The 55,099-nt window shown below is 60.7% G+C and carries 64 protein-coding genes (1 of these 64 cut by a window edge); 33 read left to right on the plus strand and 31 right to left on the minus strand.

Annotated elements, in window-relative coordinates; all coding sequences use genetic code 11:
• Window positions 1-476 (minus strand): transposase (locus EGH25_RS05740; RefSeq protein WP_476729812.1); only part of this gene is annotated, 476 nt, incomplete at its 3' end.
• 62 nt (window positions 477-538) lie between these two features.
• Between EGH25_RS05740 and EGH25_RS05745 the strand changes: the two genes are divergently transcribed.
• From EGH25_RS05745 to EGH25_RS05755, 3 genes are all read left to right on the plus strand, one after another.
• Window positions 539-661, plus strand: coding sequence for a hypothetical protein (locus EGH25_RS05745; protein ID WP_266086691.1), 123 nt, complete (start codon window positions 539-541; stop codon window positions 659-661).
• 143 nt (window positions 662-804) lie between these two features.
• Window positions 805-1,713 carry an LEA/WHy family protein gene (locus EGH25_RS12120; protein WP_266086692.1) on the plus strand — a complete coding sequence of 303 codons (909 nt, stop codon included), beginning with the start codon at window positions 805-807 and terminating at the stop codon, window positions 1,711-1,713.
• A gap of 163 nt (window positions 1,714-1,876) precedes the next feature.
• On the plus strand, window positions 1,877-2,158 hold the full coding sequence (locus EGH25_RS05755) for a DUF5789 family protein (RefSeq protein WP_266086693.1): 282 nt from the start codon (window positions 1,877-1,879) through the stop codon (window positions 2,156-2,158).
• Between the two features lie 51 nt (window positions 2,159-2,209).
• Here the strand turns inward: EGH25_RS05755 and EGH25_RS05760 are convergent, their stop codons facing one another.
• The gene (locus EGH25_RS05760) at window positions 2,210-2,410 is read right to left on the minus strand and encodes a cold-shock protein (RefSeq protein ID WP_266086694.1); all 201 of its coding nucleotides are present in this window, start codon (window positions 2,408-2,410) and stop codon (window positions 2,210-2,212) included.
• Between the two features lie 110 nt (window positions 2,411-2,520).
• Between EGH25_RS05760 and EGH25_RS05765 the strand changes: the two genes are divergently transcribed.
• The 4 genes from EGH25_RS05765 (at window position 2,521) to EGH25_RS05780 (ending at window position 4,926) form a co-directional block, all read left to right on the plus strand.
• On the plus strand, window positions 2,521-2,706 hold the full coding sequence (locus EGH25_RS05765) for a hypothetical protein (RefSeq protein WP_266086695.1): 186 nt from the start codon (window positions 2,521-2,523) through the stop codon (window positions 2,704-2,706).
• A 60-nt stretch (window positions 2,707-2,766) separates the two neighbouring features.
• Window positions 2,767-3,000, plus strand: coding sequence for a type II toxin-antitoxin system HicB family antitoxin (locus EGH25_RS05770; protein ID WP_266086696.1), 234 nt, complete (start codon window positions 2,767-2,769; stop codon window positions 2,998-3,000).
• Window positions 2,957-3,385: a hypothetical protein gene (locus EGH25_RS05775; protein WP_266086697.1), complete on the plus strand. Its 429-nt coding sequence runs from the start codon at window positions 2,957-2,959 to the stop codon at window positions 3,383-3,385. The genes EGH25_RS05770 and EGH25_RS05775 overlap by 44 nt, the downstream gene beginning before the upstream one ends.
• Before the next feature lie 272 nt (window positions 3,386-3,657).
• A complete protein-coding gene (locus EGH25_RS05780) occupies window positions 3,658-4,926 on the plus strand; it encodes an RNA-guided endonuclease InsQ/TnpB family protein (RefSeq protein WP_266086977.1) in 1,269 nt (422 codons plus the stop codon).
• A 78-nt stretch (window positions 4,927-5,004) separates the two neighbouring features.
• Here the strand turns inward: EGH25_RS05780 and EGH25_RS05785 are convergent, their stop codons facing one another.
• The 3 genes from EGH25_RS05785 to EGH25_RS05795 form a co-directional block, all read right to left on the minus strand.
• Complete coding sequence (locus EGH25_RS05785) at window positions 5,005-5,388, minus strand: hypothetical protein (RefSeq protein WP_266086698.1); 384 nt, start codon at window positions 5,386-5,388, stop codon at window positions 5,005-5,007.
• A gap of 138 nt (window positions 5,389-5,526) precedes the next feature.
• Window positions 5,527-6,735 carry an acyl-CoA dehydrogenase family protein gene (locus EGH25_RS05790; protein ID WP_266086699.1) on the minus strand — a complete coding sequence of 403 codons (1,209 nt, stop codon included), beginning with the start codon at window positions 6,733-6,735 and terminating at the stop codon, window positions 5,527-5,529.
• Between the two features lie 110 nt (window positions 6,736-6,845).
• On the minus strand, window positions 6,846-7,511 hold the full coding sequence (locus EGH25_RS05795; RefSeq protein ID WP_266086700.1) for a helix-turn-helix domain-containing protein: 666 nt from the start codon (window positions 7,509-7,511) through the stop codon (window positions 6,846-6,848).
• 81 nt (window positions 7,512-7,592) lie between these two features.
• Between EGH25_RS05795 and EGH25_RS05800 the strand changes: the two genes are divergently transcribed.
• A complete protein-coding gene (locus EGH25_RS05800) occupies window positions 7,593-9,245 on the plus strand; it encodes an AMP-binding protein (protein WP_266086701.1) in 1,653 nt (550 codons plus the stop codon).
• Here the strand turns inward: EGH25_RS05800 and EGH25_RS05805 are convergent.
• Genes EGH25_RS05805 through EGH25_RS05825 form a run of 5 tightly spaced genes read right to left on the minus strand, consistent with a single transcriptional unit; the run spans window position 9,231 to window position 12,178 of the window.
• Window positions 9,231-9,791: a class I SAM-dependent methyltransferase gene (locus tag EGH25_RS05805; protein ID WP_266086702.1), complete on the minus strand. Its 561-nt coding sequence runs from the start codon at window positions 9,789-9,791 to the stop codon at window positions 9,231-9,233. The genes EGH25_RS05800 and EGH25_RS05805 overlap by 15 nt on opposite strands.
• Window positions 9,792-9,823: 32 nt before the next feature.
• Window positions 9,824-10,141, minus strand: coding sequence for a DUF7471 family protein (locus EGH25_RS05810; protein ID WP_266086703.1), 318 nt, complete (start codon window positions 10,139-10,141; stop codon window positions 9,824-9,826).
• Window positions 10,141-10,665, minus strand: coding sequence for a winged helix-turn-helix transcriptional regulator (locus EGH25_RS05815; RefSeq protein ID WP_266086704.1), 525 nt, complete (start codon window positions 10,663-10,665; stop codon window positions 10,141-10,143). The genes EGH25_RS05810 and EGH25_RS05815 overlap by 1 nt, the downstream gene beginning before the upstream one ends.
• A 53-nt stretch (window positions 10,666-10,718) precedes the next feature.
• Window positions 10,719-11,516 carry a sulfite exporter TauE/SafE family protein gene (locus tag EGH25_RS05820; RefSeq protein ID WP_266086705.1) on the minus strand — a complete coding sequence of 266 codons (798 nt, stop codon included), beginning with the start codon at window positions 11,514-11,516 and terminating at the stop codon, window positions 10,719-10,721.
• Complete coding sequence (locus EGH25_RS05825; RefSeq protein WP_266086706.1) at window positions 11,516-12,178, minus strand: SCO family protein; 663 nt, start codon at window positions 12,176-12,178, stop codon at window positions 11,516-11,518. The genes EGH25_RS05820 and EGH25_RS05825 overlap by 1 nt, the downstream gene beginning before the upstream one ends.
• 106 nt (window positions 12,179-12,284) lie before the next feature.
• Here EGH25_RS05825 and EGH25_RS05830 point away from each other — a divergent pair, with 106 nt between their 5' ends.
• Window positions 12,285-12,935, plus strand: a complete 651-nt coding sequence (locus EGH25_RS05830) for a nitrous oxide reductase accessory protein NosL (protein WP_266086707.1) — start codon at window positions 12,285-12,287, stop codon at window positions 12,933-12,935.
• Window positions 12,916-13,470 carry a nitrous oxide reductase accessory protein NosL gene (locus tag EGH25_RS05835; protein ID WP_266086708.1) on the plus strand — a complete coding sequence of 185 codons (555 nt, stop codon included), beginning with the start codon at window positions 12,916-12,918 and terminating at the stop codon, window positions 13,468-13,470. The genes EGH25_RS05830 and EGH25_RS05835 overlap by 20 nt, the downstream gene beginning before the upstream one ends.
• Here the strand turns inward: EGH25_RS05835 and EGH25_RS05840 are convergent, their stop codons facing one another.
• Genes EGH25_RS05840 through EGH25_RS05850 form a run of 3 tightly spaced genes read right to left on the minus strand, consistent with a single transcriptional unit; the run spans window position 13,471 to window position 16,873 of the window.
• Window positions 13,471-14,280 (minus strand): ABC transporter permease, encoded by an 810-nt coding sequence (locus tag EGH25_RS05840; protein ID WP_266086709.1) that lies wholly within the window; start codon window positions 14,278-14,280, stop codon window positions 13,471-13,473.
• Complete coding sequence (locus tag EGH25_RS05845) at window positions 14,277-15,002, minus strand: ABC transporter ATP-binding protein (protein WP_266086710.1); 726 nt, start codon at window positions 15,000-15,002, stop codon at window positions 14,277-14,279. Before EGH25_RS05845 ends, EGH25_RS05840 begins: the two co-directional genes overlap by 4 nt.
• On the minus strand, window positions 14,999-16,873 hold the full coding sequence (locus EGH25_RS05850) for a NosD domain-containing protein (RefSeq protein ID WP_266086711.1): 1,875 nt from the start codon (window positions 16,871-16,873) through the stop codon (window positions 14,999-15,001). Before EGH25_RS05850 ends, EGH25_RS05845 begins: the two co-directional genes overlap by 4 nt.
• A gap of 56 nt (window positions 16,874-16,929) precedes the next feature.
• Between EGH25_RS05850 and EGH25_RS05855 the strand changes: the two genes are divergently transcribed.
• The 7 genes from EGH25_RS05855 (at window position 16,930) to EGH25_RS05885 (ending at window position 22,877) form a co-directional block, all read left to right on the plus strand.
• Window positions 16,930-17,793, plus strand: coding sequence for a hypothetical protein (locus EGH25_RS05855; RefSeq protein ID WP_266086712.1), 864 nt, complete (start codon window positions 16,930-16,932; stop codon window positions 17,791-17,793).
• Window positions 17,787-18,629, plus strand: a complete 843-nt coding sequence (locus tag EGH25_RS05860; RefSeq protein ID WP_266086713.1) for a mechanosensitive ion channel family protein — start codon at window positions 17,787-17,789, stop codon at window positions 18,627-18,629. The genes EGH25_RS05855 and EGH25_RS05860 overlap by 7 nt, the downstream gene beginning before the upstream one ends.
• Window positions 18,630-18,650: 21 nt before the next feature.
• The gene (locus EGH25_RS05865) at window positions 18,651-19,097 is read left to right on the plus strand and encodes a universal stress protein (protein WP_266086714.1); all 447 of its coding nucleotides are present in this window, start codon (window positions 18,651-18,653) and stop codon (window positions 19,095-19,097) included.
• Window positions 19,098-19,230: 133 nt separating this feature from the next.
• Window positions 19,231-20,598: a heme o synthase gene (locus EGH25_RS05870; RefSeq protein ID WP_266086715.1), complete on the plus strand. Its 1,368-nt coding sequence runs from the start codon at window positions 19,231-19,233 to the stop codon at window positions 20,596-20,598.
• Window positions 20,595-21,212, plus strand: coding sequence for a DUF7546 family protein (locus tag EGH25_RS05875; RefSeq protein ID WP_266086716.1), 618 nt, complete (start codon window positions 20,595-20,597; stop codon window positions 21,210-21,212). The genes EGH25_RS05870 and EGH25_RS05875 overlap by 4 nt, the downstream gene beginning before the upstream one ends.
• A 31-nt stretch (window positions 21,213-21,243) precedes the next feature.
• A complete protein-coding gene (locus EGH25_RS05880) occupies window positions 21,244-22,128 on the plus strand; it encodes an ABC transporter ATP-binding protein (protein WP_266086717.1) in 885 nt (294 codons plus the stop codon).
• Window positions 22,125-22,877: an ABC transporter permease gene (locus tag EGH25_RS05885; protein WP_266086718.1), complete on the plus strand. Its 753-nt coding sequence runs from the start codon at window positions 22,125-22,127 to the stop codon at window positions 22,875-22,877. Before EGH25_RS05880 ends, EGH25_RS05885 begins: the two co-directional genes overlap by 4 nt.
• Here the strand turns inward: EGH25_RS05885 and EGH25_RS05890 are convergent.
• Window positions 22,860-23,468 carry a DUF420 domain-containing protein gene (locus EGH25_RS05890; RefSeq protein WP_266086719.1) on the minus strand — a complete coding sequence of 203 codons (609 nt, stop codon included), beginning with the start codon at window positions 23,466-23,468 and terminating at the stop codon, window positions 22,860-22,862. The two genes, EGH25_RS05885 and EGH25_RS05890, sit on opposite strands and share 18 nt — an antisense overlap.
• Window positions 23,465-23,848, minus strand: a complete 384-nt coding sequence (locus tag EGH25_RS05895; protein WP_266086720.1) for a hypothetical protein — start codon at window positions 23,846-23,848, stop codon at window positions 23,465-23,467. The genes EGH25_RS05890 and EGH25_RS05895 overlap by 4 nt, the downstream gene beginning before the upstream one ends.
• Window positions 23,849-23,968: 120 nt before the next feature.
• Between EGH25_RS05895 and coxB the strand changes: the two genes are divergently transcribed.
• From coxB to EGH25_RS05915, 4 genes are all read left to right on the plus strand, one after another.
• The gene (coxB, locus tag EGH25_RS05900; protein WP_266086721.1) at window positions 23,969-24,682 is read left to right on the plus strand and encodes a cytochrome c oxidase subunit II; all 714 of its coding nucleotides are present in this window, start codon (window positions 23,969-23,971) and stop codon (window positions 24,680-24,682) included.
• A 28-nt stretch (window positions 24,683-24,710) separates the two neighbouring features.
• On the plus strand, window positions 24,711-27,206 hold the full coding sequence (locus EGH25_RS05905; protein ID WP_266086722.1) for a cbb3-type cytochrome c oxidase subunit I: 2,496 nt from the start codon (window positions 24,711-24,713) through the stop codon (window positions 27,204-27,206).
• Window positions 27,207-27,217: 11 nt separating this feature from the next.
• A complete protein-coding gene (locus EGH25_RS05910) occupies window positions 27,218-27,493 on the plus strand; it encodes a cytochrome C oxidase subunit IV family protein (protein ID WP_266086723.1) in 276 nt (91 codons plus the stop codon).
• Window positions 27,494-27,589: 96 nt separating this feature from the next.
• A complete protein-coding gene (locus tag EGH25_RS05915; RefSeq protein WP_266086724.1) occupies window positions 27,590-28,369 on the plus strand; it encodes a sulfite exporter TauE/SafE family protein in 780 nt (259 codons plus the stop codon).
• On the opposite strand, the gene EGH25_RS05920 is transcribed toward EGH25_RS05915, so the two are convergent.
• Genes EGH25_RS05920 through EGH25_RS05930 form a run of 3 tightly spaced genes read right to left on the minus strand, consistent with a single transcriptional unit; the run spans window position 28,366 to window position 32,063 of the window.
• Window positions 28,366-30,723: a heavy metal translocating P-type ATPase gene (locus tag EGH25_RS05920; RefSeq protein ID WP_266086725.1), complete on the minus strand. Its 2,358-nt coding sequence runs from the start codon at window positions 30,721-30,723 to the stop codon at window positions 28,366-28,368. The genes EGH25_RS05915 and EGH25_RS05920 overlap by 4 nt on opposite strands.
• 47 nt (window positions 30,724-30,770) lie before the next feature.
• Window positions 30,771-31,520, minus strand: a complete 750-nt coding sequence (locus tag EGH25_RS05925) for a plastocyanin/azurin family copper-binding protein (protein WP_266086726.1) — start codon at window positions 31,518-31,520, stop codon at window positions 30,771-30,773.
• A gap of 57 nt (window positions 31,521-31,577) precedes the next feature.
• On the minus strand, window positions 31,578-32,063 hold the full coding sequence (locus tag EGH25_RS05930) for a hypothetical protein (RefSeq protein WP_266086727.1): 486 nt from the start codon (window positions 32,061-32,063) through the stop codon (window positions 31,578-31,580).
• A 108-nt stretch (window positions 32,064-32,171) separates the two neighbouring features.
• Here EGH25_RS05930 and EGH25_RS05935 point away from each other — a divergent pair, with 108 nt between their 5' ends.
• Entirely contained in the window at window positions 32,172-32,582 is a 411-nt protein-coding gene (locus EGH25_RS05935) for a DUF3054 domain-containing protein (RefSeq protein WP_266086728.1), read from the plus strand.
• On the opposite strand, the gene EGH25_RS05940 is transcribed toward EGH25_RS05935, so the two are convergent.
• Window positions 32,566-33,480, minus strand: coding sequence for a hypothetical protein (locus EGH25_RS05940; RefSeq protein ID WP_266086729.1), 915 nt, complete (start codon window positions 33,478-33,480; stop codon window positions 32,566-32,568). The genes EGH25_RS05935 and EGH25_RS05940 overlap by 17 nt on opposite strands.
• Before the next feature lie 108 nt (window positions 33,481-33,588).
• Here EGH25_RS05940 and EGH25_RS05945 point away from each other — a divergent pair, with 108 nt between their 5' ends.
• Genes EGH25_RS05945 through EGH25_RS05955 form a run of 3 tightly spaced genes read left to right on the plus strand, consistent with a single transcriptional unit; the run spans window position 33,589 to window position 34,209 of the window.
• Window positions 33,589-33,867, plus strand: a complete 279-nt coding sequence (locus tag EGH25_RS05945) for a 50S ribosomal protein L37ae (protein WP_266086730.1) — start codon at window positions 33,589-33,591, stop codon at window positions 33,865-33,867.
• A complete protein-coding gene (locus EGH25_RS05950) occupies window positions 33,867-34,001 on the plus strand; it encodes a DNA-directed RNA polymerase subunit P (protein ID WP_266086731.1) in 135 nt (44 codons plus the stop codon). Before EGH25_RS05945 ends, EGH25_RS05950 begins: the two co-directional genes overlap by 1 nt.
• Window positions 33,991-34,209: a KEOPS complex subunit Pcc1 gene (locus EGH25_RS05955; protein ID WP_266086732.1), complete on the plus strand. Its 219-nt coding sequence runs from the start codon at window positions 33,991-33,993 to the stop codon at window positions 34,207-34,209. The genes EGH25_RS05950 and EGH25_RS05955 overlap by 11 nt, the downstream gene beginning before the upstream one ends.
• Here EGH25_RS05955 and EGH25_RS05960 read toward each other — a convergent pair.
• A complete protein-coding gene (locus tag EGH25_RS05960) occupies window positions 34,206-34,514 on the minus strand; it encodes a hypothetical protein (RefSeq protein WP_266086733.1) in 309 nt (102 codons plus the stop codon). The genes EGH25_RS05955 and EGH25_RS05960 overlap by 4 nt on opposite strands.
• Before the next feature lie 90 nt (window positions 34,515-34,604).
• Here EGH25_RS05960 and EGH25_RS05965 point away from each other — a divergent pair, with 90 nt between their 5' ends.
• Window positions 34,605-34,991: a prefoldin subunit beta gene (locus EGH25_RS05965; protein WP_266086734.1), complete on the plus strand. Its 387-nt coding sequence runs from the start codon at window positions 34,605-34,607 to the stop codon at window positions 34,989-34,991.
• The gene (locus EGH25_RS05970) at window positions 34,992-35,603 is read left to right on the plus strand and encodes a YkgJ family cysteine cluster protein (RefSeq protein WP_266086735.1); all 612 of its coding nucleotides are present in this window, start codon (window positions 34,992-34,994) and stop codon (window positions 35,601-35,603) included.
• On the opposite strand, the gene EGH25_RS05975 is transcribed toward EGH25_RS05970, so the two are convergent.
• From EGH25_RS05975 to EGH25_RS06000, 6 genes are read right to left on the minus strand one after another with little or no spacing between them, the layout of a single operon-like run.
• Complete coding sequence (locus tag EGH25_RS05975; RefSeq protein ID WP_266086736.1) at window positions 35,600-36,460, minus strand: DUF58 domain-containing protein; 861 nt, start codon at window positions 36,458-36,460, stop codon at window positions 35,600-35,602. The genes EGH25_RS05970 and EGH25_RS05975 overlap by 4 nt on opposite strands.
• Window positions 36,457-37,398: an AAA family ATPase gene (locus EGH25_RS05980; RefSeq protein ID WP_266086737.1), complete on the minus strand. Its 942-nt coding sequence runs from the start codon at window positions 37,396-37,398 to the stop codon at window positions 36,457-36,459. The genes EGH25_RS05975 and EGH25_RS05980 overlap by 4 nt, the downstream gene beginning before the upstream one ends.
• Window positions 37,395-38,252 (minus strand): DUF7502 family protein, encoded by an 858-nt coding sequence (locus EGH25_RS05985; protein ID WP_266086738.1) that lies wholly within the window; start codon window positions 38,250-38,252, stop codon window positions 37,395-37,397. The genes EGH25_RS05980 and EGH25_RS05985 overlap by 4 nt, the downstream gene beginning before the upstream one ends.
• A complete protein-coding gene (locus tag EGH25_RS05990) occupies window positions 38,249-38,905 on the minus strand; it encodes a hypothetical protein (protein ID WP_266086739.1) in 657 nt (218 codons plus the stop codon). Before EGH25_RS05990 ends, EGH25_RS05985 begins: the two co-directional genes overlap by 4 nt.
• Window positions 38,892-41,246, minus strand: a complete 2,355-nt coding sequence (locus EGH25_RS05995) for a VWA domain-containing protein (protein WP_266086740.1) — start codon at window positions 41,244-41,246, stop codon at window positions 38,892-38,894. Before EGH25_RS05995 ends, EGH25_RS05990 begins: the two co-directional genes overlap by 14 nt.
• Window positions 41,246-43,042, minus strand: a complete 1,797-nt coding sequence (locus EGH25_RS06000) for a BatA domain-containing protein (protein WP_266086741.1) — start codon at window positions 43,040-43,042, stop codon at window positions 41,246-41,248. The genes EGH25_RS05995 and EGH25_RS06000 overlap by 1 nt, the downstream gene beginning before the upstream one ends.
• A gap of 100 nt (window positions 43,043-43,142) precedes the next feature.
• On the opposite strand from EGH25_RS06000, the gene EGH25_RS06005 reads away from it, so the two are divergent.
• Window positions 43,143-43,400 carry a PRC-barrel domain-containing protein gene (locus tag EGH25_RS06005; protein WP_266086742.1) on the plus strand — a complete coding sequence of 86 codons (258 nt, stop codon included), beginning with the start codon at window positions 43,143-43,145 and terminating at the stop codon, window positions 43,398-43,400.
• A gap of 11 nt (window positions 43,401-43,411) precedes the next feature.
• On the opposite strand, the gene EGH25_RS06010 is transcribed toward EGH25_RS06005, so the two are convergent.
• The 5 genes from EGH25_RS06010 to EGH25_RS06030 all read right to left on the minus strand — a co-directional run bounded on the left by EGH25_RS06010 (window position 43,412) and on the right by EGH25_RS06030 (window position 51,648).
• Window positions 43,412-44,839: a DHH family phosphoesterase gene (locus EGH25_RS06010; protein WP_266086743.1), complete on the minus strand. Its 1,428-nt coding sequence runs from the start codon at window positions 44,837-44,839 to the stop codon at window positions 43,412-43,414.
• 27 nt (window positions 44,840-44,866) lie between these two features.
• Window positions 44,867-45,469 (minus strand): CDP-alcohol phosphatidyltransferase family protein, encoded by a 603-nt coding sequence (locus tag EGH25_RS06015; RefSeq protein WP_266086744.1) that lies wholly within the window; start codon window positions 45,467-45,469, stop codon window positions 44,867-44,869.
• A gap of 3 nt (window positions 45,470-45,472) precedes the next feature.
• Window positions 45,473-47,698 carry a CDC48 family AAA ATPase gene (locus tag EGH25_RS06020; RefSeq protein WP_266086745.1) on the minus strand — a complete coding sequence of 742 codons (2,226 nt, stop codon included), beginning with the start codon at window positions 47,696-47,698 and terminating at the stop codon, window positions 45,473-45,475.
• Between the two features lie 67 nt (window positions 47,699-47,765).
• Entirely contained in the window at window positions 47,766-50,015 is a 2,250-nt protein-coding gene (locus EGH25_RS06025) for an efflux RND transporter permease subunit (protein ID WP_266086746.1), read from the minus strand.
• Window position 50,016: 1 nt separating this feature from the next.
• A complete protein-coding gene (locus EGH25_RS06030) occupies window positions 50,017-51,648 on the minus strand; it encodes a COG1361 S-layer family protein (RefSeq protein ID WP_266086747.1) in 1,632 nt (543 codons plus the stop codon).
• A 171-nt stretch (window positions 51,649-51,819) separates the two neighbouring features.
• Here EGH25_RS06030 and EGH25_RS06035 point away from each other — a divergent pair, with 171 nt between their 5' ends.
• The 5 genes in view from EGH25_RS06035 to EGH25_RS06050 are tightly spaced (at most 57 nt apart) and all read left to right on the plus strand, a layout consistent with a single transcriptional unit that may run on beyond the window.
• Window positions 51,820-53,430, plus strand: coding sequence for a potassium channel family protein (locus tag EGH25_RS06035; protein WP_266086748.1), 1,611 nt, complete (start codon window positions 51,820-51,822; stop codon window positions 53,428-53,430).
• 57 nt (window positions 53,431-53,487) lie between these two features.
• Window positions 53,488-54,033 carry an AAA family ATPase gene (locus tag EGH25_RS06040; RefSeq protein ID WP_266086749.1) on the plus strand — a complete coding sequence of 182 codons (546 nt, stop codon included), beginning with the start codon at window positions 53,488-53,490 and terminating at the stop codon, window positions 54,031-54,033.
• Window positions 54,034-54,084: 51 nt separating this feature from the next.
• Window positions 54,085-54,225, plus strand: a complete 141-nt coding sequence (locus EGH25_RS12300) for a DUF7563 family protein (protein WP_420841092.1) — start codon at window positions 54,085-54,087, stop codon at window positions 54,223-54,225.
• Between the two features lie 50 nt (window positions 54,226-54,275).
• Window positions 54,276-55,046, plus strand: coding sequence for an inositol monophosphatase family protein (locus EGH25_RS06045; protein WP_266086750.1), 771 nt, complete (start codon window positions 54,276-54,278; stop codon window positions 55,044-55,046).
• On the plus strand, window positions 55,043-55,099 hold the start of the coding sequence (locus tag EGH25_RS06050; protein ID WP_266086751.1) for an NAD(+)/NADH kinase. The gene runs 804 nt beyond the window's last position; 57 of the gene's 861 nt are visible here — the first part of the coding sequence; the start codon lies at window positions 55,043-55,045; the stop codon falls past the right edge of the window. The genes EGH25_RS06045 and EGH25_RS06050 overlap by 4 nt, the downstream gene beginning before the upstream one ends.

Here is a 55,099-nt window from a genome sequence, read left to right on the forward strand (position 1 = left end):
GTCGTGCAGTGTACGTCGAGTACGGCTTGTGTGTCTGTGTCAACAAGTGCGGTTGTTTTGAGCGTCTGGACGTGGTAGTTCGTGCGGCGGCAGTAGTGTTTGCTAGCGTTCTCGCGGTCGAAATACGTCGAGTCGATGGCGGCGTGTCCGGAGGTTTCGTGCTCCTGCGTGGAGAGGCGCAGGAGCACTCTCCAGACTTCCATCGTCAATCTGTCAAACGCCTTTACTAACGTCGAGTGATCAGGTAATTCGTCGGGTTCAAGCCCTATCTCAGCCAGAATGTGTGGCATTTCACTCAGCCAATCCAAAGCAGTGCGGTAGGATTCACCGAGATAAACTCGGAGGCAGTGCAGTGAAACGACAGCGTAATCGGCGAATCCGCCACCCCCTGTCGGGGCGGCGGATTCGCCTCGTCCACCGACAGCATTTTTTGCTAACGTCACTACTCTTTGAGTGAAGCGGGAGATTTTCGACATGTCCAACTCGATGTTTCCCGCTTCATTCTCCTTGCTCTAACGATACAATCCATCGCTACCTAGTGATTCACCAGAGCCTAGTTGACGTAGCCATCGACAGCAACCGGCGCGTCACACAGGTCGAAGACGGCAGGTACGTCGTCATGGTCGACGGCGTCCGTTACGTCTACGAATCCGAGAATTAGGGCGTCGTACCATCTCCTGTTCGTTCACGGACGACGAATCCGCGTCCAACCCATACCGTTCCTCAACCGTGTCGCGTGTGAGGTACGAGTCACAGCGCCGGCGGAACACGAATATTGATGTGGGCGCGTCTATAATCCGTGGCGTGGAACTCCCGTTGGACGCGCCCCTCGTCCGTCGTATCACCAACGACTGGGGCGAGATAACCGACGACTACTCCGAGATACGGACACGTGTCGTTCTCGACGGCGCGAGCCTCGTCGACGTGCACGTCAAGGGCGTGGGTCTGAGGTACGACGCGACGATGAACGGTATCGAGGTCGCACGCTCACAAAAGAAGGGCGTCTCACTCAACCGTCGGAACACGACCATACATCTGAACGCGCGTATACACCGCGACAGGCTACTCGAATGGTGGCGCACCCACGTCAACAACGGCGAACGTACCGACCTCGTCATACGTCCCCATCTCACCGTCGATCTTCCGTCCGTCGACCTCTCGGCTATCGACTTCGCGGGCGTCCTCCCGACGCGTACGGGCGTCGACTCCTTCTCCGTCGAGACACCCAACTACACGAGCGGGTTCACGACGAGTATCGCCGACTCCGTACGGACACGTGAGGCGATGCGCGTCAAGGTTCTCGGAAAGACCGTCTTCGCGGTACAGAACGTCGACGCTTGGTGGGGAACCGCCGACGACGACGAGACGCCCCTTGACGTACGTGTCTCGCTCCGAAACCCCAACCCGTTCGCGGTCGGCTTCGAGGATCTCGGTTACACAGTCAACATGAACGGTATCGATCTCAGCGACGGAACCGTCGACGACTTCACGCTCCCCGCACGCGGTTCGAAAACGGTCGGGTCGCGCGCCGTCCTCGACAACCAACGTATCGCCGACTGGTGGGCGAGCCATCTCCGCAGGGACGAGCGCACCAGCACGGAGATAACCTTCGACGGTACCGTGACAGCCCTCGGACTCAGCCGCGATGTCGGCGGACGTAGCTACACCGACAGCTTCGAAACCGACCTTTTCGCGGGCGGTCTGCCGTCGTAGACCCACCGTCCCTCTGAGACGCGTTTAGCCGTCCGTCGTACTTCTCCGAACAGCTGTCCTATCTATCTGTCTGTTTGTTGTTTAATTCTGCCCGGTTAAGTTATAGACCACACCAAGGTTTATTAACCACCGTTAGTTATGACCGACCGGACGAGGTAGAAAGATGAGGCTAAGAGAGATGAGGAACGAGATAGAGGACTCCGTCGACCCCCCCGTGGAGGAAAGCATGGTACTCGACAGTATGGGTGACACGGAACTCGAAGCGCCGGGCGGCGAGTCCGAGACGGTCGCACAGGTGCTCGAACGCGGCGGGACGGAGACGTACGGGACGACCGTCGAACTTTACGAGTCGATACTCGGTAACCTGAGCGAGGCGTACGTCGGCAGGAAGGGCTACGACGACCGTGGACCCAACCTCGAACCTAAAGAACACGTTTCGTTTTAGCTCGCGCTACGTGGTTAGTACATAGAAACCCGCGTCAGCCGCGGGTGTAGTCTATACGCGCTCCAGGTTGGTGGCGCGCGGACCCTTGTCTGCTTCCTCGACCTCGAAACGGACGTCCTGACCCTCTTCTAGGTCAGGACCCTCTATGTCTTCCATGTGGAAGAAAACGTCCTCGGAGTCGTCGTCGTCGTTACGTTCTATGAAACCGTAGCCCTTCCTATCATGGAAGAAGCCGATCGTGCCTTCTGTCATGCGGCAGTCTATCTTCCGCGGGGATCTATAAAGCCCTTGTGTTAAACAGCCGGTTTGGGAAGCCGTCTCACGACCCGTACAGTCTTACCGTGGAGTGACGTACGACGCCCATGACCGAATGCGACTACTGCGGAAACGACGTGTACGGAGACGAACCCGTCTTCGTCATGGAGGAGCGTGAGTTCAGACGCGTCGAAACCGGTGCATTCTGCAACTACGCGTGTCTGTCGGCGTACATAGACGACGAAGGACTCGCCGACGGTGCTGTGTGCGAGGTGGATGTCGGAGAAGAATAACCGTTGTCGTGCGGGGCGGGGTAACGACGCGAATTTAACCCACGAGTCTCTAAGAGGTCTATGCGCGAACAGGAGATACGTCTCGTCCACGAGGCGGGCGTCTGGGTAGCGATCGATGTCGGAACGGGCGTAACGGCGCACGGCGGTACGCGTGACGAGGCGTTGACGAGCCTTGACGCCGAACTCGCAGGGCGCGACGACCGGAACGAGGGCGGTATCGAGGACGCCGAAGACCTACGCCGTGAGGTGGGTGTCGAAGACGGTGCTCTCACCGACGCCGACGAAGGAACCTGAGATGGGGGGTATAGACACCGACGAACTCCCGACGACGGTAGACGTTCTCCGTTACGGCGAACCCGGTGCCGATCCTACGTACATGATGGTTCCGGGCGACGACGGAACCAAGGTCGTGGGCGCGCACTCACGTGAGGCTATGCGCCACAGGAGACGCAGACTCGGCGTCGGTATCGTCGTCGCGGGCGTCGTCGCCGGCGTGGGCTACTACCTCGGCGAGCTTCTCGTCTCCGCCTTGGGCTTTCTCGTGGTCGTCGCCGTCGCCGGCTACGAACGTCTCAGACCCGACGGCGTTCCTGAGGTCGTCGGAAGAAACGTCCACGCAGAGGAGGCGCTCGAAACGTACGAGATCGAGGGCTACGTCGACGAGGTCTTCGTTATGTAGACAGCCTTCCGAGCGATCGCGCATTCGACGGGTTCGGTGACGGTGACGTGTCGACGAGGTCTTCGTCAGGTAGGTATTCTTCCGAGGGGTTACGCGGTTTCACCTAATTCGAGGCGGAGGCCCCACCCTCAAGGAGCGCCGGGCTTCCGGCTCCGGCGGAAGCACAAGCGAGTAGGGTGGGGAGGAAGCCGACCCGGCATTGACCAACCGCCAGACTGGTGCCTTCGAACTCCCAATTATTAAGTAACTACAACGTCATATATGAAAATATCGTGGAATACCGTCGAACCGCCGTTATCAAGCTCGATACACCCGAAGGAGCGGATACACACCTGCGGGAGACTATCGAGCAATTCAAATACTGTTCCAACACCGCGAGCGAGTGGTGCTGGCACGGGCGTCACCAGATTCCGGAGGAATCTGGTTGCCAACCAGAAACGCCGCGCGTTTCTGGTGACGACAACGGCTACCACGTCACCTCGAAAGCAAAGGCGGAAGATGCGCTGTACGACCAGCTACGCGAGGATACAGAGTTGACTGCAAACCTCGTCCAGAAAGGGATTCATCAGGCCGTCGAAGCCATCAAGAGTGGTGTCGAACGGCTCAAAAACGACCACGATACGTCACGTCCGGCGTTCACAGCGGATACCGCCGTCTACGATAAGCGAAGCGCCACGTTCCACCGCGACCACGTTTCGCTATCGACACCGGACGGGCGTATCGAGTGCGACTATATTCTCCCCGACGACGCTGACACACCGCCAACGAAGTACGTGACCAACGAGGACTACGAGTTTCGGCGGGCAACTCTCCATCGGCGTGACGGTGACTGGTATCTCCATGCGTCGATGCTCAAAGAGGACGACGACACCGACACCACTACCGGGCACAGAACAGTCCTCGGTGTGGACCTCGGTGTAAACCAACTCGCGGTCGCTTCGACCGGACGGTTCTGGTCGGCAGATGAGTTCAACCACTGGAAGCGAGAGTACGAGAAACGGCGTGGCGACCTCCAACAGTGCGGAACACGAGCGGCACACGACGCGATAGCAGGCGTCGAGCGCAAAGAGGACGGTCGCTTCGAGATATTCCTGCACCGTGTCGCCAACGAACTCGTATCTGAAGCCGCCGAACACGACTGTTCGCATATCGTGTTTGAGGACCTGACCGACATTCGTGAGAACGTGCCAGAAGCATCGTGGCACCATCTGTGGGCGTTCCGTCGCCTCTTCGAGTACGTCGAATACAAAGCCAGAGAGCAGAGCATTGAAGCCGTCCAAGTGGACCCACGGAACACGTCGAAGCGGTGTTCGACCTGTGGGTTTACCCACGATGATAACCGCCACGGCGAGGACTTCGAGTGTCAGAAGTGCGGCTACCAGAACCACGCTGACTACAACGCTTCCAAAAACATCGGCTTGCAGTATCTCCGGCGTCGGCAAAACGCAGACGACGGAGGCGCACGCGTAGACGTGCGCTTGAATCGCGGGACGCTGAACGTGAGTGGGGAGTACAACCCTCCTGCCTCGGCTGAGGCATAGAACGGGAGTCCACGCGAAAGCCCTACCCTCAACGAGCGAGCGGGTCCTTAGACCCCGAGCGAAGTAGGGTAGGGTAGTTTACTCGCGGCGTATCTTAACCGCCGTCGTACGTACCACGTCCTCGACTATCTCGTCCGAATGCGACTCGGAGAGACGTTCAACCACGACATCGCCCGCGTCCTCTATCATCTCCTCCGTGTGGTCGTCGAAGACGGCGCGCACGCCGCGGCGTATACAGTCCTGCACCGTTTCGGACATACCTACGACGGGGAGGTTGGTTATAACGGCGTCTTCAAGATCGCGTAGAAAGCTCTCCTGGTTCTCCTCCTTGAGGCTCTGAACCACGCGCTCGCCCACCTCGTCGACTATCTCCTGCTTCTGTTCCTCCGAAAGACCTTCGAGCATACCCCCAACCGGGTCGTATGCCGTGTCTAACTCGCGTTCGAGTTCTTCGTCTGTCATTTACATCCCTCCTGAACGGTCGGTAGCCTCTCCTTCACCGGTACGGATCAGTCGGTGTTTGTCTCTTCGGTTTCTCTGCGCGACGGTCTCACGGCTTAGCACACCGAAGCCTCGGCGCAAGCCATGTCGTCGGACGGATCAGGAGTACGCCGAGAGACCGAGCATCTCGTTACCGACGATGAGCTTCTGCACCTCCGTCGTGCCGTCCGGGATCGTCATAACGCGCGCGTCGCGGTGGTACCTTTCGAGCGGGTACTCCTCCGAAAGCCCCATCGCACCGTGAACCTGTATACCCTCGTACGTCACCTCGTTGCATTTCTCGCACGCGTACCCCTTTGCGAGCGACGACATGAGACGCGCGTCCTCGTCAGCCTCGCTCAGGAGGTCGATGGCGTGGTACGCCAGACGCCGCGAAGCCTCCGTCTTCGCCTTCATACCGTACAGCTTCTCCTGTATAAGCTGGTGCTCGCCTATCTTCTTCCCGAACGACTCGCGGTCCTTTGCGTACTCCACCGAGTCGTCGAGCGCCGCCTGCGATATACCCGTCGCCATCAGCGCCATCCCTGTACGCATGAACGCGAAGATAGCGTTGAGGGGCTTGAGTTCGAAGAACAGGTCGACGACGCTTTGGGGATACGGAAGCATCTCGTTGAGGCTCTTCCCCTCGACAACGGCGTTGGATATCATCTTCGACAGGTTGTTGTCCTCCGGCACGCGGACATCGTCGAGGTAGACCTCACCCGTCGGCGAAGCCTTCCAACCCATCTTGTGAAGCTCGCTCGTCTCGAACGGTGAGTTCTCCTTGTCGACGAGGAACATCTCGCGCGCGTCGGTCTCCTCGTTGTGCGCCGCGACGAGCAGAACGTCCGCAACAGGCGCGTTCGAGACCCACGTCTTCTGTCCGTTGAGCACATACTCGTCGCCGTCGGGACGCGCCGTCGTACCGAGATGAACGGTATCCGTTCCGCTCTTAGGCTCGCTTACGCCCAGACCCCCGATGATCTCGCCCGTTTCGAGCTTACCCATCATGGCGTCCTTCGTCTCATCGGAGGCGAACTCGACGAACATCGCAGGGAACGACATGTTGAGAGTGACGTTTAGTGAGGGCCAGACGCGTGAGATCTCCTCGGAGCCGATTCCGTAGAAGGCGAGGTCTCCGAAGTAGTCGTCGGCAACGTCGGGCGAGAAGCCGATCCCCAACTCCTCCTTCATCTTCGTCTGGTAGCCTATGATCTCGTCCTTCGAAAGCGCCTCGTCGTCCTTCTCGTCCACATCGGGCGCGACCTCTTCTTCGAGAAAGTCTCGGAGGCTGTCGCGGAAGAAACGTCGCTCCTCGTCTATCCTCATGCCTCAGCTCCTCCCTCGTCGGCAGGTACCGAGGCGTCTGTCTACATCACCGTGACACATACTTTCCATAGCGGTGTAGACCGGAAGTCGGTTGTCCCCTGAATAAGAGGCTACTTATTCGTAACCGTCCGGGGCATTATCTTCGCCTCCGCCTTACGCAGATGCTCCCCCGCCGTACTCGCTGTGCAGTCGAGAAGTTCGGCGACATCTTCGTGTGTCGCGCGCCGTGGGTTGTCGTAGTAGCCCACCTCGACAGCCGCACGGATAACCTCGCGCTGTCTGTCGGTTAGGGTGCGCTCGAACTCGCTCTCCTCAGGAACGTACCTACCCACCTGACTCAGAACCGTCTCGGCGTTCTCCGTCAGACGCATGAACTCGGGGAGTGACTCCTGTACGCGTTCGTTCTTTCCTACGACGGTCATCTCTATACCGTTGTCCGTAAAGTCGAAAGGCGTGTCGACGATCAGACCGTTCTCGTCGGCTATTTCGAGAAGGTCGGTAGCCGGACTCCCCGGCTTGAAACGGACGTACAGGTTGAAGCCGTCACCGTCGACGCTGAAGATCTCGCTTTCGACTATCTCCGTGTTCTCGTCGAGCCTCTCGGCGAGTTCGTCTGTCTCCCCCTCGCATCCGTAGACAACGACGCCGTCGCGGTTTGATAGAAGCGATACGTGCAACACCGTCTCGCGCTCCACGTCGAGTCCTTTGAGTATCTCCTCCTCCAACGGATGGAAGTAGCCGCCGGGCGGTTTGAGTACGTACCGGTAGTACCGCATATACCCGATACGGGTTCCTGAAATAAAAGCCTTCCATACACGGCAGAAGACACTATCGAAGCAGACACGTCTTTCGTCTAAGTGAACGTACCTTGGTCATCCGTCTACCAAAAGTACGGGGTTGAGAAGAGCCTCGACCACCGTGACGAAGCCGTTCACGCGCTCCTGCGCGACGCTGTGGAGGGGTACGGCGACATGGCTCTCGTTCAGAACGGCGAGGAGACGACGTACCCCGAAGCGTGGGACGATGCGCGCCGTCTCGCCGGCGCTCTGCGTGGACGCGGCGTCGGAAGGGGCGACGCCGTCGTATCGCTCCTACCTACGGGCGTCGAGTTTCTCGTTACGAGCTACGCCGTCTCCGTGGCGGGCGGTGTGCATGCACCCGTCTCCCCTCTCGAAAACGAGGAAACACTCGTCGAGAACCTGAGCAAGCTATCGCCCGAAGCGGTGATCGCCGACGGAAGATACGTCGGACTCGCCGAGACGGTCGAAGAAGATCTGGGTACGGACGCCTTGGTCACCGTCGGCGACAGTGCGGGCGAGGGGTTTGAAGCCGTCGTCCGTGGAGCCGATCCGCTCGAACCCGTCGACGTTGAACCTTCCGAGGATGTTCACACCGTACTGTTCACCGGAGGGACGACGGGCACGCCCAAGGGATGCATGTTGACCCACAGAAACGTAACCGCGAACGCGGGGCAGATCGAGGCTTCGATGTCGCGCGCCGCGTCCGTCATGAGTGGGAACGCCGAGGTACTCAACGCACTACCGCTGTACCACGCTTACGGGCATTCGATGGCGCACGCCTTCGTACGTATGGGCGTGACACAGATACTCGTCGCCGACCCGCGCGACACTGACTCCGTCGTAGGGTACGTCTCCGAACGCGACCCGACCGCAGTCGTCGGCGTCCCCACGCAGTTCATGGAGATGGAGACGGACGGTGAGATGGACGTTGTCGGTATATCGGGTTCCGCGCCGCTCGCGTCGGAGACACGCGACGGCTTCGAGGACGACGCACGCGGTATGACGCAGGGGTACGGTCTGTCTGAGATGTCACCTGTCACGCATTTCGACATAGAGGGGCTCGTCGAGTCTATCGCGGGCGTCTCCAGGCGTGAACCCGGCTACGACCATCCGACGGTCGGCGTTCCCGTACCCGGAACATGTGTCCGTCTACGCGACACGGAGACGGGTGAAGACATACCTCTCGAAGAGGCGGCTGAGGAAGACATCGTCGCCGAGATGCTCCTCGACGGACCCCAGCGTATGAAGGGCTACGTCGATGGCGACGAAGGGTTCGATAAACTCCGTGACTCGAATGGTTCAGTTGCCCACGAGGATCGTTCCGGCTCCCGTGAGGGCTACGTCCGCACCGGCGATCTCGTCCGTCTCGATACCGACGGGCGTTTCTACGTCGTCGACCGCGTCAAGAACATGATAAACGTATCGGGTCTGAAGGTCTACACGGAGGAGGTTGACGAGGAGCTTCACGCCCACCCCGATGTCGAACGCGGCGGTACGGTCGGTGTACCCGACCCCGAACGTCCGTGTAGCGAACGCGTCAAGGTCTTCGTCCGGACGGAGGAAGAAGCAGATCTCACGCCGGAGGATATAACGTCCTTCCTCGCCGACCGCGTCGCCAAACACGCCGTTCCCGACGAGGTCGAGTTCGTCGACGAGATACCGTTAACCGACATCGGAAAGATCGACAAGGCGGCGCTACGCGACGGCTGAGACGGTAAAGAACGTCTCCGTACGTTCGTCGGCGCGTTCGACCTCGAACCCCGCGTCCTCGACGGCACCGACCGCCTCCTCGGCGTCGTAACGTTCGTCCGTCGGTGGTCCCCGGTCGCCGTCACCGTTCGCAGACCAGTCGGCGACGACGAGACGACCGTCCGGGGACAGAACACGTCTTATCTCCGCGAGCGCCTCAGGCGACGCGAACTCGTGGTACGTCATCGTCGAGTACGCGGCGTCGACGGAACCGTCACCGAACGGCATCCCGCTGACACCCGCTGTCACGGGTTCGACGTTTCCGGGCAAGCCTTTCTGACGGTACCGGTCGTGCATCTCCTCCTGAACGTCGACCGCGTATACAGTACCTGCGAAGCCCGCAACGTCGTCGGTATAGAAGCCCGTTCCGCTCCCGAGATCGACGACTACGTCCTCCGGCGAGGGGTCGAGAGCGCCGACGAGTTCCTCCATCGAGACGTATCTGTAACGCCTCTCGGCGTCGTCAAGGCGATCCGCCTTCTCCGGGTCGAACGTATGGTGTCCCATGGCGGACGTTCGTCATGTTAACATAAAAGTTCCTACGTCTCCGCGTCCGCGCCACCGACGTACGCCGCTGTGAGAACGAGCGCGGCTATAAGGAAGTCGAGCGTATGCTCGACGAGATGGTGGTACAGCATCGGTATAACACCCTGAACCGTACCGAAGCCTACGAGCGTGCGCACCACGAGGAGACCGATAGCCACGGATATCAGAAGGTAGCTTTTCCCGCGTCTTCTCCGGTACGCAACGAGGCTAAGCGCGAAGACAGCCGTCGTACCTATACCTGCGAGTACCAGCACTGCAAGAAGGAACGGGGAGCCTTCAACACCGAGCCGGTTCGCCGCGGGGGTCGTCATTACGTCTCTTCGAGCATCCTGTCGACCATCGTCACGAACCTGTCGACGACCGTGTCGGCGAGCGACGGAGATATGTCGGAAAGCATCTCAACCGTCCTATCTTCGTCGACCGCCGAGACGGTTACCCTTCCCCCGTCACCCCGGCTCTTACTCACGAGGCTCTGCTCCTCAAGACGCCCAAGATGCCACTCAACGGTGCTCCGGGCAACGTCGAGCGCCTCGGCTAACTCGTCGGGTCTGGTCTCGCCGTTTTCGACGATATATACGACGACTTCGCGCGCCGTCTCTCGTCTCAGGAGCGCGACCGCTCCTCTTCTGTCTTCGGGATACTCAGCGGGGTAGTAATGCGTCCTACCGTACAGGCTGTCCCCGTCTATATCGCCCCTCTTCGTCAGACGGTACATATGGTACTGTACCTGACCCGTCGCCATCTCGACCGACCTTACGAGTTCGTTGAAATGTACACCGGGGTTCTCGGAGACGTAGTCGAGTATCGTCTTCCGCGGGTCGGCTGTCTCTGACATGGTATTACTTACGTAGTAGGCTGTCCGGACGTATATCACCGGCGATACGAACGTCACCACGGCTGGTAGTAAGGTATAGGGACGTGCGGCAGGGGAACCCCGAGTGACGCAAGACCGTGCTGTAGGGGTATGTACCCGAGGAGGACGAAGACGACGCCGAGGACGCGGTGTAGGTTCCTCCTGTGTCTCACGTCCGCCGAGCTCATGATAGCCCCGACCAGAAACACCGCCGGAAACGTTCCCGCGGCGAGTGCGGCGAGCGAGACCGCGCCCCCTATAGCCGACCCCTGTACGAAGGCATAGAGGAAGGCTGGATACAGAAGGGGGCACGGAAGGAGCCCGTGGACGGCACCAAGGCCGGCTATCCGTCTGTCACCTACCCATTCGTCAACATAGGGCGTGACGTGGCTATGGAGATACCTCGTGCCCCGTGAGACCCATGAGGCGGGAACGAGACTCCTTGATGTCCCTGATGAGACGTAGCCGATACCGACCCCTATAACCGCGACACCGACGGCTAGACCTACGACCGCACGGATCTCGGTCACGAACGCCGTCACGTCCCTTGCGGTGACAAAGACGACCTCGCCCGCGAGTCCGAGCGCCGCACCTATCGCCGTGTAGCTAGCCCCTCTTCCGAGGTTGAAGAGAAAATGTTGTTTGACCTCTCGGAGACTGAGTACGTCCGGACGGTTCGACGCCGTGTTCATACGTTCCGAGTACATGCTCACGAGCGGACCGCACATACCAACGCAGTGTGCCCCTCCGAGAAGTCCCAGAAGAAAGAAGCCGACGAGACCGACAGGCGCGGAGCCGTACGTCGGGTCGGCGGGTGCGCACGTAGCCGCCATTAGAGGCTGTGCGCGTTGGCGACGGTTTCGGCGTCGTCCGCGACGCGGCTCACCTTAGGGCGTTCGCCCTGGTAAGCCCGCTCCGTGTAGCCGTCGGGGTTGACGAGGAAGGTCACCGACGGATGTATGAACTCGGCACCCTGACGCTGGAAAGCGATACCGAGGCTGTCGGTTACGACGCGTTCGGCTTCTTCTGGTCCTTCGGGGCGCAGAAACTCCCAGTTACCGGCGTCGAGATCTACACCCATACGTTCACCGTAGTCGCGCAGAACCTCTGCTGTATCGTTTCTGGGGTCAAAGGTAACCACGAGGAAACGAACCGAGTCGCCCAAACCGCGTTCGTCGAGCGCCGCCTGCACACCAGCGAGCTGGTTGCCCGTGACGATACATTCGGCGGGGCATGTCGCGTATATCTGCGTAGCTACGGTGACGTGGTTTTCTGAGATCGACTCGACCGTCTCGCCCGTGAGAGGGTTTGGGAGCGAAAACTCAGGGAAACCCTGACCGTACGCCGGGTACGCGAGATCCTCGCTGTCGCCCAGCTGATCCTCCTGTGGCGGAAGGACGACGTTCTCGTTCCCGCCTCCGAGGGCGGAGAGACAGCCCGTCGTGGCTGTCGCCCCCGCTACGAACGCCGTTCGTAGAAACCTTCGTCTTTCCATCACCGTATATACCGTCCGGCGACTGTAACCCGTTCTGGTACGTCCGCCGAAACCGTTGGACGTTCGAACCACACGGTATATTCTCGTGCGGTGTGTAGACGCTCTTATGCCGGAAGCCAACGACAGAAGGAGACGCGAACTACTCAGATATATCGGTGCATCGACCGTTATCGGAGCGGGCGTATCGACGGGGTGTCTCGGCGCGGACGAGGGGATGGAGGACGGTGAGGAAGCCGATAACAACGTGTCGGACGGGGGAGGCGCGAACGAGACGGATGCCGACGAAGCCGCGACGACAGAACCCGTGGATTTCCCGGCGGACGCCAACTGCGCTGTCTGTAACATGGTCGCCGCCGACTACCCCGACTGGAATGCTCAGGTCGCGCACGACGACGGCGAACGTGCCTACCTCTGCTCGTCGGGCTGTACCGTCGCGTACAAGACGTACCCCGATGAGTTCGCTGTCTCGTCCGCGCCTACCGCGTCCGTCTGGGTCACGGGCTACGAGACGCGTGAGCTGATCGACGGGGCGGAGGCGTTCTACGCTCTCGAAACTGACCCCGAACGCGTCGACGACGTTATGATGCTCAACCCCGCGCCTTTCGAGGAGCGTAACGACGCCGTCGAGTACGTTGACGCTGTAGAGTACCTAACCGAGGACGATATAGTAGGGTACGAACAGCTCGACGCCGAGACGGCGGACATCTACCGCGGACAGCTAACACCGAGTGGTGAGGATGCGAACGAAGACGCGTAGAGGCTTCCTCGCTGTGTCCGCGGCTCTCGCAACGGGATGCCTCGGAGGTGGTACGGAGGAACTACCACAGCCCATCTCGCTCGACACCGGAAGGTCGTGCGAAACATGCGGTATGATAGTACGCGACCATCCGGGTCCTGTCGGTCAGACGTACTACCGCGACAACACGCCGGAGGGGCGCGACGAGGACGAGCCTGCATGTTTCTGCTCCACCGTCTGTCTCTTCGACTTTTACTACGCGGGCAACAGACAAAACTGGAACCCTCTCGTACATTACGTTACCGACTACTCGTCGGTCGAGTACGAGGTACGTACCGAACGACGGTCGAAGTATATTTCCGCACATCTGAACGCCGAGGACTTCGCCGACGCGAGCCGAACCACGGTCGTCGTCGGTTCCGACGCCTTAGGGGCTATGGGACCGAGCCTGATTCCGTTCACGGACGGTGACGACGCGACGGCTTTCTCTGACGAGTACGCCGGCGACGTTATCGGCTTCGGCGATGTCACAGAACGTATCGTTGACTCCCTTTAGCTACTTCCAGACTTTTCTGACAGCCACGACGAGAGGTGCGACAGTCCACAGAACGAGGCTGAGGACGCTTGCGGGCACCGACGTTGCGCGCACACCGCCCGAAGCGACGCCTACCACTGTTTCGAGAACGAGACCACGGAACGCCGTGTTCGGGCTGAGTGAAGTGAGCCAGACGACGGCTTCGTCGCCCAGACTTTCGGTCACGACACCCGCGATAACGCCGAGGTCAGCGCCGAGGGCGAGGGCGACCCAGACGAGTACGGCGAGCGCAAGCGCGGTACGGACGGTGCCTGACACGGCGGAGACGGCGACAGCGACCGACAGTACCGCCGCGCCGAAAGCCACGGTCAGTACGGCGAAACGGGCGAGCAACAACGGCGAGTCGACGCCCCCGTGCCACGCTATCACGGTGATGGTAGGTCCGCTCTGTGTCCATACGAGACCGCCGACGACCAGGAGCGGCGCGACGAGTACGACAGAAAGAGCAACGAGGCGTCCTGCATAGAGGCTCAGGACGTACTCTGCGCGTCCGAGACCGTACGTCCTGAGAACGTCAAGTTCACCCGTCGATCGGTCGGTAAGCACGACACGGTATCCGAGCGCGAACGCTACCACGGGTACGAGGATCTCCGTGGGCGTCGTCAAGCTCGAAGCTGTAGGCAGGTATCCGCCCTTCGCACCGCCGCTGAACCACGCCGCGCCGACGACGACCGCGGCGTATCCGACGCCGAGCGCGAGGTATGCGCGTGTACGTAGAACCGTGAGTAGCTCACGTCTAAGTACTGTCCTACCCCCCTGTGCTCCGCTCATCCTCGACCCCCACCACGGACGACGGAGTCGAAGACGGACGCGAGGCTCTCCGCCTCATGCTCGTTCACCACCTCATCGGGCGATCCCGACCCTGCAATACGGCGGTCGTGTATAAGAACCACCTCGTCGGCGTGTCGCGCAACCCTGTCGAGGTCGTGGGTCGTCAGAAACACCGCTGTTCCGTCGTCGGCGATACCGCCGAGTGTCTCAAAGATACGTCCGGTCATCTCAGGGTCGAGACCGCTCGTGGGTTCGTCGACCACCATTATCGGGGGGTTGCCGACCCTCGACTGCGCGACACCGAGAAGACGTGTCATGCCTCCGGAGAGACCCGATACGTGTCTGTCGCTCGCGTCGGAGAGACCGACATCACCGAGCGCCTCGCTGACGTATCCGTCACCCATCTTCTCGTCCAACAGACGCGTGTAGAAACGTAACGTCTCTGCAACGGTGAAGCCGTCCCTGAAAGACGGCTGTTGGGGCAGGTATCCCACCGCGCGCTCCGCACCGCCCGTCCGTCTAAGAACCTCGCCGGAGTCGGGGGGTAGGAGACCCGCGAGTATCTTGAGAAACGTCGTCTTGCCGGAGCCGTTCGGACCTATGAGGGCGTACACCCTACCCCGTTCGGCTTCCATCGATACGTCCTTGAGAACCTCCAGCTCGCCGTACGTCTTCGAGACGTCGTTTGCTTCGAGAACCGCCGCTGACTCGGTCTTGTTCATTCTGTATCCTCCGTCGTGTTTCTGTCGTAGACCGCGGGCTTACCAAGCGGATCCTCGTCGACAACACCGCCCGAACGCATACCCGGAACCACGGTGTCCAGACCATGCAGGAGACTGTACGCGGTCGATCTGCGGAACGTCACCATCCCGTCGGTCGAGGTAACCGACGAGTCGACGCGATCGGTCGGACGGAAGACGTTAGCGCCCGGCGGTGCGTTGCTCCAGTAGTTGCCATCGTCGTTACCACCCCAGACACGCATAGCACCCTCGGCGGACGTGACTTGAACCTCGTTCCTAACGAAGTCGTTTCTCGTCACCTCGTTCGACGGAAGTACCGTAGACGCGCTTGCGCCGTACCGGTTTCCTAACATGACGTTACGTGTGAAGACGGAGGCGCGCGCTCCCATACGTAGACCATTCGTGTTGTTTACGAGGACGTTGTCGGCGAAGTACGAACGGCTACCCACGGTCGACAGTCCGTTCCGACTGTCCCGAACCTCGTTACCGACGATGTAGTTCGAAGTTGGACGCGTCATGATCACGATACCTGCGATAGCCCCGCCGCTTGCCTCGTTACGGCGTATCAACGTCTCGGACGTGTACATCAGATGGACACCAAAACGCCCGTCTCTCATAACGTTACGGCGTACCACGAGACCGTCGGAGGCGTGGGAGTATACGCCGTCACGTCCCTCGTTGAACGTCGAGTTCTGGACGACAACGGGCGACCGTATCGCAAGAACGCCCATGAATCCGTTTACCCACTCCTCGGTTCCGTTCACCGTCGTCCCTGCCACGACGCCGTCGTCCACTTCCGAAAACAGAACCCCCGTAGTCGACGTATCGACGGTCACTTCATGTACCAACGCCCTCTCGGTCTCGTTAAAAAGTACGGCGGCGTCCGACCTACCGTACGCCTCCTGTATCGTCTCGTCCCAGCCTCCGCCGCGCATCGGTTCGCCGCGTGTCGCGTTACCCACACCGGATATGGATACCGACGAAACGGCGACGCCGTCCGACTCAACCGTGACGACCGTACCGTTGCCGTATCCGACGATACGCGCGTCACCCTCTCCGACGAGCGTTACGGGCTTGTCAACGACGACATGCTCCCTGTATACACCTTCAGGGACGCGTACGGAGCTGTTCGGCGGTGCGGCGTCGACCGCCGACTGCACCGTCTCGTGCTCCTCTCCGACCACCACGGAGACGTTACGGCTGAGAAGACGGTGCGTCTTCCGTACCTTCTCGTCGGCTGTGCGCGACCTTCCGGCGATAACCTCGTCCGCCGCCTTCTCTATATCAGGCTCCTCAAACTCGGTTTCGAGAACCCCCGTGTATCCACGTACCTTTCCACCATACTCGTCGGCGTAGAGGCGCGCATCCTCTTCGGAGGAGAAGGCGACGACGGGACCCGCGCCGACGACGTATCTCGCATCCGACGCGTCTGTCCACTCCGGATCCGTCGACGTTTCGACGAAGCCCGCGCCGACGGGCGACGGTTGGGTACCGGAGAAGTCGGTGACGTACGCCTTGGTCGGCACACCCCAGACGCGTTCGTAACGGCGTTCGCCGACGTTACGCGCGAAGGATTCGAGACCTGTATAGCCCACGACGAAGCTGTACTGCGAGTAAAACACCTGAGCACTCGGAACCTCGTAACCCTCGAACTCCGCCTCCCTCATACCCGCGTCCGACATACCTATCTGTACGGTGTCCTCAAAGCTCACGGGTTCCGGTGTCGTTCCGGGGTCGACGACGAAGACACCGACTACGAACACCAGACAGACGGCGACGGCTACCGTGACTCTTCTGTTCGGCTTCACCTGCCAACGGATACCACCGACACGGACATATCCGTACTGGTTCACCTGTCGAAGACCTCAGGGGAAGGTATATTTCGAAGGCGGTCGAGTTACAAACCGTCGTGCTAGACGAAGCCTTTGACGAGGAGATAGACGCGGCGAAGGAAGCGATCGAGAGCGGTGAGAACGTCGTCGTCGCCTCCGAGCCTTTCGGCGGACGCCGGACGGTCGTCGACGAAGCTGTCACGGAAGCCGGTGTGAGACGTGTCTCCGTACCCTCCGTCTCCGACGAAGGCGTCGAGATACCCGACGACGGCGTCTGTGTCGTCGAGGGATCCCGTTACCTCTACACGCGGCGTGTCGGCGGCTTCGCACCCCTTGAACGGTTCGCCGAAGACGTGACTGTCTCTGACGCCACCTTCGTAACGTCGTGGAACACATACGCATGGGACTACGTCCGTCACGCCGTCGACCTCGGCGTTCTCGGCGACACGGTTCGCGTACCTAAGCTCGATGCCTCTCAGATTGCAAGGCTCCTTGACTCGGAGTACGACGTCTCCGAGTTCGGCGATGACCTCAACCGTGTTACCGCCGACCGGAAGACGTCGTTCCACGACAGCCTTCCTTTCGGTCTCGGGCGTCTGCTCGAAGAAAGCTCCGACAACATCTTTGAGAAGATATCCGCGGCGTCGTCCGGAAACCCCGGCGTCGCACGTTCCGTCTTCGAAGAACGGTCTTGGGACGAAGAGAACGAGGACGCCGACCTGAGCTACGAGGACGCCTTCGCCCTCCGCGTCGCCCTTTCGAAGGAAACCGTGGGGCGCGACGTACTGCGTTCGGTTGTCGAGCCCGATTCGCTTCCGAGAACACTACGTAATCTGTCTGACGCCGGTTTCGTCGAAACCACCGACGGCTCCGTCTCGCTCCGCGCCGAGAGCCTCGTCCGTGTCGTCTCGCATCTCAGAAGGAGGCGTCTCGTATGGTGACGGGCGTTCCCGAACCCGTCGAGGTTGAACCTATCGGCGTCGATCTCTCCACCGTCGTCGCCGCCGTCTTCGTACTCGCTGTCGCCGTACTCGCCGCCCGTGTACTGACGTACGTCCTAACGCGTCTCTCCGAACGCTCCGTCGAGCGACGTATCACGTTCAAGATGTTCGTACCGATCACGAGGTTCGTCGTCTACGCCGCGGCTGTCTACTACGTCCTCGTCCCTCTTCTTGAGCTTAGCCCCGACCAGATACTCGCCTTCTCCGCCGTCTTCGGCGCTGTACTTGCGCTCGGCGTCCAGGATCTGTTCGCAAACATCGTCGGCGGGATCGTCATAACCTTCGAACGTCCGTACACGGTGGGCGACAAGGTCGAGTTCGGCGACCACTACGGTGAGGTCACCAACATAGGGATAAGATCGACTAAGCTCCTGACGCCCGACGACTCCGTCGTTACAGTACCCAACTACCTCTTCTTCACCAACTCGCTCTCGAACGCCAACGCGGGCGCGCCTGAGATGATGGTCGTCGTCGAGTTCTACGTCTCACCCGACGCCGATACGGATCGAGCCACGGGGATCATACGTGATGCACTCAAGAGTTCGCGTTACGTCTACCTATCCGAAGACCACGGCGTCGTGTCACGTCTTGAGGACGCGGGCGGTTATACGGCGGTACGTGGAAAGGCGTACGTCAACGATGTCCGTAACGAGAAGGCGTTCAAAACCCGTGTCTCCGAGCGCGTACTTAGAAGCTTCGACGACGAGGACGTACGGAGGGCAGATCCCGCCGTCGTAGCCGTCCGTGAACACCCGAACAGCCGTCAAGAATATTAGGTAGGGTGCAGAAGTAGGCGCATGGCAGAGCACGTTCTGGTTCCCGTAGACGGTTCGGAACAGTCAAGAAAGGCGTTCGAATGGACAGTTGACGAGTATGAGGGTGAGGACGCGCGTATCACGGTCTTCAACGTCGTCGACCTCTCCGACCCCGAGTACTTCGAGAAGGCGGTAGAGATGTCTGGCGAGGACGTGGGCGAGGAGCGTTACGAAGGCGTCCTTTCTGAGACCAAGAACTTCCTACGGCGTTTCGTCAACGAGGCTGAGGAAGCCGGTATCGAGGCGTCGAGCGACTACGCTAAAGGCGACTCCCCGTCACGCGGTATCGTCGAGTACGCCGACGAACACGATGTTGACCATGTCGTCGTAGGTAGCCACGGACGTAGCGGTGTGACACGTGTCCTCCTCGGAAGCGTCGCCGAGAACGTGACACGGCGGTCGCCCGTGCCCGTCACCGTCGTGCGTTAGCTACACCGAACAAGTTCGGGGTCACTCACAACCCTCGTCGCACCGTAACCACGGCGTGTGCCGAATAAGAAGCGTTTATGGGCTTTCGACCCCACGTATACAACAATGAAACGTACCGTAACGGAGCCTAAACATGATTGATGAGAGAAGGTTCACCAACCTACTCGCCGTCACGTCGGTGGCGACCTACGTCCTCATAGTTGTGGGCGCGACCGTCTCGTTACAGGACGTGACCACAGCATGCGGTACTTGGCCCACGTGCGACGGCGCTCTTTTCGTCGCGCCGGGTGACGCCGCGTTCGTCGCTTGGGGTCACCGTCTTGCCGCCCTCGTCGCAGGGGTGCTTCTCGTTGCGTCCGTAACGGCGTCGTTCGTCGTTGACGCGTCACGGCGTCTACGTCTCGCACTCGGTGCCGCCCTCGTTCTCTATCCCGCACAGGTAGCTATAGGCGGTCTAACAGTCCTGTCGGGTCAGGAGTTCCTCCCATCGGTTCATCTCGTCGCCGCCATGGCTATCTTCACGCTGACGCTTGTAGCACTGACATGGCGTCTCGAAACCGACGCAGGCGAGGGTGAGGTAGAGACCGGAGCCAAGACGCCCGCGCCCGAACCCGACGACGGTACGCCGTCGGCGAACTCTACCGTCCGCGCCTATATCGACATGACCAAGCCGCGTCTGATGTGGCTTCTCTGTCTCGTCGCCGTCGCCGGTATGGCACTCGCCGTCGCAGGCGGCGGTTCCGTAACACTCGGAACCGCGGTGGCGACGCTCGCCGGCGGATGCCTCGCCATAGGCGCGAGCGGCACGTTCAACCACGTTATAGAGCGCGACCGCGACCGCAGAATGGCGCGTACCTCCGACAGACCGATGGCGAACGACGCCGTGCCTGTCCGTAACGCCGTCGCTTTCGGCTTCGCGCTCGCCGTCGCATCGGGTGCGGTCGTGGTCGCATTCGTAAACGTTCTCGCCGCGGCGCTGACGATGCTCGCGATCGTCTTCTACTCCGTCGTCTACACCGTGATACTCAAGCCGCACACGGATCAGAACGTCGTCATAGGGGGTGCCGTCGGCGCGTTACCCGCCCTTATCGGATGGGCGGCTGTCGAGGGCAACGTCGGCGTCCCTGCTCTCGTCCTCGGCGGCGTCATCTTCCTCTGGACGCCCGCGCATTTCTACAACCTCGCCTTGGTCTACAAGGACGACTACGAACGCGCCGACATACCGATGCTTCCCGTCGTACGTGGCGACGAGACGACGTTACGGCATATCAACCTCTACCTCGGTGCGACGCTTCTCTCAGTCTCCCTGCTCGCGTACGTCTCCGAGCTCGGCTGGGCGTTCGCCGGCGTCACGGTCGCCGCAGGTGCCGTCTTCATCTACTTTGTCGTACGTCTCCACCGTGAGCGTACGCGTACAGCCGCTATGCGTGCCTTCCATTCGTCGAACGCCTTCCTCGGTGCCGTCATGCTCGTACTCGCGATAGAAACGTTCGTGTTATGAACAAGAGACAGAGACGTATCGCCCCATGGGCTGTCTTCGTAGCCGTACAGGTAGCCGCTGTGGCTCTCTACTTCCTCCTTACCGACGCCGTCGCGGTCACCGCGCGGCACGCGCTCTTTCCCGTCGTCTGGGTAACCCTCAGCGCGTGGGTTCTTCTCAAGACGCCGTTACCCGACGAACTACCGTGGTACGCACCCGTCGTCGCCGTCGTCTCAGGCGTCTACTTCGTCGCCCTCCTCTGGTTAGCGGGTCTCGTCGGTACGGCGGCGTCGCCGGGTGCTACGTTCACCGTCTCAGGTGCTTCTCCGGGCTGGGGTCCTATACTCGCCTACTCGGGTGACTTCGTCTACCTCCGTATCATACCGTTCCAGTTCGTCGGCTACGCCGCCCTTGCATACCTCGTCTTCGTCTCCCTCACCGACACGGCGTCGTCGCTCGTCGGCGCGGCGGTGGGTCTCGTCTCGTGCGTCGGATGCACATGGACTCTCGTAGCGGGTGCTCTGTCGGTCGTCGGGAGCGCGGGCGTGACGGCGTTCGTGCAGTCGTACTCGTACGGTCTTTCGACTATCGTCTTCGTTACAGCCGTCGGCGTCCTGTACAGGTACACGTCGTAACTCTTACTCCGTCGCCCGGACAATCAGCCGTATGGAACAGGTCGAGGCGGACGGCTTGCGCAAGACGTACGGTGAGACTGTCGCTGTCGACGGCGTGTCGTTCTCCGTCGATGCGGGCGAGGTCTTTGCGCTCGTCGGACCCAACGGCGCGGGGAAGACGACGCTGGTACGTTGCCTTACAGGAACCGCGCGCCCGGCGGACGGCGAGGCGCGTCTTCTCGGCACGTCCCCCGAACAGACCGACGAGGCGCGTGTCAGCCTACTGCCGCAGGAGTTCACGCCACCCGAACGTCTCACACCCGACGAACTCATAGGCTACTACGCGTCGCTCTATCCCGACGACGAGACACGCGATACCGACGCGCTCGTGGACGAGATGGGTCTGTCCGACGCCGTCGACACGCGTTACGGCGACCTGTCGGGCGGACAGAAAAGCCGTCTCAAGGTCGCCGTCTCGCTCGTCAACGACCCGGATGTCATCTTCCTCGACGAACCCACAACGGGAATCGATCCCGAAGGACGTGAGGATGTCTGGCGCGTCGTCGAACGTCTCGCGGACGAAGGCACGGCGGTCTTCCTCACCACCCACTACATGCGCGAGGTCGAACGTCTCGCCGACCGTGTCGCACTCATAGACGACGGTAAGCTCGTCGAGGTGGGGAAGACAGACGACGTTATCCGAAAACACGCGGGCGAACCCCGCCTCGTCGTCCGCACGGTGGGTTCCGCAGAGGAAGCCATCGAAGGGTTCGACGCGACGGTGGAGGGGGATGAACTCGTCTTCGAAGGTGTCGGTGTCGACGGTATCGGCGATGCGCTCGACGCCCTCGACGGTGCGGGTGTTGGGTACGACGAGGTACGTTGGCGCGAACCGGGTCTTGAGGAGGCGTACCTGCACCTCACGGGGGAGGTATGAAGCCGTCGCGTGTCCGCGGTGAGGCGTCGGCGGAGTGGCGCTCCTTCCTACGCAAGCCTGCCGCCGTCTTCTTCACCTTCGTCTTCCCGGCTATACTCGTCGCACTGTTCGCCGTGGTCGTCGGCGCGGGCAGTGGCTTCTTCGAGGAGCCTCAGGGCTACTACTTCGCCGGATACCTCGGCTTCGTCGTTCTCCTGACACCCCTCTCACGTCTGAGTAGCACCGTCGCACGCGGACGCGACAGACGGCGTTTTGAGAAGCTTGCGACGACACCCCTGACGCGCGCCGAATGGCTGACCGCGCACGTCGCCGTCAACGGCGGTCTGATACTCGCCGCCTCCGGGCTGATCGCCCTCCTACTCGTCGCCGTCGGCGGTGCCAGCCTCACCCTATCACTCGTCTCGGTCGTGGTTACCGCCGCGTCGGTCCTCATAGCCTCCGCGGGGTTCTGCGGTCTGGGTGCACTCATCGGACGCGCCGTCTCGTCGCAGGACGGCGCTATCGCCGTCAGCAACGGCGTCGGCTTCCCTATGCTCTTTCTCGCCGACACTTTCGTCGCTCCTGATACGCTCGGCGTCGGTGCGCCCGTCGTCGAACTCCTGCCACTCACCTACTTCTCACGTACCGTACGCGGAGCTACTTTCACCGGTGGTTCGGGCGCGGAACTCGTAACGTCACTCGCTCTACTCACCGTCTTTAGCGCCTTCCTCTTCGCCGCGGGCGCTTACGCGTTACCATGGCACGAGTAGACCGAGGTAGTCCCAGCTGTAGACATGGTTAAGAAGGAAGTACGCGACGACCCCAAGAAACAGGCTGAGCGACCATGCACCCGCGGCGATACGTCCGACACGGGCGTGCGCCGTCTCACGTAGCTCCTCCGGCGTGTGCGAAAGACCGAGTACGGCGGCGTGTATCACGACGGGAACGGAGACGATCGACAGAACGAGATGGATCGCAAGCATAGGCAGGTAGAGGTAGTTACGTACGAGCGTCGGACCCACGAACTCCTTCGTACCCCCGCCGCCTATCTTGAACAGGTATATGACGAGGAACACTATTATGAGCGATACCGCCGAAACCATCGCTGTACGGTGTTTCTTCACCTCACCGCGGCGTATCCACCGCCATCCCGCGAGTATGCACAGAAGCGTGACCGTGTTGACCGCGGCTATGGCGTGCGACATCGTGTTGACGGTGCTCAGATCTATATCCGGATACGGCAGAAAGCCGCCGAACGTGGCTATCACGACGGCGTACCCGACGGCGCTCAGAACCGCCGTCACAGCGACCGGATGTCTCTTTACAGCCTCCTTTCCGCCCGATGCCGTCTCCGCGCTCATTCCGGACCCCCATCGGAAGCGAGAACCTCCCTTCTAACGGTGTCGACTCCCGTCCAGTACAGTGCTATATCCTGATCGGTGCTGACCTGCACGGTTGCGGAGTCACCTTCGGCAACCATGCCGTCCGCCTCGCCCGACCACTTGGTGGGTCTCGGATACTCCTCCACTATCACGGTCAGGTTGGTTCTGTCTATAGGCATACCTCCCTCATGCGTTACCGTGGCATAGCTCCGGTTCACCCTGTCGATGCTCCAGTTCGACTCCGGCGCTTCGGGCGTGTCGGCTACCTCCGGTGTGGCTACGATTATTATAGCCACCGAAGACACCAGAAGCAACAGTATGACCACGCCTATGATGTCTACGAGTTCGAAGTCGAACATTCTGATGGGGTATATACCCTCGCTGGAGGTAAAACCGTTTTCTTTCCCGGCGTCCGTCGGTCAGTTTCAGGGAACTTATATAGACGGAAGCAGTAGTTACTACGCATATAGGAGACACCAATGACGACCCAAGTACCTGTACCGGTCGCCGGTTCGTGGGACGGTTTGATAGCTCAGGCGGGCGTCGACGGTACCTCAGACATATTCGGACAGCTGTTCTTAGCGTTCATAGTGGCGGGGACGTTGGTCGGAGTCGTCGTCATCGCGTACACATTACAGAAGGCGTACAAGAACCGTTCGGAGGACGGTGAGACCAAGAGCGACACGCCGGATATGGGGGAGATACCGCCTCTTGAGGGCGGGGGGAAAGGAAAGAAGCTCTTCCTTTCGTTCGGCGCGAGCGCCGTCATCGTTATAACGCTCGTCGGATGGACGTACTTCGCGGGGTTCATACCGATGGAACAAGGTCCGTCCGAACAGCAGGTTGAGGATCAGTTAGACGTCACGGTCACTGGCTTCCAGTTCGGATGGAGGTTCAACTACCCCGACGGCGAGGAGTCGCTCGGCAGACTGACCGTACCTAACGACACGGTGGTGAGGTTCGACGTAACGTCGGACGACGTGATGCACAACTTCGGTCTACCGTACTTCGACCGCAGAAGCGATGCGATACCGGGACAGATCACTGAGATGTGGATATACCCGCAGGAGACCGGGACGTACACCGCCAAGTGCTACGAACTCTGCGGTTCGGGACATTCGCAGATGGCGGCGCAGGTAGAGGTCGTACCCAAGAACGAGTTCGACAACTGGGGCAACGGAACGGAACAATGAACGGCAAAGACAAACGGAGTGAGATCTAATGGCACACGCTGAGTCAGACGAACACGAAGATCATATGCCGTCGAAGTCGTCGATAAAACGTTGGCTGACGACGACGAATCACAAGGACGTCGGCATACTGTACCTGATAACCTCTATCTTCTACCTCGTATTCGGCGGGGTTCTCGCCCTCCTGATACGTCTCGAACTACTCGAATCGGGTAGTACGATACTTTCGGGTGCGGCGTACAATCAGGTGGTTTCGGCGCACGGTCTCATCATGCTTTTCTTCTTCATATCGCCGTTCGCCTTCGCGTTCGCAAACTACTTCGTACCGTTACAGATAGGTGCGAAGGATCTCGCCTTCCCACGTCTTAATGCACTCAGCTTCTGGCTCTACTTCTTCGGAGGCGCTCTTTTCGGCTCGTCTTTCTTCCTCGGCGGGGGTAGCTTCTCAGGCGGCTGGACGATGTACGCGCCCCTGAACTCCCCTGCGTACATGCCCGCTGTCGGCTCAACAGCGGCTGTTCTCGGCGTCATGCTGTTCGTTATCTCGACCACAGTATCGTCGGTCAACTTCCTGACGACGTTGCATTCGATGCGCGCCGAAGGGATGCGTATACGTGACCTACCCATCTTCTCATGGAGTATACTCCTCACCGTCTGGATGATGCTTTTCGCGTTCGCGGCGCTCCTTGCGGCGCTCATACTGATGGCTTCCGACCATATCATAGGAACCACGTACTTCACGACCACCGTCGCGGGTTCGGGTAGCTTCCTCTGGCTCCATCTCTTCTGGTTCTTCGGTCATCCGGAGGTCTATATAGTCCTGTTCCCCGCCCTCGGTGTGCTCGGCGAGATATTCAAGACATTCACGGGTAACAGGCTCGCGGGCAGGAAGTGGATAATGATAGCTCTCGGTCTGGTCGCCGTTCAGAGCTTCATAGTCTGGATGCACCATATGTTCCTAACGGGGCTAAACTTCCAGACAAAGACGTTGTTCATGGCGACGACTATCGCTATCTCCCTACCTTTCGACCTGATGATATTCGGCTTCATCTACACGATGATAAAGGGTAAGATACGTCTGACTACACCGATGCTGTACGGCATCGCAACACTCGTGCTGTTCATAATCGGTGGCATAACGGGCGTCTTCCTCGGTGCGATACCGCTCGACTACAACCTACGTGGCGGCTACTGGGTCGTCGCACATTTCCATTACGTTATGTTCGGCGGTGCCGCGGCGCTCGTCGGTGCCATCTTCTACTGGTTCCCCAAGATGTCGGGGAAGATGTACAACCGAACCTTCGGAAAGATACAGTTCGCCACCTTCTTTGTGGGCTTCAATCTTCTGTACTTCCCTCTGTTCTTCGCCTACGAGATGCCGCGCCGTGTATTCGTCTACGAAACCTCGATCAAGATGTACCACAATATAGCGACCGTCGGGGGCTTCATACTCGGACTCTCTGTCCTGATGATAGTGGGCATCATGGTACACGCGCTCAAGTACGGCGACGACGCAGGTGACAACCCGTGGCAGGCGTGGACAGCCGAATGGTCCGTCTCGTCGCCACCCCCTCTCGAAAACTTCTCCGGCACCCCGAGCTTCAAAAGCGGTAAGCTCAGTATGCTCAACCCCGCAACCGACGGCTCAGGCACCGAAGCCGAAACCGATGGGGGTCACGCCGTTGAGGAGGAACACACCGACCACGCAAGCCTTACGCCGTTCCTGATCTCGCTCTCTATGTTCGTTATGTTCCTCGGTCTTTCGGGTGTCCATCAGAACGTTCAGGCGCTCCACGACGGCGACCCTGCGACGACAGCGACCATAGCGCCCCTGTACGCCGCTGTCGCGGGAATAGGTGGCGTCGGTATGCTACTGTCACTCGTGTGGTTCGGCTTCGAGGGCTTCAGCGCGCCCGCGCCGCTGAACGTCAACAAGTGGCCCTTCGAGGGCGTCGAGCAGAACAAGCTCGGTGTCTGGATATTCCTGCTTTCCGACATCGTCGTCTTCGGCGCTTTCATAGGCGCGTCTATATTCATGCGTTTCGCGTACGGCTGGCAGGAATGGTACCAAGATCTCATCCCTGAGGCGCACGTTACGATGCCGGGGTTGATCAACACGTACCTCCTGCTAACGAGTAGCTTCGCGGTCGTGATGGCTCTGGTTGCGATCGAGAAGAACAGCAAGAAGGGTCTCGTTGGCTCCCTCGTAGCCACCTTCGCACTCGCGACCGGATTCCTCGTAAACAAGGGGTTAGAGTGGCAACACCTGTTCCATATCTCGACAGATGCGTTCCCCGAAGGCTGGGGGCTCGGCACCAACATAGCGTCGTCGACGTTCTACCTCACGACCGGTATGCACGGTCTACATGTCATCCTCGGTATGCTGATACTCGTCTTCCTCATCTACAGGGCGTGGTTCGACGATGCCTACATGGAGGACGACCGTCCGGTCGAGTACTTCGGGCTGTACTGGCACTTCGTGGACATAGTGTGGCTGTTCCTGTTCCCGCTGTTCTACATACTCTAAGGTGAAAAAGAATGTCAGATTCAAACTGGAAACTGTACACGGCGATATTCGGCGTACTGTTCGTCTTCGCGACGATCCAAGCGGCTGTCGAGATGATGGGCTTCCTCGACAGCGCCTACTGGCTCGCAGTCGGCGCAATAGCCGTGCTGTCGGTCATAAAGGCGTACTTCGTAGCCGCCTACTACCAGCACCTCAAGTTCGAGCCGAGGTCGGTTACGTACCTCGTACTCGGCGGTCTGGTTGCTGTGATGTTCCTGACGGCGGCGGCGTCGTTCTCCATAACCTGACTTCCCCTCGCGTCGCCTCACCCGTTCCCTCCCTTCGCGTCCCTCTCTCCCCGTCCTTCCGGTATTCTCTTGTAGCTTCCCGACGTAGCTACGACGATGGTAGTACCTACCGACGTATCGGGACAGGTCGGCTTAGGCGTCTTCTTCCTCATAGGTCTGTTCGGGGGCGCTCACTGCCTCGGTATGTGCGGACCCCTCGTAACGATGTACTCCGAGAAGATGGAGTCGAGGGCGTCGCGGTCGGGACGCGACGTACTAACGTGGCACGAGGTACGCCAGCACGCCCTTTTCAACCTCGGGAGGACTGTAAGCTACACGACGATAGGCGGCGTCATGGGCGCTCTCGGAGCGGTCGTCTTCGGTGCCTCAGCCGTCGCCTCGGTTGGTGATATTGTACGCGGGGTCGCCGGCGTCGCCATCGGTGCGATCATAATCGCTTCGGGGTTCGCCTACTTCGCGCGCGGAACCGTGGTCGAGATACCGGGTACGGGGCGTCTCTTCAGGCGCGTTCACGACGGTATAAGCCGGCGCGTCGAGGGTCTCGTCAACGGCTTCGGTATCGCGGGTCTCGGTGCCGTTCACGGCTTCCTTCCGTGTCCTCTTCTGTACCCGGCGTTCCTGTACGCCTTCGCGCGCGGTTCGCCCCTTGAAGGCGGTCTATCGCTCGCCGTCCTTGGCGCGGGTACGTTCCCCACGCTGATGCTCTACGGTCTCACAGTCCGATCCATAGGTCCTGAGCATAGACAGACGCTCCACCGTGTTCTCGGCGTCGTCTTCGTCGTTCTCGGTCTCGTCACTCTCAAGATGGGCTTCATGTCGCTCGGTATACGTCTGCCTATACCGTTACGTCTCCCGCACTACCAGCCCCTCTCTTAGAGGTCACGCGACGAGTTCGCCACCACGAGGACGCTACTCGTAGCCATCGCAAAAGCCGCGACCGCGGGCGATATGACGCCGGCGACAGCCGCGGGTACGGCGACGGCGTTGTACGTGAGCGCCCAGCCGAGGTTCTGTCTGATACGTTGCTTGGTGCTCCGTGTGAGTTCGAGAACGTCGGTGACCTTAGTCAGGTCGTCGCGCGTCACGACGACATCAGCGGCGTCGCCCGCTGTCGCCGTCCCCGTTCCGAGAGCAACGCCGAGGTCGGCTTCGGCGAGCGCCGGAGCGTCGTTTGTACCGTCACCGACCATGACCGTCTTTCCGTGACCACGGAGACGTTCGACCGTCTCCGCCTTCGCTTCGGGCGGGACGCCCGCGAATACATCGTCGACGCCGTCGTGCTCCCTGAAGTAGCCGACGGCGGCTTCGTCGTCGCCGGTTATGACGGCTACGCGCGCGTCTATCTCAGCGACCGTCTCCTCCCATTCGTCACGTGGTCTGTCACCGACGGAGAGTACGGCGCGTACATCGCCGCCCCATCCGACGTAGACGGGTGCGTTACCCACGCCGCGTTCGCGTTCCGCCGTATCGTGGAGGCTTTCGGACGGTTCGTCTTCGCGCTCCTTGACGAGCGCCTCCGAACCCACGGTGACGCGTTCGCCGTCGACGACCGCGCTAACCCCCTTTCCGGGGTGTCGTCTAAATTCGGTTGCGTCGGGCGTATCCGACCCTGCGCCTTCGGTGACGGCGTCGGCGATAGGATGCGAGGAGTACGTCTCAACCGCGGCGGCACGGCGTAACGCCTCGTCGGCGTCCTCACCGTCGTCGGCGGTCACGTCGACCAGACGCATATTACCCGTCGTGAGCGTCCCCGTCTTGTCGAAGGCGACGACGTCGTACTCGTGCGTGTCCTCGAAGACGGAGCCGTCGGTTATCGCAACGCCCTGTTCGAGCGCCTCGCGGACGCCCGAAGCGACGGCGAGCGGTGTTGCGAGTCCGAGCGCGCACGGGCACGAAACGACGAGTACGGCGAGCGCCGACAGCATGGCACCGGCGGGGTCGCCCGTCAGGTACGTACGTACGCCGAACGTCGCCACAGCGATCAGAAGCACCAGAGGGACGAAGAAGCCCGCGAGCCTGTCGGCGAGACGTTGGACACCGGGGCGCGAACTCTGTACGTCCCAGAGGAAGTTGACGAGACGGTCGAACGTGCTTACCATCTCCTCAGGAACCTCGACCACAAGGGCGTCGTCGGTCACGACCGAACCGCCGACGACCTCGTCGCCCGGTTTCTTCTCCTCGGGTAACGATTCGCCCGTTACGAGCGACTCGTCGACGGCGGCGCTACCTTCGACAACTACGCCGTCGACGGGTACGCGTTCACCCGGCTTGACAACGACCTCGTCGCCAGGTTCGAGTTCGTCGACGTTCACGACCTCGTCACCGTTCCGCGTACGCCTGCGTGCCTCGTCGACGCGTTCCCTCGTGAGTTCCTCCATACGGTCGCTCGCTCGTCTCTTTATCCTCTTTTCGTAGTAGTTACCGAGGGTCACGACCATAACGACGACGACGGTGATGTCGAAGTAGACCTCCTCGCCGCCGACGAAAAGAACGCCGAGGCTGTAGACGTACGCGTTTACGGCGGCGAGAGAGACAAGCAGATCCATGTTAGGGGTGCCTGAACGTAGACTGACGTACGCGCTACGTAGTATCGGATAGCCCGTTACGAAAAGAACCGCACTGGTTCCGAGAACGAGGTAGTAGGAGGTAAACGGATCGAGAAGGGGTCCCGGACGTTCGACGAGCGCCGACATACCGAGGTATTCGGGGTATAGGAAGACTATGTACCAGACCATCACCATCATACCGAGCCACGCGCCGACGACGAGACGTCCTATGGTCAGGAGTTCGGCGAGTTCGTCGTCGCGTTCGTCGCCCCTCTCCGGATCGTGCGCCTTGTATCCGAATCCGTCGACGGCATCGACGAGTCCCTCGCGCCCGACGACATCGGGTCTGTAAGCCATCTTGACGAGTTCGGAGGCGTAGCTCGCCTCCACGTCCTCGACGCCTTCGCGCTCCTCCGCACGCGACTCTATGAACACCTCACACGCGGAGCAGTGCATACCTTCGACGGACAGGAAAGCCTCCTCGGCGTCTTCGTGTATCTCCTTCGTACCGGCGTCTTTCTTTTCCTCCTCGATATCAACGTCGCCGAGCGTTCGGTGTACCTCCATACAGCCGCGACAGCAGAAAACGCCGTCGACCTCGTCGGAGGTTACGGCTTCGTTGAGGGGGAGATCGCAGAGGGCGCAACCCTCCTGCGTCTCAGCCGTCGCTTTCGACCGTGCCATTCACCGCCTTAGATAGGTGCCTGACGGGGATATGTTTTCGCTTTCGGCTACGCGGTGACGAGCGTTCCTACAACCGCGGCTATCAGAAGAACCCCGACGGCGACGCTGACCACAAGCGCCGCGGTCGCGTTACTGTACCTGTCCGAAAAGTACCTGCCGATCGCCGCGAGACCCACGAAGACCACCGCACCGATACCTAGCTGTGTTACAGAGACGGGAAGCCCTCCGCTTCCGCCGCCGCCTCCGGCGGAGGACTCGTACGGATACGAGAGAGCGCCACCCTCGACGATAGCCTCCGACGAGGGGAAGTCGCCCGCCTGAAGACCGTCGAGGTCGGGTATCTCGCTCCCCTCAGCGGGTCCACCGGGTTCGCCACAGACGATACGTCCTATCATGCCGAGCGTCTTGTGAGGTACACAGAAGTAGTCGTAAGTCCCTTCCTCCTCGAACGTGTACTCGAACGACGCGCCCTGTTCTAGGAGCGTACCCGAGTTCCACGCCTCCGCGCCTTCAGGTATACGTCTCTCCGTCGCGCCGCCGTTGCCCTCGTCGTAGGCGGTCGCCGAATGAGCCCCTGACTCGATAACCCACCGTACGGTGTCGCCGGGTTCGACGTGTAGACCGATAGGGTCGAAGATGTACTCCGAACCGTCGGACACCATCGCAACCTCGTAGACACCGTCCTCAACCTCGTACTCGCTCGCGTCGCCGCCCCCCTCCTGACCCGCCGCCGTCCCGACCGCCGCCGTGCTCGCTGTCATGGCAAGGAAGCCCCTGCGTCCGGTTTCTTCGTTCATCTGTCAGGGTTACTTCGTCTGTCGTATTAATACTACTCAAATCCGTCCGAACGCCGGTTAGTCACCGAACGCCTCGTTGACTTCCTTGATCGACTCTGTGTCGACGTCGTCGAGTATAGATTCGACCTCCTCCTCGAAGCCCGACATGTGCGCACCGTCGTTCCCGCCTTCTTCGTCACCATCCTGTTCTACGTCCCCCTCCGACGTGGCGTCGAAGCTACCCTTCATAACTTCGATAGCCGTCTCCACTGCGTCCCGTCTCGTGGAGCTTCTGGCGACGACAGCCGTCGTTTCGCCGTCGGTGACCTTTGTCTTCCATACCTCCCCTGTATGGCTACATTCGACGGAGCGACCCCCGTCCTTCCAACGTACGTTTATCGACGAGTCCATGTCGAGACTGTAACCCGCGACAGTGTCCGGAGCCTCTCTCCCGTCTGAGATACTTTCGAGCGCGGAGGTATCGACCGAAGGTGACGGAGAGACGTCTACGTCCCCCTCACGCCATCCCTCTGTGAGAGAAAGTAGCTTCCCGACTAAATCCACTACACGGTACGAAGCACCACTGATATTTAACTTTATTGGGGCGTCCCCGTCGGTCGTCGGTCGTAACGAACCGTTCGTCTTATTCGGGCGTGATGTCTCTGCGTATACATGTATCCGTACGGAATCAACCGTCGGAAGCCGAGACCTGCGGCGGTCGCCCTCGGTGACCTGCTCGTCGTCACGGGTCTCGTCGGTGTAGGCACCTTACACCACGGCGGTACCGATCCGCTCCGTTTCGTTATGGTCGCGTTTCCGTTCGTACTCGGCTGGTTCGCCGTCGCTCCCGTAGCGGGTGCGTACGGCGTCTATCCGTCGATCAGAAACGAACTCTTCGCCACCGTCGGGGCTTGGACTGTCTCAGCGCTCATCGGTCTCGGTATACGTTCGACGAGCCTGTTTCCGGGTAGCTCTCCGCCGTCGTTCGGCTTCGTCATGGTCGCCCTCGGCGGGGCTACTGTCGTACTCTGGCGGTTCGTCGTTCTGCACGCCCTCGTGCGCGTCGTCAGGTTGACCAGATAGCCTCTGCGCCACCGCCGGCGTAGTCGCGCGTCCAGTATACCTCGAACGTGTCGGTGGTCTGGAACCTGTCGTCTATCTCAAACATCACGACGCCTTCGCGCGTACGTCCACGTGTCGGACCACCCTCGTACTCGTCGTCCTTGCGTCTGTCGACGGGTTCGTACGCTTCGTCGCCGACGAACAAAGTAAGCTCGTCGCGTTCGGGCATCTCGACGAGATCGCGTGTATCCTTGGTGGTACGGACGTGAACCAGAGCGTACCTCATCTCGTCACCCGCCCTGTCGAAACGCGCCTGACCCTCGTCGTCGGTGTAGGTGTACGAAGGCGTCAGACGTACCTCGTAGAACTCCTCGGTTCCGTCGACGGTCATCGTTACGTCGTCGGGGTTGACGTACCCGTCGCCGAAGCCGAGTTCACGTACCTCCGCCGTCGTGGACGACATGTCGCCCGTCGCCCCAACGGTGAGGCTGTACTCTCCGACGTAGTCGGGACGGAAAGCCCCCGTCGCGTCGCGCGTCTCGCCCGCGGGTACGTCGACCGAAACCGTCGAGACCCCCTCGTCACCACCGGGTGCTCGCACCGTTACCGCCGTCTCGAACGTGCCTCTGGCTTCACCGACGTTCTCGACGGAAAGCGACCACTCTACCGACTCACCAACCTCCGTCGTAGACGGCGTACCGAAAGACAGTACCTCGAACTCTGCCGTCGCGGGTTCTTCGGTATCCGTCTCGTTACCTACGTCGGTCGTTTCCCCATCCGTGTCGGTTTGGTTCCCCCTCTCGTCCGTCTGATTACCGTTCCCTCCGTCCTGCTCCTCCTCAGGAACCTCGTTGAGACATCCTGACAGACCGAGTACGGTCGCCGTTCCGCCTATAATCACCTGCCTTCTGGTTCTCATGTTCCTAACGAAAGCCCCCACCGACTTAATTTTACGCCTTACCTTCGTCGACCGCTCCACGGGTACGGAATAACAGGTTTTATCCTTGTAGCCGCGCTTTCCACAAACATGTCTGAGGAAAGCAAGTCGGGACGCGTGACACGTAGCGCAGGACGTTTCGGTTCGCGGTACGGACGTGTGGGACGTAAACGCGTAGCCGACATAGAGGAAGAGATGAACGACGACCACGAATGCCCCGAATGCGGAGAGGACAAGGTTTCGCGCACCGACACGGGCATCTGGGAGTGCGCCAAGTGCGGCTACCGTTTCGCAGGCGGCGCTTACAGCGTCACGACACCGGGCGGCGAAACCGTCGAGCGCGCCATACGCGAGGCGCAGGAGGACTGATGCCGTACAAGTGTTCGCGGTGCAAGAGGCAGGTTGACCTCGGTGACAGACGCGGAATCAAGTGCCCGTACTGCGGACACCGTATCTTCCTCAAGGAGCGCGGTGGCGGCGTCCAACGCGTCGATGTCAGATGAGGAAGACGACCGGTGTAGACTGTTTCTGGAGATAGACGACGAGGTGGCGCGCCGTGCGATAGCGCCTGAAACCGGCGATCTCGAAGGAGCACACGCCGAACTCACTCAGGAAGGCGTCGTTGTAACCGCCCAAGACCCACGTACGTTACGCGCCGCGCTCAACGGCTGGACGCGTCTCGTCTCCGTTGCTTCTGATGACCGTCTTTAACCCTGACTTCCGCTCTCCTTCTCCATCTCCTCGTCTATCTCCTCGACTATCTCGTCTATCTTACCGCGCACGCGTCCCTTAGCGTTGTTGTACGGCTTGCTGAGACCCGTAATACCTCCTATGAGACGCATGAGGCGTATCAGGACGTACGAAACCATGAACGTCGGTATAGAGACGCCGAGACCGAGCCAGAAAGCGAGTAGCTCCGTCGTTGTCCACCAGTACTGTAACGCCCACAGGAATACTAACGCGGATATGTAGGTCGCATACCGGAGATCCCTTCTCTGACCTTCTTCACTCAGCATACATACCTCTGAGTCGTCTACCATTATCAAACTTACGTCGCCCGTCCTCGTGAACGAAGACTTTTATGCGTCGCCTGACAACCTCGGTACATGGGAGCAGAACTTCCGCCGGAAGCTCAGGAGAAGCTACAGAAGCTACAGGAGATACAGGAACAGCTCTCGGAGATAGCGATGCAGAAACAGCAGTCGGAGCAACGTCTTCAGGAGGCGGAGCGCGCGCTCGAACTCCTTGAAGAGACGGGTGAGGACACGACGGTCTACAAGAGCGTGGGCGACGTTATGGTGGAGTCGAGCCGTGACGAAACAGTCGAGGAACTCCGCGAGGAGACGGAGACGGTTGAGGTACGTGTCGAGTCTCTGAAGAAGCGCGAGCAGAAGACGGAGGAGCAGTTCGAGGAGCTTAGGGACGAGGTTCAGGGCATGCTCGGCGGACTCGGCGGCGCTCTTGGCGGTGCGGGCGGCGGACCCGCTCAGTAAGTGACCGTCGAAGACGCACGCGCGCTCGATATCGAATCCCTCGCCGACGCCGTCGAGTCGGTCGGCTTCGAATGCACCGACTGCGGCGAATGCTGTACGTCGGGCGACGAACCGCTTGCGGTAACGGTCTTTCCTGACGAGCGTAGGCGTCTCGCCGGTGCCGTCGGCGCTTCGCCCGACGACGTTACGGAGCCTTCGCCGTTCGGGGACGAAGAGACGTTCGAGTGGACGGTAAGACGCGACGCGTGCGGCGACTGTTTCTTCCATGAGGGCGACGCGTGCTCCGTCTACGATGCGCGTCCCGCCGTCTGCCGCACCTATCCGTTCGCTGTACGTTTCGACGCGGTGGATGAGGCGGAGAACGCGGAACGCACCGTCGAAATCGACGACGGTACGGACGCGACGCTCGTCGTCGGCGAATGTGAGGGTACGGGACGCGGTATAACCCGCGACAAGGCGCTCGAACTCGCACGCGAAGTAAAGGAACGTACGGTCAAGGAGGAGCGCGAGGCGCGCCGTACGGTCGAGAGGTACGAACCCGTTGAACCGCCCGACGGTGCCGTCGTCGTACACGACAGCGAGGGTGCGCATACCGTCGAGAACGACGGTTAGTTTCTGGGCCAGGCGCGCGAGAAAGAGTCGAAGAAGTCGTCGCTCGTATCGACGAGTACGTACTCCGCACCGCGTGACTCGGCGTGTTCCTCGACAGCGCCAAGATGGTCGTCGAGACGTTCCTCGTACTGCTGTTTCGTCCTGTTTCCGACGTACGTTCTGACGTTTGTCTCCGTTTCGATACCTTCGAGTATCGTGTCACCCGTCGCGGGTAGATCGAGCTCCTCGGACGAAAGGGTGCAGACGAGACGCAGATGGTGGTCGGCAAGTGAGTCTATACCCTCCTGTATACCTTCGAGATCGCCTATGAAGTCGCTGACGATGAGGACGAGCGAACGCGAGCCTATCGTCTTGGCGTACTCGCTCAGTGCGCGTCCGAACTCGGCGCGTCCGTCGGGTTCGGTTTCGTTGACCGTATCTATAAGACCGAGTACCTCGCCCTCGTTCGACCGTCCTGAGTCGATACGTTCGAACGTGTCGGTGAAGACGGAGAAACGGAAGTCGTTGTTCTCCGCCGCGGCAAGGTAGGCGTAGCCGAGACCTATCTTTGCCGCGTAGTCGAACTTGTTGTCGTCACCTTCGCCGTACTCCATCGAACCGCTCGCATCAAGTATGACGTGGGTCGTCAGGTTACGTTCCTCCTCGTACCTCTTTATGTAGTACTCCTCCGTACGTGCGTACAGGTTCCAGTCGATCAGGTCGGTGTCGTCGCCCGCAACGTACTTCCGGTGGTCGGCGAAGATAAGACCCTCGCCCGTCTCCGAGGTCTCCTGTTCGCCCTGAAAGATAGAGTTGACCTTACGCTTTAGCTCGGAGTCGAACCTCTGGAGTTCGTAAAGGAAGTCTGCGTCTATCATTTTAGTATTTCGCGTACCACGTCCTCCTCCGTCCTTCCCTCGCGCTCCGCACGGAAGTCGACGATGATACGGTGCCTGAGGACGGGGATAGCCATCTCTTCGAGATCTTCCTCGCTGACGTAGCTACGTCCGCGTAGGAACGCGAGACCCTTGGCTCCGAGGACGAGCGAAAGCGTGGCGCGCGGCGAAGCACCGAACTCTATGTCCTCATGGTCGCGTGTCGCAGAGACGAGGTTTATCGCCCTGTCACGTATGTCGTCCGCGACGGGGACATCACGGACGAGTTCCTGTGCGCGCAGAAGCTCGTCCTTCGTAAGCACGCGTTCGACCTCTATATCGTCCTCGCGCTGACGCGTATACCGGTTGACTATCTCAGCCTCCTCGTCGAAGTTGGGATAGTCGAGCGTCAGCTTTAGCATGAACCTGTCCTGTTGCGCCTCCGGAAGCGGATACGTACCCTCCTGATCGATAGGGTTCTGTGTCGCAAGCACGAAGAACGGACGTGGTAGATCGTACGTCTCTCCGCCCGCAGTCACCTGCTCCTCCTCCATCGCTTCGAGGAACGACGCCTGTGTCTTAGGTGTCGCGCGGTTTATCTCGTCGGCGAGGACGATGTTTGCGAAAACCGGACCCTTCTCGAAGACGAACTCCTTGTCACCCGTCGCCGACTCGCGTATAACCTCGGTGCCCGTAACGTCCGACGGCATCAGGTCGGGCGTGTTCTGTATACGCGAGAAATCCATGTCGGTCACGTCGGCGACGGTGCGCACCATCATAGTCTTCGCAAGACCCGGATTGCTTTCGAGCAACGCGTTGCCGTCGCAGACCATGCAGACGAGCAGACGTTCGAGAACGTCCTCTAAACCGACTATCTTCTTCGATACCTCGCCCCGTACCCTTTCTATCTTCTCCTGTATCTCTTCTACCTGTTGGCTCATTCTTCACCTCTTATCTTTAGGTTGTACTCCTTAACAAGTTCGGCGTCCTCTATCTCCTCCTCAGGGCTGTACTCGGCGCGTTGCGACTGTACCTCGACGCCGCCCGTGTAGTCGTTTCCTCCGCCTGCGCTACCCGTCTCACCGCTTCCGTCGCCCCCCGTACCTGACCTACGGAGTTCGACATCCTGATCGTTCTCGCCGCGTGTCACCTCACCCGTCTCTCCCAGAACCTCACCGGGATCCTGTAGATCGTCGTACTGTCTCTCGCCGCCCGAACCCCCGCCGCCCTGTCCTTGGTCGGAGGCGCTGTCGCCGCCTCCGCCGAACGGGTTGTTTCCGAAAAGACCGTCGCCGAACCCCATTCCGCCTATCGACGCCGTCAGAAGAAGCGCACCGACACCGACGACGAGCGCGAGGCTACCTACTATACGACGGACGCTGACGAAGCCCTCGCTCGACGTGGTTCTTAGCTCTTCGAGTACGTCGCTGTACAGACGTTCCGCCATCTCGGTCTCCTCGTTGCGTCTGGCGGCGTCGCGCGCCGTCCTCAGCGCCTCCTCGACCTGCGGGTTCGCCTCCTCGAAGTACTCGACAGTCCGGCTACGGTAGACGAGGACGGAGTCGACTGCGAAGAAGACGACGCCCGCGACGACAGCGGCGACGGCGGAGCCGGGAACCGTAACCGCGTCAGTGCCGACCGTCGCGGGTAGCCACGAGGGGCTCGACGAGTCTATGACGAGGAAAACGGCGACGAAGACGAGCGTCGTCTCTATGGCTGAATGTAGGAAAGCCGCCTTCGCACCCTCACGCCGTATCTCCTTCTCGGCTTGGAGTAGCTCTTCGGCTCCGGTCATCTTGAGTACGCCCCCGGACCCCCGCCGACAGGCGTACATCCGTTGTTGTCATCGGCTTCACAGTTCTCGTACATCTGTTCGTACACGTCAACGACCTCGCCGTACTGCCTTTCGAGGTCGTTTATCTCGTTTTCGAGTTCGACTATACGTCTCTGGTTGCTCTCGGCTTCCTCCTGCGCGTCGTTACGTTCTTGTCTCGCCTTCCTGAGGCTCTGACGCGCCTTTTCAGCCTCGTCCCTCTTCTCCTCAAGCCGGCTCTGTGCCCGCGTCAGGTTCTGTCTCGCACGTATCAGCTTGTTCTGAAGCTTCTCCCTGTCGGACTCGGCTTCACGTATCTCATCCGTGATGCCGCTGAAGTCCTCCATATCCTGTTTCAGGTTCTGAAGCTCCTTCCTCGTCGAGTTAAGCTTCTGCTGTTTCTGCTGTAGACGCTCCCTCGTGTCCTGAAGCTTCTGACTCGCGTTCTCCGTCGTGGCGTCGACGTTCTCCATCTGCTCCTGATAGTACAGCGTCGCACCTGCCGTACCCATCATCGACAGAGAGACGAGCGCTATCATGAAGACGTTGAGCCTCCCGCCTATGTATCCCATCTTCTTTTCCACCTCTACACCGCGTAACAGTATATGGCTTGTGCTTGGCTTACGTCCGGTCACGGACGGTGTCGACAGCCTCGCGCGCCGCCGTCCGTAGGCTGTATCCGTAGACGTCGTTTATCCTCCTCAACGAAACCTCGACGAGGTAGACGAGGAGAGCGACGAGGAGCGGGATCCAGCTAAGCCCCTGCTGTGTCTCGCGTGGCTCCGACGCGTGGCTCCGAACCTCCTGCGCTATCGCCGCCGTCTCCGTCGGTTCGTAGACGCCGCCGTCGGTCGACTCAGTCGCTCGGTAGATCGACGACGACATACCGAAGCCCGCGTACTCCGCGGCGTAGTTGACGGCGTACGTCGCGTCGCCCGCCGTCTTGAAGCCGCGTTCCGACGGCGTAACGGTTGCGACGTACTCGTTCTGGGACGTCTGCGAGAAGTCGAGTCCGTCCGACGGACGCGATCCGCCGCGGTAGCTTATCTCCGTCGTCTGTCCCACGCGCGTATCCTCAACGTCGTAGACGTCGCCTATGAGACGTTCGGGGTCGCCTATCGCCCAGTTTACCGACCGCGACATGAGCGCCGAGTCGGGTTCGCTGAGCAAGCCGCCGAGGACGCCGTTCCCCGTATGCGCCGTTACGGAGACGACGCGTCCGAGACCGTACCTGCCTGACGCGAGCGCGACATCGCCGCTACCCGTCGAGACGAGGAAACGACCCGTCGCCTTTACGCTCACCTCGTGTGCCGTCGGTAGCTCTGTCGTCGTCTCCACGCCGTCGGTGATGAAATGGCTCGAATCCACGATGGTTAGACCGCTACCCTGCGGTTGCTTGTCCTGTCCGCCGAAAAGGACGCGGAGACGTTCGGTCTGTGTCGCGCGGAAGAACGAACCGCCGCTCGCGTCGGCTATCTCGCGCATAACGTCCTCGTTCGTACTGAGTTCGCCCACGCCCACGGAGACGACGTTTATGTCCTGAGCACCGAGCCTGCGCGCCGTATCGATAGCCGTACCGCGCCGCTGTTCGTCGACGACGCCGTCGGATATCAGTATGATGTTGCCCGAACCGCCGAGCATGTCCTCAGCGCCCTGTAGACCTATTGATATGTCGGTGCTACCGCCCGACTGAAGACGCTGTATGGTTCTTCTCAGCTCGCCGCGCGCCGTGGAAAGCTCGCTTATCTCGTTTACGCTGTACGCGTTCTGGTTGAACGCCACGACGCCGACACGGTTACCGTCGCCCATCTGTTCGAGTGCGTCGAGGGCGAGACCTTTCTGTACGTCTATGCCCTCCCGCGTACTTCCCGACACGTCTATAAGCAGAACGACGTCGGAGGTTCTGCTCGTCTCGCCCGACTTGACGGGTACCATGTCGCCGAGAAGCGACTCCTCGTACCCACCCGTGTCGTACGCGTTGGGTCCCCCCGCGACGAGAAGACCGCCGCCGTCTATGACGTACTCCTGTAGAGCGCCGAGGTCACCCGCGGTGTTAGCGGGGAGGTTCTGCGTAACGACGGCGTAGTATCCGCTAAGATCCGACGGTACCGTCTCGGCGGTCTCTACGTCGTAAAGCTGGTTCAGGAGTTCGAGGAACGGATAACGATCCTTGCTGACGTACAGTATACTCGGACGTTCGACGACACGTACGGTTCTGTAGAACTCGTTGTTCGTCGTGTACGTGTCCTCACCCGATGCATCGACCGTCGCCGTCATCTCGTACGTACCCGTCGAACCGAACGTATGGCTAAACTCCTTACAGCCGGCATCGCCGCCTTTGCTCGCCACCTGCTCGCCGTCTATCTCGACAGTCACCGTTCCCGACGTTCTGTCGAGGTTGACTCCGTTGAGACATACGTTGAACGTCTCCTCGACGCCCTGACTCGCCTTCGACGGTCCTTCGAGACGGACCGCCTTCTCCGCCTCCGTCGCCGACAGGTTGACGGCGCTAACCTGCGCGTTGACCGCACGTGCCGCCTCCGCGGCGCTCACGAGAGAACGTCCGTCGGTGACCTGACCGTCGGAGACGAGAAGTACGCTACCGTCGCGCGCTATGTTCGACATAACTGCGTCGCCTATACGTGACGAGTTCGACCCCGCGATACGTGTGGTTTCGACGTTGACGCCTTGGTTCTCAACCGCGGCGGCTACCTCTTCCCCAACGTCTTCGAAGACCTCCATACTCTCCGAACCGTCGATCAGGACGTGTACGCGTTCCTCGCCCTCTACGGTCGTCGTCTGTACGATATACGGCTGAGCGAATGCGAGAAGCAGAAGCGCGACCACGACGGTACGCGAACCCAGAAGCCCGTACCGCCGGCGTTCCGAACCCGTCCCGTCGACGATGAGAACGTAGTACAGGAGGGCGACAGCCACGGGTATCAGGAGAAGGAAAAGAGGGGCTTCGAACCACATTATATCTCACCCCTGTAACGCATAACGCCTATCTCGGCGACGACGAAGACCAACGCCGCAAGAGCGGTGTACGGCGTCAGATCGAACGGCACCGTCTCCTCGCGGCTCTGCTCCGCCGCCTCCGCCGCCTCCGTCTCGTTTATACTCGTCGCCGAGACGTCCGACTCCGTCGCGTCGAGTAGGTTAGCCGAGTAGACCGTACCCGCGTTGTACAGCCCGGCGTCGTCCATAACGATCGTCGTAGCCGTTGCCTCGCCGTCGGGCGTTCCGACCGTCCGCTCCTCTGCGAAGCTCAACGTGTCGCCCGTCTCGCGGTTCATCGACGAAAGACGTTCGCGCGACGAGACGTGGTAGAGGGCGTCGCGCCAGAAGACGGGATACTGGTAGCTGTTGTGGAACTCGGAGGCGTCGCGCATAAACCCGTAGTAGAGGACGCGTCCGTTCCCCGTGTCGGTCGTCGCTATGAGCGGGTCGCCCGAACCCGACTCGACGAGCGCGCGTCCCTCGGTGAGTTCCGCCTCGACGTACTCCTGTGGCACGGGGAACTCCACGTTTCTTACGAGTTCGTCGTCAGAAACGACGTCGATACCGTCGCCCGCGACCACGTTACCGGCTTCGACGTTGAGAAGGTCGCCGTACGTTTCCTGTATACCCGAAAGACCCTCTTGAGCGACGAAGACAACCCCTCCGCCCGCGCTGACCGTGTCGCGCGCGCTCCTCACAGTCCTGTCGAGCAGACGGTCGGTGTTGACCGCCTCAAAGACGACGACGTCGTACTCCGCCCCGTCGAACCCCGGAACGGGCGTCCCGACGACCTCGTGGTTAACCTCGTTCATAGAGTCGAAGGCGGCGGTCAGGAACCTGTTCCTGTCGTTGGTTACGAGGAGAACGTCGAGCGAACCCGGCTGTCCCACGACACGCGCCGTGTTGTCGGTCGGGAACGAGTCGCCGGGCGAGAGTTCGATGGTACCCCTGCCGGTCGGGACGCCGAACGATGTCGATCCGAAGTCACCCGCTTCGAGGCTCAACGACTCCGACTGACCCGCGAACGAAAGATCGACGTTCTTCTGTTCGTCGCCGAAGTTAGCAACCTGTACCGTCACCGAACCCCCGCCGAACGACATGTCGACGATCCCTGCGTTGTCCTCGCCCCCGCCGCCGAACTGACGTAGACCGACTGCGACGCCGCTTGCACGCGCCTCCTCTACCGCACCCTCCCAGTCCGAACCCCCTGCGAAGTCGCTCGCCACCACGAGACGCGCCTCGTCGCCCGCGACCGCCGCACCACGTGAGATACCGTCTGAGATACTCCCCGTGGCGTCGGTTACGGTCGCCGTCTCTACCGCCGAACGCGCTTCGCTCGCCGAACCGTCTTCGAGAACGACGTTTGCGGACGAACCCACGACGACGACGGAGGTCGTACCCGTCACCTCGTCGACGGCGTAAGACGCGGCGCGGTCGAAACGTGTCGCCCCGCCGTCCTCGGTCGCCATGCTCGCCGTACCGTCGAGGACGATCACCGTCTCGTCCGCCGCCGCGCTTCTGGTAACGTCGATGTACGGCGAGGCAAGGGCGAGAGCGGCGAGTATGAGCACGGCTATCTGTATCAGAAGCAGGAGGTTCCGCCGTAGCTTTTCGAGTACGGGATCCGAGCCACCTTCGTCGTCGATATTCGGTAGGAACTCAAGCGTCGGCACGCTCAGCCTACGCGGGTCGGGCTGGAGTATGTACAGGAGTATAAGAGGTACCAGCGAACCCAGCGCGAGGAGACCGAGCGGCGTCGAAAGACCTGCCATTACGGCGTACTACGTCTCAACAAACATAAACTCTTCAGACTCGACCGCGGTTTAGCGGTGACCGATGGGTTTAATTTGTGCCGAAGACGTTTTGGCAGGTATGCAGGACGAGATAACCCGTCTGGTTGGTAGGGACGTCTACTCAAACAACGGCGTCTTCATAGGACGCGTCGAGGACGTTCAGCTGGATATCGACGAGCGCCGTATATCGGGTCTGGCTCTCGGTGACTCAAACGACGAGCTTTTCGAGCAGAACGGCAACAAGGGCGTCATAATACCGTACCGGTGGGTTAGCGCCGTCGGCGATATCGTAATCATCAAGGACATAATCGAGCGTCTCAAGGCGCGCGAAGAGTAGCGACGGACGGGTTACTCGTCTTCCTCGACGTTCATCGCGTCCAGAAGCTTCGTCTTGACCGTCTCCTCTGCGAGTTCCAGAAGAACCTCCCTGTCGTTCTCTTCGTCGGACACCGTACCGAAGATACCGAGCGGAACCGAGACGCGCGCCTCGTCGGCGTGACCCACCGACTCCGACTCGTCCTCGAAAGCCTCGTCGAAAGCGTCCGCAAGATCGACGCGCGCGTCCTTAGACACGCCGACGACCTGTATAACCTCGTCCGAGATACCGAAGACGACGGTCGTTGAGACGCCTTCGAGGTTGAGAAGCGTCTCCGCCGACCACGACAGGGCGTCGGGGCTGTTTATGAAGCCGACGTTGGAGACGAGGAAGGAGCCGTGTATCCCCCTGTTTGCGACAGCATCCGCGAGAACCTCGAACTCGTCCGCCGACATCGACGGCGATTCGAGGTCTTCGAGAAGATCCTCGTCGGCGAAAGGGAAGAGGTACGCGGCGGCTGTGAGATCCGCCGGCGTCGTGTTACGACGGAAGTACGATGTCTCGGAACGTATGCCGTGAAGAAGACCCGTGTAGACATCGGTCGGCGTATCGACATCTATCTCCTGAAGGTACTTGGTCAGAACCGTCGACGTACTCCCGACGTTCGAACCCACGTCGGCGTACGCCGACTCCACTGCTTCGTCCGTTTGGTTGTGGTCTATGACTATGTCGGCGTCAAAGCCGAAGTCGGCGTACTCGTCGGCTGAGTCGATCACCGCCACACCGTCGTAACCGTCGAGGGCGTCGTCGTCGCAGTCGTTTACGTCGAGTTCGAGGAGGTTCGCGAACGCCTCGTTGCGCTGGTACCGTTGGCTACCGCAGTAGAACGCCTCTGAATCCACGCCGAGCGCGTCGGCGATAGAGCACAGGGCGTTTGCGCTCGCTATCTCATCGGGTTCGAAGCTTCTGTAGACCACGACAGCGAGGCTTTCGCATTCCTCGATAACACCCACGAGACGGTCGACACGGTGCTCCATCTCGCCGGATTCGAGCGCGCGGAGGGCGCTCTCGGCGATAACCTCCGGCGGGTTGATAACGTAGTCAGCGCCCGCCTCTTCGAGTTCTTCGTGCGAAACCGGGTCGTTCGCGCGGACGACGACGTACTGGTCGGGGTTTTCGTCCTTGAGGTTACGGAGCGCCTCCTCGTTGTCCTCAACCGTACTCGTCAGCACGAGTGCGACGGGTGTACCCGAAACCATCTCGGCTACCTCCGGATCGGTTATGTCGCGCTCGACGGCGTTCATGTCCTGATCGCGTAACGCCTCGACGCGCGAGGGATCCTTGTCGAAGATTATGAGGTCGTCCCCCTGTTCGTGTAGACGGTCGGCGGCGACGTGACCCACGCTTCCACAGCCGAGTATGGCGTACTCAGGCACCGTATCCGACGCGGTTTCTGTCATACCTCCGAAGAGGAAGGACTGATACTTTTAGCTGTTGCCCGCGAGGCGTCGTATAGCCACGGCGCGCTGTAAAGCCGTAAGATGCCCTCCGACGGTTAGGAGGAACAGTACGACGATGAACGCCTCTACGCCCGCCGGACGGACGCCCGACGCCGTCGTGATACCGCCGATGACAACGAGCGCGGATATGTCGGCTCGCGTAAGAAAACCCCTGTATATCCTACCGATACCCTCAGCCTGTGCCGCGGTTCCCGCCTCGGCGACCAGAAGAACGCCTGAGACGGCGGCGGTTCCGAGGAGCCATTCGCCCGTCCCTCCGGCGATACCCCCTACGACCGCGGCGTCGGCGTACCTGTCGCCCACGTGATCGAGTAGATCCCCTCTCGCCGACGCTGTTCCTGTACGCCGTGCGAGTTCGCCGTCGAGTACGTCGAGTACGCCGTTTGTGATGACCAGAGCGACCGCGGCTATCTGTGACGCGGGCGTGGCGACGTAGAGGAGCGCGGAAGCCGAGAAGGCTACGAACACGGATACAGCCGTAACCGTATTCGGCGTAACGCCGGCGCGCTCCGCCACGGTTACAAGAGGCTCGACCGCCGAGTATCCGAGTCTCTCCGCCCTTTCGAGCACCGTCTACTGGAAGCCGACGTACGAGTCGCGTCTTCCGCTACGCATCTCGGCGTTTCCACCCTCGAACTCGTCGCGCATCTCCTCGTAGTACTCCATGATGTCGTCTGTTATGGTCGGACGTACCTTGTCGAGAGCCTCACGTACATGAGGCATCTTGACCGCCTCCGCGTCGTCGTCCTGCCGTAACGCGATAAGGCCCGCTTCGCGCGCTATGGTTTCGAGGTCGCTTCCGACGTACCCCTCGGTGATCTCGGCAACCTCGTCGAGGTTTACGTTGTCGTCGAGGGGTACGTCACGCGTGTGTATATCGAGTATCTCGCGCCGTTCGTTCTCGTCGGGTGCGCCGAGAAGAACGAGTCTGTCGAAACGCCCGGAGCGCAGGAGCGCGGGATCTATCATGTCGGGGCGGTTGGTCGCGGCGACGACCATGACGTCTTCGAGCTCCTCCAGACCGTCGAGTTCGGTCAGTAGCTGGTTGACGACGCGTTCGGAGACGCGTGACTCCCCACCGCCCGAACGCGACGGTGCGAGGGAGTCGAGTTCGTCGAAGAAGATGACACACGGCGCTACCTGACGCGCCTTACGGAAGGTCTGGCGTATCGCCTTCTCCGACTCGCCCACCCATTTCGAAAGCAACTGCGGTCCGCGTACGGATATGAAGTTCGCGCCCGTCTCGTTCGCAACCGCCTTAGCCATAAGCGTCTTCCCTGTTCCGGGCGGTCCGTAAAGCAGGACGCCCTTGGGCGGCTCTATACCCATACGGTCGAACTTTTCGGGCGACGACAGGGGCCATTCTATGGCTTCGCTTACCTCCTGGCGTTCGTCGGTCAGCCCACCGACATCTTTCCATGTCACCTGCGGGAGTTCGACGAGAACCTCACGCATCGCGCTCGGCTCCACCTCGCGGAGAGCCTTCTTGAAGTCGTCCTTGTTGACCACCATACGGTCTATCATCTCAGGCGGTATGTCCTCGTCGTCGAGGTCTATCTCAGGCAGGTACCGGCGTAACGCCTTCATCGCACCCTCCTTCGACAGAGACGCTATATCCGCGCCGACGAAGCCGTGTGTCTCGTTAGAGAGCTTCTCTACATCAACATCATCGGCGAGGGGCATACCGCGTGTATGTATGTTGAATATCTCCTGCCTGTCCTCAACGTCCGGCACACCTATCTCTATCTCACGGTCGAAACGTCCGGGACGGCGGAGCGCGGGATCGACCGAGTCGACACGGTTGGTCGCGGCTATGACGACGACCTGTCCGCGCTCCTCCAGACCGTCCATCATCGTGAGAAGCTGGGCGACGACACGGCGCTCGACCTCGCCCGTCACCTCCTCACGCTTCGGCGCGATAGAGTCGAGTTCGTCTATGAAGATGATAGACGGCGACTCCTCACGCGCCTCGTCGAATATATCACGTAGCTGTTGCTCGGACTCGCCGTAGTACTTCGAGATTATCTCAGGACCCGCGATAGAGAAGAACTCCGCACCCGTCTCGTTCGCAACCGCCTTAGCCATGAGCGTCTTACCCGTTCCGGGCGGTCCGTGGAGAAGCACGCCGCGCGGCGGCTCTATACCCAGACGCTGGAATATCTGCGGGTGCTTCATCGGTAGCTCGACCATCTCACGGACGCGCTGTATCTCCTCCTCCAGACCGCCGATGTCCTCGTACGTCACACCGCTCGTGTGTGATTCGACGCCCTGAGCGGGCTCCTCGCGTAGGACGACCTCCGTGTCTTCGGTAACCATCACGGTTCCGTCCGGCTCCGCCTCTGTGGCGATAAGAGGAATCGCCTGTCCGGGCGACCGCATGAACGGATGGTTGGTAGACGACATGACGGGGACGACGTCGCCCTCGCGCACGGGACGTTTTAGAACCTGTCTCTTTACCATACCCGACGCGTCGCTACCGAACTGGACGCTCGCCCCCTCCGGCGGCGCGAGAACCACACGGTCGGCGTCCGTCGTCTCAGCCTTCCTTATCGTAACGCGCTCTCCGATACCCACATCGGCGTTCTGGCGCGTAAAGCCGTCTATACGTATCGTATCGTTGTTCCAGTCCTTACGGTCGGCGCGCCAGACCTTCGCCGCGGTCGTATCCGCGCCTTCGATCTCGATAATATCGCCGGGGCTAAGCTTGAGATGTAGAAGCGTGTCGGGGTCGAGACGAGCAATACCGCGACCCGAGTCGTTGGGGTACGCCTTAGCGACCTCCAGTTCGACTTCGTTCATGTGACTGACTAACGTACGTGTTCCGGCGCAAAAGTCTTTGTGTATGACGGGTGGCTGACCCTGCGTTCTACTCCGACGGTTCGGCGGACGCCTCCTTCGCCCTGAGCCGGTTCAACGTATCCGCCTTGAGTGAGTCCATCACGATGAGCACGGGCGGGAGCGTCGTAAGAGCCGCTATGAGGGTGAGGAAGATGACGCCGACGGTCAGGTATCCGAAGTCGCCGAGTATGGGGAAAGGCGAAAGCGTGAGAGCCGAAAAGCCGAAGACGGTCGTCATACCCGATACCGAGATAGCCTTACCCACACGTTGCCCTGCGGTTTCGACGGCGTCGAGCGGCGCGACGCCCTTCTCGCGCTCCTCGTAGTACCTCTCCATCACGATGATCGTGTACTCCGCCCCTATACCGACCGACAGAGCGCCGAGCGACGCGCCGAGCGGCGAGACGCTTATCTCGAAGATGTACATGTAGACGTTCTGCCATCCCACGACGAACAGCATCGGTATCAGAGGCGCTACCGACTTAACCGGATGCCTGTAGTACAGGAGGAGGAGGACGAAGACGAACAGGACACCTAGAGCCGTGATACCGTTACGTGACTCTATCTGTTCGACCGTCGAACCCGGCGCTATGACGTTCGTCCCCGTGAGTTCGGCGTCCACCCCGGGAGGCGGACGGCTCGTCTCGACCGCCTCGTCGACGTTCTCGGTCAGCGAGATCACCTTACCCGTCGACAGACCGCGTTCGCCCAGAACAGTCATACGTGTATAGCCGTCGCTGTAGAAACGTGCCGTCTGCGTCCGTGGTAGCTCTGCGAGAACCGCCTCGACACCCGCCGTCGTCGCGGGTATCTCTCCGCCGTTGTTCGCCTTCACGAGCGTAGCGGGCGACTCGACGCCCGTCACTGACCCCGCTTCGGTCACCACGTCCCGGAACTCCTCCATCCAGCTCAAGGTTTCGGGGTTACGTAGGTCGCCGCCCGTGACGAGCATGTCGTACCTGTTCGCCGAACCCCCTCCCGTCTCATCACGGAACTGCTGTAGGTCGAGGAGTGCGGGAAGGTCGTCGGGGACGAACTCCTCAGGATCCGCGAGAGTGTCGAGCGTCGTCGAGGCGTACATACCCCCGACCATTACGATCCCCGCAAGAAGTATGACGGGTGCGGGATGCTCCGCGAGCTTCCGTGAACCCGCACCGAGGGCGCGCCCCGCCGTACCGACCTCGCCGTCGTCGTCCTTCCGTATCTCGTCGCCGTCATCGTTGTCCTCCTCACCGTCCCCGCGGTACCTGACGTACAGCGTAAGCGCGGGGAGGAGGACGATTATAGCCGTCAGGAAGGTCAGGAAGACACCGAAGATAGACGTCTGGGCGAACCAGACGAACGCGGGCACGCCGATCGTCGAAAGCCACGTAGCGCCGAAGCCGAGCGCCGCGGCGAGCATGGCGATCAGAACCGGGGGTCCTATACCCCCGACCGCCGCAGGGAGCGCGTCACGCGGTGGCTTGTCTTCGAGTTCCTCCTCGTACCTCTGGTGGAACTGTACGGAGTAGTCGATACCGAGACCTATGAGTATAGGGAAGACCGCCGAGGTTAACGTCGAGTTGGGTACGCCCGTGAAGCCCATCGCACCGAACGTGTAGATAACGCCAACGAAGACGGCGACGATAGGTAGGAGACGTAGACGGACGCCGCGGAACAGGAAGAACAGCGCCAGTATCATAAGACCGACGGCGAGACCGAGCAGGCTCGACGTGCTCTGTCCTATAAGCCGGTTCAACTGTGACGTGAAAGCGGGCTGTCCCGTCACGACGACATCGACGCCCGCGGGGAACGACGCCCAGTCCTTCGCATCAACCGCCGCCTCGTAGACATCGCGCTGTTCGCCCTGCGAAAGGTCGGCTTCGAGTACGACTGAGACGACGGTGGTACTCGAAGGGTCGATTACCTCACGTATACGCGCGCTCGAACCCGGAACGCGTGCGTACGCGGCGCGCACCTCGTCGGCGGGCGTCGCCACCGCCCGGACGTTCTCGACCTCCGAAATACGTCTGTCGAAACGGTCGACGGCGGTCAACGTAGCGGGATCCGTAACGTCGCCGTCGACGAGAACAGCGATCGTCTTTCTGTCGAACGACTCCTGATACGTGTTGAGCGTCGGATCCTCGGAGACGAAGGCTTCGTTGCCCGTCACGCTCGTTATGTTCGCCGCGCCGCCTACCGACACGAGTATAAGAACGAACGCGACCCCAAGCGTGGTTCCCGGATGCTCCGCAACCGTCCTTCCGACAGCCGTGAAAGCTTCTCTGAGACGTTCCATTCTAACGCCTTGTGTAGACGAAGACACCGCCCGCTACGACGATCACGAGGACGAAGGCGACGACGTAGATCGTCGGTATACCGCCCGATGACTCCGAAACGGGCAGACCGAAGCTTAAGCCGTCGGAGAGTTCGGTGTCGCCCGTCGTGTCCTCGTACCTGACCTCAAGCGACGCCGCGTACTCCTTCGCCACCGCGTCGCCCGTCGCCGAGACGGTGTATACGGCGGTCTTTGTCTCGCCCGCGTCCATCTCGGCGAGGAATGCGCTGTTGTCCGACGACGAAAGCGGGTCGTTCAGGAAAACCTTGGCGTTGACATCGCTGACCGCGGCGTCGCCCGTGTTACGTACGTCGACACGTAGTTCGTCGCTACCGCCCGCCGTGACGGATGTCTCAACGTCGACCACCTCGAAGTCGTCGACCTGTTCGCCCACCGTCACGCGTTTCCTCACGGGCGTGTCGGTTCGCCGGAGGTCGCCGTTCTCGTTCTCGTACTCGACACCGAACGCCAGAGACCTGTTGCCCGGCTCGGCGTCCTCGCTCACGGCGAGCCTGAAGCCGACGCGTTCCGAACCGTTGGGCGTAAGATCGCCCACGGCGGACTCAGGACCCGTCGGTGTTATAGCACCCTGAGCGGAGACGGTCACGACGGCGTTGTACGCCACAGCCGCACCCTCGTTGACGACGTTCCCCGTCACGACCACGTCGTTCTCGCCGACACGTAGGCTCTCGGCTTCGAGGTTTTCGATACGGAAGCTACGTTCGTCACCCACGGGAACGTCCGTCGACAGGTTGTCGGAGACATCCCTGACGCCGTTCCGGTTGAAGAAGCCCACACGCGCTGTCACGGGGTACTCACCCGGTGTCGTTTCGGTATCGGCGTTTACCTTAGCCGATACGGTCGTCGTCTCACCCGGCTCTACCTCCGACGCCGATACCGAGGTAGACGGACGCGGGTTTGTCAGCGGTCCGAAGGCGATGTTACGTGAACCCGAGGTGAGACGTACGGTCGCGTCGTTCGCAGTCTCGTCCCCCACGTTACGTAGCGTGAGTTCGTAGATACCCGTGTCACCTGCGTACAGGCTCGACGCCCCAGCCGAAACGACCTCGAAACGCGGCTCACGTTCGACGACTATCTCGACCGTCTCCGTCACCGACCTCTCGAAGTCGCTGTAGCTCGCACCCGTGTATCCGGGCGGCGTCGCAGTCTTGAGGTACTCGACGACACGCGTCGAGTCGTACTCTATCTCGACGGGTATCTCGTACGTACCCGGCTCGACCGACCTGTCGGTCTCGATAACGAAGGAAGCCGACCGCGGCACGCCGTCGCGCACGGAGCCGAGCGTGATCGTTCCCGTCTTGAGGTCTATCGGCGTCCGCCCCTCGTTCACACTGACACGTACGTTCCTCGCCGTCTTGACGCGTTCCTCGTACTCGGCGGGACCGCCGCTCCTGATGTTACCTGAGTTAGACAGCACTATATCGAGCGTCGCGCGCTCGCTCGGACCGAACCTGTTGTCGGCGACCGAGACGTCTATCTCAGGCGAACCTACGACCTGTTCCTCCGCGGCGACAGCCGGTGTGGCGGCGAGCGCCGCTACGACGATCAGACCGACGACAGCCTTTCTATACACCCGAAAACCACACCCCTGCTACGACATCTCTTCGACGTTCTCCGAGAAATGTCTTTATTAATATACTCACAGTTTACAGGGTGGGCTACGCACAATAAACCCACCGAAAACCGCGCACACCGCCTCCGAAGCCGGCGGAAGGGTTTTATCCGCGTCTCACGCCGAAACCGTATGAAGCTGTGGAAACGTCGTGCCGTCACGACCGTCGTCGCAATCGTCGTTCTCATCTTCATATCCTCCTTCGTCTACCACTACACCATGATCGTCTTCGAGGGGCGCTCCCCAAGCTACTTCAACTCGTTACGCGCCGTCGTCGAGACGTACACGGGTACGGGTTACGGAGCCGACGCGCCGTGGGATACGCCCGTCGCAAACCTTCTCGTCACCGTCATGGATCTGTCGACCTTTCTCCTCCTGTTCATCGTACTGCCCTACGTCCTCAGCCCGGTTCTTGAGGAGGTGCTTTCGCCCGACGTTCGCCGCTCCGTCGACGACACAGACCACGTCGTCGTCTGTGACTACACGTCGAGAACGGAACAGCTCGTCACCGAGTTCGAACGTAGGAACGTCGACTACGTTGTTCTTCTCGACGACGAGGACAGGGCTGTCGAACTCAGGGAGGAGGGTATAGACGTCGCATACGGCGACCCCTCTTCCTCCGACGACCTTCGGAGCGTCAACGTCGACGAAGCAGGCTCTGTCGTCGTCGACACCGACGACTCCGAGTCGGCGAGCATCGTCCTGTCTATCACCGAGGTCGATCCCGATGTCCGTGTAATTGTGCTTGTCCGTGACCTGTCGCTCGAAAAGTATCTGGAGTACGCGGGTGCCGACACCGTCCTGACCCCCCGCCATCTCGTCGGACGCCGTATCGCCGAGAGGATACGGAACGAGGCGAGTCTGGCTTACAGCGACGTAACCGGTCTCGGAGACGGCTTCGCTATCGTCGAACTCAACGTCTTCTCCCAAAGCCCTCTCCACGGTAAACACCTCGGTGAGTGCGAGGGGTTCGGCGGAGGTAGCCTTACCGTCGCGGGCGTCTGGGACGAGGGGGGTTTCGTCCCCTCACCGTCGCCTGATACCGTCATAGACGACGACACGGTTCTTCTCGTCGCGGGACCACAGGACGAACTCTCGGGGTTCGAGAGACGGATGCACGCGGGTAACGGCTCCGAAACCCATGTGGTTGTAGCGGGGTACGGTGAGGTGGGTTCGACAGTAACCGAACGTCTCGAAGCCAGCGACGCGCGGTGTACTGTCGTGGATATAGAAGGCTACGACGATGTCAATGTCGTCGGCGACGCCACCGAGGAGGACGTGCTACGTGAGGCGGGTATCGAGGACGCGACGGCTTTCGTCGTGGCTATTCAGGACGACGACGAGTCTATACTTACGGTACTCGTCGCGCGCGAAATCGTCTCCGACACGGATATAGTCGCACGCGTCAACGACTCCGACAGCGAGAGCAAGATACGTCAGGCGGGTGCCGACTACGTTCTTTCGTTACCTGAGATAAGCGGTAGAATACTCGCCGCCGAGGTACTCCGTGAGGAGATACTTTCATACGACCGTCAGCTAAAGGTCGTACGTATCGAAGGCTCCGTCTTCTCCGGGAAACGCACCGACGAACCCCCCGTTACCGACGACGGGTTCGCCGTCGTAGCCGTCGAACGCGACGACGAGGTACTTGTCGAACTATCCTCCGACTTCGTCTTCCGTGACGACGACAGGGTGCTCGTGGCGGGTAACGACGACGCAATCGACGCCGTCGTCCATGGCTGAGGTAGTCTTCCCCGACGTACCGTAACGTCTTACACCGGCGCGCGCGTTCAGCCGTCTATGAACGTAGTAGGCGTCGTAGGTATGCCGGCAAGCGGTAAGAGCGAGGCGGCGCGTCTCGCGCGCGACGAGGACGTACCCGTCGTCACCATGGGCGACGTAATCCGCGACGAGGTCGAGCGCCGAGGACTCGAACCGACCGACGAGAACATGGGCAAGGTCGCAACGGCGTTACGCGACGAGGAAGGCGACGACGCCGTCGCGCGCCGGTGCGTCGAGGAGATACGCGCGCACGACGGTTCCACCGTCCTCGTCGACGGTCTACGTAGCGACGAAGAAGCCGACTACTTCCGCGACGAGTTCGGGGAGGGCTTCACGCTCGTCGCCGTAGAAGCCCCGTTCGAAACACGTCTCGAACGCGTCCGCGACCGCGACAGGGACGACGACATGGCGACCGCCGACGAACTCCGCGACCGCGACGAGCGCGAACTCGGCTACGGCATGGGGGAGGCTATCGAGAACGCCGACGTACGTATACGGAACGACGGGTCGCTCGGTGAGTTCCGCGACGGGTTCCGCGGCGTCCTGACGGAAGAAAGTCAGTAGCTTTATACTCACAAACTGTTTTTGGAGGAACGACAGAAAGGTGCATCAGAGATGGCAAGGTGTCAGAGATGCGGTTCGTACGTAAGTGAAAGCTACGCAAAGGTATTCGGAAACAACAACGACGACGTTCACGCGTGTCCCTCGTGTGAACGTAGCAGAGGTATGGACACGGAAGCGAGCGGCGGTCTGTAACGCGTTCTCCTCCGGAAAACGTAAGACGCGCCCACACGCATGTCGGTTAGATGCTGAACCTGTGTAAGGAGATAGCCGACGCCGTCCATGAGGTAGTCGAACCCGCTCTCGGCGACCCCGGCGGCGGTGAAGTCGTCGGAATGGGTGCGGACGGAACACCCACGAAACGGATAGACGAGGTTGCGGAGGAGCGCGCGCTTGAGGTCGTGGACGGGTACGACGACCTGCGTGTCGTGACCGAGGAGGCTGGCGAACGCGTCTACGGCGACCCGACGCATACGGTCGTTCTCGACCCCGTCGACGGTACGTACAACGCGACACACGGTATACCTCTTCACTCCGTCTCCGTGGGTATAGCCGACGGCGACTCGGTCGACGACATGCAGTACGCGTACGTACGTGAGCTAAACACCGGCAGGTCGTACACGGCGGAGCGCGGCGAAGGCGCTTACTTCGAGGGTGAACCCCTCTCGGTATCGGGCGAGTCGACGCCCGCGAAGATGACCGTCGGCGGCGTCTACAACATCGAAGGCTTCGACCCGACCGAGTTCGACCGTCTCCGTCTTCTCGGCTGTTCGAGCCTCGAACTCTGTTACGTCGCCGCGGGGAGGCTCGACGCCTTCGTCGACATGCGCGCCTACCTACGTGTCGTCGACTTCGCCGCCGCGAAGCTCGTAATAGAGGAGGCGGGCGGTGTTGTCACCGACGGCTACGGCGACAAACTCCATCAGGTCGTAACGCCCGAACAGCGTTCGAGCGTCGTCGCCGCCAGCCCTGAGGGTCACGAAAGCACGCTTGAGGTACTGGGGGTGTCGTCTTGAGGGTCGGTATCGTCTCTTACTACGTCCGGGGTACCGCATACGAGCCTAAGAGC

The organism is Halorutilus salinus (genome assembly GCF_026242195.1).
Lineage (GTDB): Archaea > Halobacteriota > Halobacteria > Halobacteriales > Halorutilaceae > Halorutilus > Halorutilus salinus.

Coding starts and splice junctions, on each gene's coding strand:
- EGH25_RS05945 (WP_266086730.1), top strand. CDS start 33,589: ATGTCTGAGGAAAGCAAGTCGGGACGCGTGACACGTAGCGCAGGACGT.
- EGH25_RS05860 (WP_266086713.1), top strand. CDS start 17,787: ATGGTGACGGGCGTTCCCGAACCCGTCGAGGTTGAACCTATCGGCGTC.
- EGH25_RS05805 (WP_266086702.1), bottom strand. CDS start 9,791: ATGGGACACCATACGTTCGACCCGGAGAAGGCGGATCGCCTTGACGAC.
- EGH25_RS06010 (WP_266086743.1), bottom strand. CDS start 44,839: ATGACAGAAACCGCGTCGGATACGGTGCCTGAGTACGCCATACTCGGC.
- EGH25_RS06035 (WP_266086748.1), top strand. CDS start 51,820: ATGAAGCTGTGGAAACGTCGTGCCGTCACGACCGTCGTCGCAATCGTC.
- EGH25_RS05995 (WP_266086740.1), bottom strand. CDS start 41,246: ATGTGGTTCGAAGCCCCTCTTTTCCTTCTCCTGATACCCGTGGCTGTC.
- EGH25_RS05960 (WP_266086733.1), bottom strand. CDS start 34,514: ATGCTGAGTGAAGAAGGTCAGAGAAGGGATCTCCGGTATGCGACCTAC.
- EGH25_RS05765 (WP_266086695.1), top strand. CDS start 2,521: ATGACCGAATGCGACTACTGCGGAAACGACGTGTACGGAGACGAACCC.
- EGH25_RS05825 (WP_266086706.1), bottom strand. CDS start 12,178: ATGGAAAGACGAAGGTTTCTACGAACGGCGTTCGTAGCGGGGGCGACA.
- EGH25_RS05785 (WP_266086698.1), bottom strand. CDS start 5,388: ATGACAGACGAAGAACTCGAACGCGAGTTAGACACGGCATACGACCCG.
- EGH25_RS05950 (WP_266086731.1), top strand. CDS start 33,867: ATGCCGTACAAGTGTTCGCGGTGCAAGAGGCAGGTTGACCTCGGTGAC.
- EGH25_RS12300 (WP_420841092.1), top strand. CDS start 54,085: ATGGCAAGGTGTCAGAGATGCGGTTCGTACGTAAGTGAAAGCTACGCA.
- EGH25_RS05870 (WP_266086715.1), top strand. CDS start 19,231: ATGATTGATGAGAGAAGGTTCACCAACCTACTCGCCGTCACGTCGGTG.
- EGH25_RS05815 (WP_266086704.1), bottom strand. CDS start 10,665: ATGTCAGAGACAGCCGACCCGCGGAAGACGATACTCGACTACGTCTCC.
- EGH25_RS05770 (WP_266086696.1), top strand. CDS start 2,767: ATGCGCGAACAGGAGATACGTCTCGTCCACGAGGCGGGCGTCTGGGTA.
- EGH25_RS05795 (WP_266086700.1), bottom strand. CDS start 7,511: ATGCGGTACTACCGGTACGTACTCAAACCGCCCGGCGGCTACTTCCAT.
- EGH25_RS05980 (WP_266086737.1), bottom strand. CDS start 37,398: ATGAGCCAACAGGTAGAAGAGATACAGGAGAAGATAGAAAGGGTACGG.
- EGH25_RS06025 (WP_266086746.1), bottom strand. CDS start 50,015: ATGGAACGTCTCAGAGAAGCTTTCACGGCTGTCGGAAGGACGGTTGCG.
- EGH25_RS05820 (WP_266086705.1), bottom strand. CDS start 11,516: ATGGCGGCTACGTGCGCACCCGCCGACCCGACGTACGGCTCCGCGCCT.
- EGH25_RS05920 (WP_266086725.1), bottom strand. CDS start 30,723: ATGGCACGGTCGAAAGCGACGGCTGAGACGCAGGAGGGTTGCGCCCTC.
- EGH25_RS05760 (WP_266086694.1), bottom strand. CDS start 2,410: ATGACAGAAGGCACGATCGGCTTCTTCCATGATAGGAAGGGCTACGGT.
- EGH25_RS06005 (WP_266086742.1), top strand. CDS start 43,143: ATGCAGGACGAGATAACCCGTCTGGTTGGTAGGGACGTCTACTCAAAC.
- EGH25_RS06040 (WP_266086749.1), top strand. CDS start 53,488: ATGAACGTAGTAGGCGTCGTAGGTATGCCGGCAAGCGGTAAGAGCGAG.
- EGH25_RS06045 (WP_266086750.1), top strand. CDS start 54,276: ATGCTGAACCTGTGTAAGGAGATAGCCGACGCCGTCCATGAGGTAGTC.
- EGH25_RS05910 (WP_266086723.1), top strand. CDS start 27,218: ATGTCAGATTCAAACTGGAAACTGTACACGGCGATATTCGGCGTACTG.
- EGH25_RS06000 (WP_266086741.1), bottom strand. CDS start 43,042: ATGGCAGGTCTTTCGACGCCGCTCGGTCTCCTCGCGCTGGGTTCGCTG.
- EGH25_RS05940 (WP_266086729.1), bottom strand. CDS start 33,480: ATGAGAACCAGAAGGCAGGTGATTATAGGCGGAACGGCGACCGTACTC.
- EGH25_RS05885 (WP_266086718.1), top strand. CDS start 22,125: ATGAAGCCGTCGCGTGTCCGCGGTGAGGCGTCGGCGGAGTGGCGCTCC.
- EGH25_RS05925 (WP_266086726.1), bottom strand. CDS start 31,520: ATGAACGAAGAAACCGGACGCAGGGGCTTCCTTGCCATGACAGCGAGC.
- EGH25_RS05905 (WP_266086722.1), top strand. CDS start 24,711: ATGGCACACGCTGAGTCAGACGAACACGAAGATCATATGCCGTCGAAG.
- EGH25_RS05985 (WP_266086738.1), bottom strand. CDS start 38,252: ATGACCGGAGCCGAAGAGCTACTCCAAGCCGAGAAGGAGATACGGCGT.
- EGH25_RS05955 (WP_266086732.1), top strand. CDS start 33,991: ATGTCAGATGAGGAAGACGACCGGTGTAGACTGTTTCTGGAGATAGAC.
- EGH25_RS05830 (WP_266086707.1), top strand. CDS start 12,285: ATGCCGGAAGCCAACGACAGAAGGAGACGCGAACTACTCAGATATATC.
- EGH25_RS05935 (WP_266086728.1), top strand. CDS start 32,172: ATGTATCCGTACGGAATCAACCGTCGGAAGCCGAGACCTGCGGCGGTC.
- EGH25_RS05880 (WP_266086717.1), top strand. CDS start 21,244: ATGGAACAGGTCGAGGCGGACGGCTTGCGCAAGACGTACGGTGAGACT.
- EGH25_RS05890 (WP_266086719.1), bottom strand. CDS start 23,468: ATGAGCGCGGAGACGGCATCGGGCGGAAAGGAGGCTGTAAAGAGACAT.
- EGH25_RS05965 (WP_266086734.1), top strand. CDS start 34,605: ATGGGAGCAGAACTTCCGCCGGAAGCTCAGGAGAAGCTACAGAAGCTA.
- EGH25_RS05975 (WP_266086736.1), bottom strand. CDS start 36,460: ATGATAGACGCAGACTTCCTTTACGAACTCCAGAGGTTCGACTCCGAG.
- EGH25_RS05845 (WP_266086710.1), bottom strand. CDS start 15,002: ATGAACAAGACCGAGTCAGCGGCGGTTCTCGAAGCAAACGACGTCTCG.
- EGH25_RS05915 (WP_266086724.1), top strand. CDS start 27,590: ATGGTAGTACCTACCGACGTATCGGGACAGGTCGGCTTAGGCGTCTTC.
- EGH25_RS05790 (WP_266086699.1), bottom strand. CDS start 6,735: ATGAGGATAGACGAGGAGCGACGTTTCTTCCGCGACAGCCTCCGAGAC.
- EGH25_RS05895 (WP_266086720.1), bottom strand. CDS start 23,848: ATGTTCGACTTCGAACTCGTAGACATCATAGGCGTGGTCATACTGTTG.
- coxB (WP_266086721.1), top strand. CDS start 23,969: ATGACGACCCAAGTACCTGTACCGGTCGCCGGTTCGTGGGACGGTTTG.
- EGH25_RS05755 (WP_266086693.1), top strand. CDS start 1,877: ATGAGGCTAAGAGAGATGAGGAACGAGATAGAGGACTCCGTCGACCCC.
- EGH25_RS05865 (WP_266086714.1), top strand. CDS start 18,651: ATGGCAGAGCACGTTCTGGTTCCCGTAGACGGTTCGGAACAGTCAAGA.
- EGH25_RS06020 (WP_266086745.1), bottom strand. CDS start 47,698: ATGAACGAAGTCGAACTGGAGGTCGCTAAGGCGTACCCCAACGACTCG.
- EGH25_RS05810 (WP_266086703.1), bottom strand. CDS start 10,141: ATGACGACCCCCGCGGCGAACCGGCTCGGTGTTGAAGGCTCCCCGTTC.
- EGH25_RS05875 (WP_266086716.1), top strand. CDS start 20,595: ATGAACAAGAGACAGAGACGTATCGCCCCATGGGCTGTCTTCGTAGCC.
- EGH25_RS05835 (WP_266086708.1), top strand. CDS start 12,916: ATGCGAACGAAGACGCGTAGAGGCTTCCTCGCTGTGTCCGCGGCTCTC.
- EGH25_RS05840 (WP_266086709.1), bottom strand. CDS start 14,280: ATGAGCGGAGCACAGGGGGGTAGGACAGTACTTAGACGTGAGCTACTC.